This window comes from Jejubacter calystegiae (assembly GCF_005671395.1).
GTDB classification, from domain to species: Bacteria; Pseudomonadota; Gammaproteobacteria; order Enterobacterales; family Enterobacteriaceae; genus Jejubacter; species Jejubacter calystegiae.
Window position 1 is genome coordinate 1599099 of record NZ_CP040428.1, and the last position, 56586, is coordinate 1655684.

Consider the following 56586-nt stretch of genomic DNA (forward strand, 5'->3'; position numbering starts at 1 on the left):
CCTGCTGATTCTGTTCCTCTCGCCGCTCTCTTACCTGGTACCGGCCTACGCTACTGCGCCAGCGTTGATGTACGTGGGGCTGTTGATGCTGAGCAACGTGGCGAAGCTGAATTTCGAGGACTTTGTTGATGCCATGGCAGGGCTGATGACGGCGGTGATTATCGTCTTCACCTGCAACATCGTGACCGGCATTATGATTGGTTTCGCCAGCCTGGTGGTCGGGCGTATCTTCTCTGGCGAATGGCGCAAACTGAACCTGGGTACCATACTGATTGCCGTGGTGTTGGTGACGTTTTACGCAGGCGGTTGGGCGATTTAATCCTTCCTTATTTTTCAGACTCTTCCCCGGGCCGGATTCTCTGGCCCGCTTGATTTCTACGCTATTTAGGGCACATCCTGTATCATCATATGTAAAGATAGTGTTCTATGATGAGAACGCTTCTCTTCATTTCATGACAAACACATCGCAGTATAACTAAGGATAGTATGGAAATCTTTTTTACCATTTTGATTCTGACGCTGGTGGTTTCGCTGTCAGGGGTGGTGACGCGGATTCTGCCGTTCCAGATTCCGCTGCCGCTGATGCAGATCGCCATTGGCGCGCTACTGGCCTGGCCTAAATTTGGCCTGCACGTGGACTTTAATCCGGAGCTTTTCCTGGTGCTGTTTATCCCGCCGCTGCTGTTTGCGGATGGCTGGAAGACGCCGACCAGGGAGTTCATTAATCATGGTCGTGAGATTATCGGGCTGGCGCTGGTGCTGGTGCTGCTGACCGTGGTGGGGATCGGCTTCCTGATTTACTACATGGTGCCGGGCATTCCGTTGATACCCGCCCTTGCGCTGGCTGCCGTGCTGTCGCCGACCGATGCAGTGGCGCTTTCCGGCATCGTGGGGGAAGGCCGCATACCCAAGAAGATAATGGGGATCCTGCAGGGCGAGGCGCTGATGAATGACGCCTCCGGCCTGGTTTCGCTGAAATTCGCCGTGGCGGTGGCCATGGGCACCATGGTTTTTACTGTAGGTGGCGCCACCCTGGAGTTCCTGAAGGTAGCTATCGGCGGCTTGCTGGCGGGCTTTGTGGTGAGCTGGCTGTATGGCCGCTCGCTGCGTCTGATGAGCCGCTGGAGCGGTGACGAGCCGGCCACTCAGATCGTACTGCTGTTCCTGCTGCCGTTCGCCTCTTATCTGATTGCGGAACATATCGGCGTTTCCGGCATTCTGGCCGCGGTGGCGGCGGGGATGACCATCACCCGTTCCGGCGTGATGCGTACTGCGCCTCTGGCGATGCGCCTGCGCGCCAACAGCGTCTGGGCGATGCTGGAATTCGTGTTTAACGGCATGGTGTTCCTGATGTTGGGCCTGCAGCTACCGGGCATTCTGGAGAACTCGCTGGCGGCGGCGGAAGCCGATCCCAATGTAGAAGTCTGGATACTGTTCATGGATGTGGTGCTGATCTACTTCGCGTTGATTCTGGTACGCTTTATCTGGCTGTGGCTGATGAAGCGCTTTAGCCTGCGTTTCCTGAAAAAACGCCCGATGGAGTTTAGCTCTTACACTACCCGTGAGTTGCTGATCGCCTCGTTTGCCGGGGTACGCGGCGCTATTACCCTTGCCGGTGTGCTCTCTATCCCGCTGCTGCTACCGGGGGGCGATCCCTTTCCGGCGCGCTATGAGCTGATCTTCCTTTCGGCCGGCGTCATCCTGTTCTCGCTGTTTGTGGGGGTGATTATGCTACCGATCTTGCTGCGTCACGTGGAGCTTCCGGATAACGCACAGACCCGCAAAGAGGAGCGTCTGGCTAAGGCGGCCATTGCCGAAGTGGCTATTGTCTCTATCCAGAAAATGGAGGAGCGGCTGGCGGCGGACACCGAAGAGAATATCGACGATCAGTTGCTGCGCGAAGTCAGTTCACGGGTTATCGGTAACCTGAGGCGCCGGGCCGATGGTCGTAACGATGTAGAAAACTCGGAGCTGGAAGAGAACCTTGAACGTCGCTTCCGCCTGACGGCGCTGCGTTCCGAGCGGGCGGAACTGTACCATCTGCGCGCTACCCAGAAGATCAGCAACGAGACGTTGCAAAAGCTACTGCACGATCTCGACCTGCTGGAAGCGCTGTTGATAGAGAACAACTAAGCGATAGCGACGCTCATCCGAGCCCTCTCCCTGGAGAGGGCTTTTTTATGGCTCCACCGACCAGAACGCCTTACAGCAGTCGATCCAGGCTCGTGCGCTCTGGGAAAGATAGCCATCGCGGCGCCAGATCATGCCCAGTTGCCAGCGCAGCGGGCTGTGCAATGGCAGCCACACCAGGTTGGTTTTATCCAGCCGCTGACAGATAGGCTCCGGTAGAATGGCGATGCCGACATTGGCCTGCACCATGGCAGCCAGGAAATCCCACTGGCCACTGCGTACCGCGATGCGCGGTGAGATCTGGTGTTCGGCGAATAGCTGGGTCATCTGGCGGCTCAGGGAGAAATCTTCGTTATAGACCAGCAGCGGCCAGGCTTCGAGCTCTTCCAGGGCCACACCGCTGCGTGACAGCCAGGGCTCGCTGCGCGGCGCCAGTACGCACATGGGATGGCTGGAGAACGCCAGGGTTTCCAGATTTTCATCCGGATTTGAGGTCAGGGCGGTCATGGCCAGGTCGAGCTCACTGTTCATAACGGCCTGTTGTACCTTCAGACCGCCAAATTCGGCGATCTTAAGCTCAATACCTGGATACTGGCGGCGATATTCGGCGATCGGCCCTGCCATCATCATTCCTACCATGGGCGGAATCCCCAGTCTTAACACCCCTTTGTTCAGGTTGTTAATGTCTGCCAGTTCGTTTTTTAGCTGACGAAACTCACCCAGAATCGCCACGCCGCGCTCAAACACGGCGCGGCCGGTATCGGTCAGTACCAGGCGGCGCCCTTCGCGTAGTAATAGCGTACTGCCCAGCTCGTCTTCCAGGTTGCGCAACATTTTGCTGATGGTGGGTTGGGTGACAAACATCTTCTCCGCTGCCCGGGTGAAGCTCTGCTGACGAACCACCTCAACAAAGTAGCGCAGCGTTCTGATGTCCATAACTATTCCTGTTAACTATACCTGGGATGAGTTTAATTCATTACTTGCATTATCGAAGGCTTACTATACTGCACTCTCCGCTATTTTATCAGGGTCTGATGCTATGCCTGCGGCGCTACGCGCGATCAAGCCTGCTGTTTCCCGTTTAACCACGCCCTTCCAGGTGTTGCTGTACGCCGGTCTATTTCTGGTGGCGCAACAGATGGTCGGGCAGTTCCATCTTCCGTTGCCTGCTAATCTGGTAGGAATGTTGCTGCTATTTTCATTAATTATGCTGCGCGTTGTACCCGTTAACTGGGTACGTGATGGTGCCCGATGGCTGCTGGCAGAGATGCTGCTGTTCTTTGTTCCGGCGGTGGTGGCGGTGGTGAACTACACCCAGCTGCTGCTGGCCGATGGCTGGCGTATTCTGCTGGTGATTGCGCTCAGTACGCTGATGGTGTTGGGGGCTACCGGCTGGGTGGTGGAAAAGATCTACCGCTTCGAGGTGACGCGTGCGGCGCGCAAGGCAGCGGCCAGTGACTAATCTGCCGCTGAGTCTCTTTTGTCTGGGGTTGACCCTGGCGCTCTACTATCTCAACAAGCGATTGTGGCGCCGTTTTCGCAAACTGCCGCTGATGCCGCTGGTCTTTACGCCGCTGCTACTGGTGGCCGTGCTGGTCTTTGGGCATATTTCTTACCAGAACTATATCGCCCAGAGCCACTGGCTGATCTGGCTGCTGGGACCTGCGACCATCGCCTTTGCCGTGCCGGTGTATGAGAATCTGGCGCTGATTCGTCGCCACTGGATGTCGCTGTGCGCCGGAACGCTGACCGCCACGGTGGTCGCGGTGACCAGCTCGGTCTGGCTGGCGCGCTGGCTGATGTTGTCCGACGAGATCCAGCGTAGTCTGGCGGTACGCTCCATCACCACGCCTTTCGCCCTGGCGGCGGCAGCGCCCATGGGGGGACAGCCGGATCTGGTGGCGCTGTTCGTGGTCGTGACCGGGGTCTTTGGAATGGCGGTGGGGGATGTGCTGTTTCTGCGACTCGCGATTCGCGAAGGCGTGGCGAAAGGCGCCGCGCTGGGCGCCGCCTCTCACGGTGCAGGGACTGCCCGCTCCTGCGAAATGGGTCCGCAGGAGGGAATGGTGGCGAGCCTGGTGATGATGCTCTCCGGCGTTATTATGGTCCTGGCCGCCCCGCTGGTGGCCCGCCTGCTGTTCTAGCCTTTCAGACGGCGGAGTAGTTCAAACTCCTTAAACTGAACCGGACGCTGGAGTTGCAGGGAGCGGTTGCCTGCGATACCGGTTAGAATGGAAAGGGCGCCGGCCCGGTGATCGGCGGCGCGTTTCAGTGGGTCTTCGCCTGGTTCGCCGAACAGGTCCGCCAGCATCGCGTTGTCGCCACCACCGTGCCCCCCTTCGCCGACGGTAAATTCCGCTTTCCAGGGAGCGTCAAACATCGGGAATACCGTGATATCGCAGCTCTCCAGACTGCCTTCGTTATCCCGTTCGCCGCCGGCGTTAACGTAAGACATCTCCACCAGCTTCATCTCCAGCCGCCCCTTGCTGCCGTTAAACACAATGTTCAGCCCTTCCCAGGGCAGGTATGCGTTGAGCGAATAGGTCAGTTGCACCCGATTCTGGTACTTCACCAGCACCGAGAGCGTATCTTCAATGGTGATTCCATCGCTAAAGACGCTCTGATCGCGAAAGTAGTTATCTTCGTGTTCGGCATTCAGATAGAGCGCTTTAAGCTGAGGATTCTCGGCCATATTCAGGGCGAAGGGATCGTCTTTTGCCGCCGGATAGCCGTGGGCGCGGGGGTAAAACTGCGTAATACCGCGCCGCTCCGCGTTTTCACGCCCGTAGAAACGCAGATCGCCTTCGGCGTACACCCGCTCCGGATAGCTGTCGAGCCAGAAGTTCATCAGATCGAAATGGTGGGTGGATTTGTGTACCAGCAGTCCGCCGCTGTTGCGCTTTTCCCGGTGCCAGCGCCGGAAATAATCGGCGCCGTGTTCGGTATTGAGCAACCATTCGAAGTGCACCGAAAAGACTTCGCCGATGACGCCGTCGCGCAGTAGTTCTCGGACTTTACTGTGGTGCGGGGCGTAGCGATAGTTAAAGGCGACACGCACCTCACGCCCGGTCTGTTCAATGGCGTCGAGAATGCGCAGCGCGCGCTGTTCGTCGATAGTCATTGGCTTTTCGGTAATCACGTCGCAGCCCGCATGCAGGGCGCGCACGATATAGTCATCGTGGGTGCGATCCACCGTGGTGACGATCACCACATCGGGACGAGTTTCGCGAATCATCGCCTCGAAACTGTCCGCCTTCCAGGTGGGGACCGGTGCTGCCCCCGCCTTTTCCAGTAGCCGATTGGCGTAGTCCATGCGGGTCTGGTTGGTGTCGCAGAAGGCGACCATCCGTGCGTTGTGGCGGAAGGTACCACCGATAGCCTCAATATAGAGCCCGGCGCGACCGCCGGTGCCGATTAGTGCGTAACGTTTCACTTTTTCTCTCCTGACGCTAAGTCGTTAAAAATCCCCCTTTGACGCGCGGGTCATCCGGGGTAAAACAGTGCCTGACACACTTCCCGGTACGGAGAGCGGCATGGCGCGAATTCCTCATCAACTGCTGGAGCTGAACAGCCCTTTTATCTGGCACTGGCCCTGGCTGGAACAGGCAGTTACGGTGGCGAAGCGCTATGGCTTTACCGGCATCATCCTGCACCAGCAGGAGCTGCTGGCGTTGCTGGCGGAGCCTTCCCCGTTCGCTCCCCGGCTGGAGGCAGAGAATCTGCGCCATCAGCGGCGCCACGCGCTGCTCTATCTGCGGCGGGTAGCTGACTGGCTGGAACGGCACCATCTTGCCTTTTGGTTACAGGCCGAAGCGGCACCGCCGCAGGAGACGCTGCGCCAGAAATTTCCCGAACAGGCGCCGGACGGCGCTTCGTCATTTTGGGCCGATTTTTACCGCTCGACGCTGACGCCGCTGCTGGCGATACCGTCACTGCGCGGCCTGGTACTAAGCCTGACGACCCCCGCCTGGCAGCCCGAGCCCTGGCGGGCGGCGCTGCAGGATGTCTGGCGGGCGCTGCGAGCCGCGGGTAAGCAGTTGGTGTTACGCGACTTTATCGATGCCTCCTGGCCGCGCCAGCAGCTCCAGACGGTACTGGCATCGCTGCCCGGGGAAGTTCGCGCCTCGCTAAAGGCGACGGAGCTCGACTATCACCCCGGCTTCGCTAACCACCCACTGATTGCCACGCTGCCCCATCACAAGTGGATCGAATTCGATCTGTGGGGGATCGGCTACGGCTGGTCGGTACTGCCCTGTTATCTGGCCGATGAGATCCGCGGACGCCTGAGCTGGGCTCAGAGCGTGGCCCCCGGCGGTGTAGAGGCGGTCACTGCCCGCATCAACTGGCAGTGGCTGAGCGACAGCTCGCTTATCGGCTCCGTTAACGAGGTTAATCTCAGCGGCCTGCAGGCGGCGCGGCTTGGCGAACCCGCTGAACTGCTGCTGGAAACCTGGTTTGTGGAGCAGGGCATCAGCTTCCGCACCCGTCAGCAGGGGCAGCAACTGGCGGAGCTCTACGGCGCCAGTGCTGACTGGCTAACAAAAACCTGTAATCTGTTGGGCCGACCTCTTCATCGTCAGAGCCAGGTGCCGGAAAGCCTGGCTCAGGCCGAACAGCTGCTGCATATGGATACCCGCAGCGCCCGCTGGGCGCTGGCGTTCCAGCCGCTGCTTCCAGCCGACGACCCTCAACTGGGCCATGAGCAGCGCTCGCTAATCCAGCTGGAAAAATCCTCATCGTCGCATCTGTGCGCCACCGCCATGGCGCGCCTTCGGGAGATCCCATCTCAGAGCGATGCCTTTGCCGTTGTGCAGGCGGCTTGGCAGAGCGCCGGGCGCTACAGCCAGATGTTTAGTCTGGTGACAGAAGCGGTGGTTGCGGCGCTGTGGCGTGAACGCTACGGCGCGTAACCGGAGCCGCTCACGCCTCATGCTCAGGCGCTGGAGCGCTGCGCTGATGAGCTGGAACGCTGGTTCTCTACGCTACCCGCCACAGCGCCGCTGGTGATACCTCAGCTTTTCGCACCGGAACGGCTACGCTCCCTGGCGGCTTCGCTACTGGAATAAGAGTAAGGGGCAGTGATGGCGCTGTCAGCGTACGGAGGGAAGCAGACGGTAGCGTTGGCGAGCAGAGAGGGAAAGATGTGAGCTGAATAACAAACTGGCGCTATTTCATGCGATCTACATCGCATTTCTTTCCGGAAGAAGTGTGAAGGCGTTGGTTGAAGGGGCGCTAAAAAGTGATTGAGATCACTTATGGAGAATCCCGGCCCGCAGGCCGGGAGTAAAGCGGTTAGTGGGCGCTGCCCTGCTCAATGCCGATCCCGGTTTGGGAGCGGATAAACTGCGCACGGAACTGGGAGCGTTCCCGGGCACCTTCGGCGCTGTTATCGGTAATCGAAAACAACCAGATTCCGACAAAGGCCACCAGAATAGAGAACAGCGCCGGGTATTCATACGGGAAAACTGGCGCGCCATGACCTAAAATCTCCACCCAGATGGTGGGTCCCAGAATCATCAGGATAACTGCGGTCAATAGCCCCAGCCAACCGCCGATCATCGCGCCGCGGGTAGTCAGTTTCGACCAGTACATCGACAGCAGAATGATGGGGAAGTTACAGCTGGCGGCAATGGAAAAGGCCAGGCCTACCATAAAGGCGATATTCTGATTTTCGAACAGAATCCCCAGCAGGATCGCCACCACACCCAGCACCAGTACGGTGATTTTCGATACCCGCAGCTCATCGCGCTCGCTGGCGCCCTGGCGGAAGACGTTGGCGTACAGATCGTGGGAAACCGCAGAGGCGCCCGCCAGCGTTAGTCCGGCCACCACGGCAAGAATGGTGGCAAAGGCGACTGCGGAGATAAACCCAAGGAACAGGTTACCGCCCACTGCATTGGACAGATGCACCGCCGCCATATTGTTGCCGCCAATCAACGCGCCCGCCGCATCCTTAAAGGCGGGGTTAGCGCCCACCAGCATGATGGCGCCAAAGCCGATAATAAAGGTCAGGATGTAGAAGTAACCCATAAATCCGGTGGCATAGAATACGCTCTTACGGGCTTCCCGGGCGTCGCTAACGGTGAAGAAACGCATCAGGATATGGGGCAGCCCCGCTGTACCGAACATCAGCCCCAGGCCCAGCGACAGTGCAGAGATGGGGTCTTTGACCAGCCCGCCTGGGCGCATAATCTCCAGGCCATCAGGATGCACCCTGACCGCTTCGCTGAACAGATTACTGAAGCTGAAACCGACGTGGCGCATTACCATAAAGGCCATAAAGCTGGCGCCGAACAGCAGTAGTACCGCCTTAATAATCTGCACCCAGGTGGTGGCCAACATGCCGCCGAACAGCACATACATCACCATCAGAACTCCCACCAGCACGACCGCCACATGGTAGTTCAGGCCGAACAGCAGTTCGATAAGCTTACCGGCGCCTACCATCTGGGCAATGAGGTAAAGGGCGACCACTACCAGCGATCCACAGGCGGAAAGCGTGCGAATCGGGCGCTGCTTCAGACGATAAGAGGCGACGTCGGCGAAGGTATAGCGCCCCAGATTACGCAGACGCTCGGCGATCAGAAACAGAATAATGGGCCAGCCGACCAGGAAGCCGAGCGAGTAGATCAGGCCATCGTAGCCGGAGGTATAGACCAGCGCTGAAATGCCCAGGAAGGAGGCTGCGGACATAAAGTCCCCGGAGATCGCCAGCCCGTTCTGAAAGCCGGTGATATTGCCCCCGGCGGTGTAGTAGTCGCTGCGCGAGCGGGTGCGTTTTGAGGCCCACCAGGTAATGCCCAGGGTGAACATCACGAACACCACGAACATAATGATGGCCTGCCAGTTGGTGGGCTGGCGCTCCACCGCGCCGCTAATGGCATCGGCGGCCGTGACGGTGGGCGCCGCCAGCAGCAGGAAATAGAGTGCCTTCATGCATCCACCTCCTGACGTACGGCTTTATTCAGGCGATCGAACTCGCCGTTGGCCCGCCAGACGTAGATACCGGTCAGAATAAAAGAGATAACGATAACGCCGATACCAATAGGAATGCCCCGGGTCACGCTGGTCTGCCCGTGCAGCGGTGTACCCAGCCAGGCCGGGGCGAAGGCGATAAGAAAAATAAAGCCCACGTAAATCACCAGCATAATGGCGGATAGCGTCCAGGCGAATTTTTGACGTTTGGCTACCAGTTCCCTGAAATACGCACTCCCTTCTATCCGCTGACAAATGACATCATTCATCACAGAGTTCTCCAGAGGTCAGTTTCAATTGTTGTTTTTTTCAGGGGTAAGGGACCGCAGGGGAAACCCTCCGCATACCCGGTACCACCGGGATATTCCCGGCGAATTTATACCGATGGCGTCCGGCCTGAGCCGATACGCCATGCAGTGGACTACTGGCCATTCCGGCCCCCTGACTGGTGTGGGGTTCAGGAAGGCATCGTGATAGCTGATTTCTCTTCGAGCAGTTTTTCCACCACGCCAGGATCGGCGAGCGTGGAGGTATCTCCCAGGTTGCTGGTGTCGCCGGCGGCAATTTTGCGCAGAATGCGGCGCATAATCTTGCCGGAGCGGGTTTTCGGCAGGGAGTCGGTCCAGTGCAGCACGTCAGGCGTAGCCAGCGGGCCGATCTCTTTGCGCACCCAGTTGCGCACCTCAGTGTAGAGTTCCGGCGTGGGGTCTTCGCCGTGGTTAAGGGTGACGTAAGCGTAGATAGCCTGCCCCTTGATGTTATGTGGGATTCCCACCACCGCGGCTTCGGCGATTTTCGGATGCGAAACCAGCGCTGATTCGATTTCGGCGGTGCCCAGGCGGTGGCCTGAGACGTTCAGCACGTCATCCACGCGTCCGGTGATCCAGTAGTAGCCATCCTCGTCGCGACGGGCGCCGTCACCGCTGAAGTAGCGATTTTTAAAGGTGGAGAAGTAGGTCTGTTCAAAGCGTTCGTGATCGCCGAACAGGGTACGGGCCTGGCCCGGCCAGGAGTCGGTAATGGTCAGATTGCCTTCGGTGGCGCCAGGTAGCGCGTTGCCTTCGTTATCCACCAGTTCCGGCTGTACGCCGAAGAAGGGCAGGGTGGCGGAACCGGCCTTAAGCTCGGTGGCGCCTGGCATCGGGGCGATCATAAAGCCGCCGGTTTCGGTCTGCCACCAGGTGTCCATTACCGGGCAGTGTCTGTTGCCGATTTTATCCCAGAACCACTCCCAGGCTTCCGGGTTAATGGGTTCTCCCACTGAACCGAGAATACGCAGCGACGAACGATCGGTGCCTTCGATGGCTTTATCCCCTTCGGCCATCAGGGCGCGAATAGCGGTTGGGGCGGTGTAGAGGATATTAACCTTGTGTTTGTCCACCACCTGGGCCATACGGTTGGGCTGAGGCCAGTTCGGCACCCCTTCGAACATCAGGGTAGTTGCCCCACAGGCCAGCGGGCCGTAAAGCAGGTAGCTGTGGCCGGTCACCCAGCCGACGTCGGCTGTACACCAGTAAACTTCGCCGGGATGATAATCGAAGACATATTGAAAGGTGGCGGCGGCATAGACCAGATACCCGCCAGTGGTATGCAGCACTCCTTTAGGCTTACCGGTGGAGCCAGAGGTGTAGAGGATAAATAGCGGGTCTTCCGCATTCATTTCTACCGGCTGATTTTCCGCGCTGGCGTTGGCCATCAGGTCGCTCCACCACAGGTCGCGGCCTTCGTGCCAGGCTATATCGCCGCCAGTGCGTTTGAACACCACGACGTTGCCCACGCTCTTCACATTGTGATTCTTCAGCGCATCGTCAACGTTGCGCTTCAGCGGAATATTACGACCGGCGCGCACCCCTTCATCGGCGGTGATTACCAGTCGGGCATTACTGTCGATAATCCTGCCCGCGACGGCTTCTGGCGAGAAACCGCCAAAGATCACGGAATGAATGGCGCCGATACGGGCACAGGCCAGCATCGCAACGGCGGCTTCCGGCACCATCGGCATATAGATAGCGACCACGTCGCCTTTACTGATGCCCTGACTCAGAAGCACGTTGGCGAAACGGCAGACGTCGGCATGCAGTTCGCGATAAGTGATAGTCTTGCTCTGGCTGGCGTCGTCGCCTTCCCAGATAAGGGCGGGGCGGGAGCCATTCTTTTCCAGATGGCGATCCAGGCAGTTAGCCGCCAGGTTGAGGGTGCCGTCCTCATACCATTTGATAGCAATATTTCCCGGTGCAAAAGAGGTGTTTTTCACCTTAGTATAGGGTTTTATCCAGTCCAGAATCTTTCCCTGCTCGCCCCAGAAGGCGTCAGGCTCTTCTATGGACTGGCGGTATTTGGCCGCGTACTGTTCCGGGGTGATCAGGCAGTCTTCCGCAATATGGGCGGGAATCGGATGTTTGTGTATTTGGCTCATAGTTATTTTCTCCTTCCAGGATGTTAATAATATGTCAACCAAACGTTAATTGTAGGGGTATCGGCGTTTTTGTTTACTATTTGGGCGACAGATCACGCATTGGCGTAAATGTACATTAAATGAGCAAACGAAACCGAGAGAAGAAATAATAACCAGTAATGATTATTTGAAAACAAGCGATATAATCTTTTTTTATAACAGTGTGTTAGTTTTGTTTAGCGCTAAAAAATAATGCTTATATATGCATTTTGCGTGAATGGCTTTGAATTTCAAGGGTTGCGCGAACAGCCATTCAGATGGTACTGATTAAGGGCGTTAAAACTCCACACATCACCCGACGTTTGTCATACCCCTTTTTCAGTTTGTGGCATTCCCGCTCACAACGAGCCGGGAATGACACTTGGATTCAGGAAGTACAGTTGTTATGAAAAACAGAAAGTTCGGACTTGCCTGGCAGATTCTGCTGGCGTTAGTTCTGGGTATTATTCTTGGGAGTTTCCTCCATTATCAAAGTGACAGCCGTGAATGGTTGATCAACAATCTTCTGTCACCTGCGGGTGACATCTTTATCCACCTGATCAAAATGATCGTGGTGCCTATTGTTATCTCTACGCTGGTGGTGGGTATTGCCGGCGTTGGGGATGCCAAGCAGTTAGGCCGTATTGGCGTTAAAACCATTCTCTACTTTGAAGTGATCACAACGGTCGCCATTATCCTGGGTATCACCATGGCTAATGTCTTCCAGCCGGGCCATGGTATTGATATGTCTCAGCTGGCAGCAGTGGACATTTCAAAGTATGAAGCCACCACGAATGCCGTGGCGGACCACTCTCAGGGGCTGATGGGAACCATTCTGTCGTTGGTGCCTACCAATATCTTCGCCTCCATGGTGAAGGGTGACATGCTGCCGATTATCTTCTTCTCGGTACTGTTCGGCTTAGGGTTGTCATCGCTGCCAGCGAAAAACCGCGATCCGCTGGTGACCGTATTCCGCAGCGTTTCCGAAACCATGTTTAAAGTGACTCACATGGTGATGCGTTACGCTCCGGTGGGGGTCTTTGCGCTGATCTCGGTGACGGTAGCAAACTTCGGTTTCGCCTCGCTGTGGCCGCTGGCTAAGCTGGTTATCCTGGTTTACGTGGCGATTATCTTCTTCGCACTGGTGGTACTGGGGGCCGTGGCCCGCATCTGCGGTTTGCGGGTCTGGACGCTGATTCGTATTCTGAAGGATGAACTGATTCTGGCTTACTCCACCGCCAGCTCCGAAAGCGTACTGCCGCGTATCATCCAGAAGATGGAAGCCTATGGCGCGCCTTCATCGATTACCAGTTTCGTGGTGCCGACCGGTTATTCGTTTAACCTCGATGGCTCCACGCTGTACCAGAGTATTGCCGCTATCTTCATCGCGCAGCTCTACGGTATCGAGCTTTCCATCTGGCAGGAAATCACTCTGGTGCTGACCCTGATGGTGACCTCCAAAGGGATTGCCGGCGTTCCGGGCGTCTCCTTTGTGGTTCTGTTGGCGACGCTGGGCAGCGTTGGTATTCCGCTGGAAGGCCTTGCCTTTATTGCCGGGGTGGACCGAATCCTTGATATGGCGCGTACTGCGCTGAACGTTGTTGGTAACGCGCTGGCGGTACTGGTGATTGCCAAGTGGGAACACCGGTTCGATAAGAAGAAAGCGCTGGCCTATGAACGCGAAGTTCTGGGCAAGTTTGATACCACCGCACAGGGCTAACACAGCAGCAACACACAACGTCGGTTAAAGGCCCCCGCATCGTTATCGGTGCGGGGGGTTTTTATATTAGCCCGCCGCGCTTTCACGCAGCCTGGACTTCAGGTGCTGATACTCTTCCTGAACGTAACGCTCTGCCGCCTGCTGGTCGGCAATGGGCTCCAGACGGACCGCGCTGTATTTATATTCCGGCGTTTTGGTTAGCGGGCTCAGGTTTTCGCTCACCAGTTCATTACAGGCGCCAATCCACCACTGATAGGTCATATAGACCGCGCCGCGATTGGGGCGATCGCTGACCTGGGCACGAACAATCACCCGCCCTTTGCGCGACGTTACCCACAACAACGCTTCATCGTGAATGCCCAATCGTTCGGCATCGTCCGTATGGATCTGGGCGTAGCCTGGCTCGTCGGCCAACGCCGCCAGCGCCGCGCAGTTACCGGTCATCGAACGGCAGGAGTAGTGCCCCACTTCGCGCACCGTCGACAGCACCATAGGATAGTCTTCGCTAAGCTGATCCTGGGGCGGTAGCCAGTCGCAGGTGAAGAACTGCCCCAGACCGTTGGGTCGGTCGAAACGCCCTTCATAAAGCCAGGGGGTTCCCTGATCCTCGGGGGATTCGCTGCGGCATGGCCACTGAATGTAGCCCAGCTCGCCGATTTTTTCGTAAGTGGCGCCATAGAAAGAGGGGCACAGGTGGCGCATCTCATCCCAGATGGCCTGAGTGTTTTCATACTGCATCGGGTAGCCCATGCGGGTGGCGAGTTCGCTAATAATCTGCCAGTCGGTTTTCAGATCCCACTGGGGCTCGACTGCCTTAAAGAAGCGCTGGAAGCCGCGATCCGCCGCGGTATATACCCCTTCATGCTCGCCCCAGCTAGTGGCGGGTAGCACTACGTCTGCCACCGCGGCGGTTTTGGTCATAAAGATGTCCTGAACCACCAGTAGCTCCAGGCCGTCCATCGCTTCGCGTATCGCTGACAGTTCGGCGTCGGTCTGCATGGGGTCCTCCCCCATAATGTAAGCAGCACGGACTTCGCCGTGGGCCACGCGATGCGGTAGCTCACTGATGCGATAACCGGTTTTTTCCGGCAGAGAGGGCACGCCCCAGGCTTTGGCGAATTTGTCGCGGTTTTCCGCCACGCTTACCGACTGATAGCCCGGGAAAGTGTCCGGCAGCGCCCCCATATCGCAGGCGCCCTGAACGTTATTCTGGCCGCGTACCGGGTTAACGCCGGCATTGGGCTTGCCCAGGTTGCCCGTCAGCAGTGCCAGACTGGTCAGGGCGCGTACCGTCTCCACTCCCTGATAGAACTGAGTCACGCCCATGCCCCACAGAATGGTGGCGGTTTTGGCCGTGGCATAGAGCCTGGCGGCCCGGCGAATGTCGGCGGCGGTGACCCCTGTCACCTCTTCTACCGACTCCGGCGTATAGCGGGCGACGATCTCACGCCAGGCGTCGAACCCTTCTGTGCGTGATGCGATAAAGGCGCGATCCTCCAGTCCCTCTTCAATAATCACGTGGGCCATGGCGTTCAGCAGCGCGATATTGGAACCATTGCGTAACTGAAGGTGGAGATCGGCGATGCGGGCGCTCTCAATACGCCGCGGATCGCAGACAATAAGTTTCGCGCCTTTCTGTTTTGCCCGAATCACCCGGTTGGCGATAATCGGGTGTGAATCTGCCGGGTTATAGCCGAAGATCAGCAGTAAATCGGTATCCTCAATCTCGGTGACTGAGTTGCTCATAGCGCCATTGCCTACTGACTGGTGCAGACCTGCAACCGAGGGGCCGTGTCAGACGCGCGCGCAACAATCGACGTTATTGGTACCGATGACGGCCCGAGCGAATTTCTGCATCAGATAGTTGGCTTCGTTGCCGGGCCCCCGGGAAGATCCGGTGGTCATAATGGCGTCGGGGCCGTACTTTTCCCGTACCGCCAGAAATTTGTCGGCGACATAATCCAGCGCTTCCTGCCAGGAGACCGATTCCAGCTTGCCGCCACGGCTCTTGCGAATCATTGGATTTTTCAGACGGGGCGTCAGGATCTGGGTATCGTTAAGAAAGTCCCAGCCATAGTAGCCTTTCAGGCACAGCGTGCTCTGGTTGTTCCTGCCAGGAGCGGGTTCGGCGCCGACGACTTTGCCATCGTCGACCAGCAGATGCATTTTGCAGCCAGAGGCGCAGTAGGGGCAGACGGTCATAACCTTGTTCATGGTGAATCACTCCCTTGTAGCCTGTTCTGGCGGTCGTCAGCCGCCTTATGGTATGAAGTTCTCCTTGTCTGATGCATCTTCTGTGCCATGCATTTCAGACTGATATCGGGCATGATAGCGGAGAGAAAAGCAGCAATTCCCTGATTGAAAACATGAAATTGGATACCCCTAACCGTTAACGGCAAGGAGCATGGAGATGAAGGATGTGATAACGGCGCGGCCTGTCGCGCTCGATGGTGTATGTAACGTTCGGGATCTGGGAGGCTACCCGGTGCGCGAGGGAGTCATTCGCCCGGGCCGCCTTTTGCGGGGCGCAGATCTCAGCATGCTTACGCTGCCAGGTCAGCGGCAGATGGTTCAGCTGTCAGTGAACAGGATTATCGATCTGAGAACCGATGGTGAGGTTGCGGAAGCGCCCGATCGCTATCCCGAAAGCGCACGACTGGTGCGGCTGGATGTGCTCAAGGCGGTGATGGAAGGGCACAGCGCCGATCCGAAAGAGATGGTGGCCCGGCTGGGTCAACGCGACCCGACTCAGATACTGCTTGAGGTCTACCGCGCATTTATCACCGACGCCGCATGCCTGGAGGCCTGGCGCGGCTTCTTTAACACCCTGCTGGAGTCCGAAGATGGCGCAGTCTATTTCCACTGCACCGCCGGAAAGGATCGTACGGGATTTGCCGCGGCGCTGGTACTGCTGGCTCTGGGCGCGAAAACGGAACTGATTGTCGCCGATTACCTGCTTAGTAACCGCTATCGCAAAGAAGAGAATCAGCGGCTGCTGGCGAAGTTTATGGCGTTTGCGCCGGACAAGCGGCCAGAAGAGATCCTGACGCTACTGGAGGTGCAGGAAGCCTGGCTGCAAAATGCGCTGAATGCGATGGACGACGGTTACGGCAGCGCCGACGCCTTTCTGCGCGATGCGCTGGGCATCGGCGCGCAGGAACGCCGGCGGCTGACCGAACTGCTGGTGGTGGCCGGTTAAAAACAGAGCCAGATAAACCGGCTCTCCAGGCCTGAGGCCAGGCCATCGAACGCCGGTAGCGCCATTATGCCCAGTAGCCCCAGGGCGCACAGCAGGCGGAGCGATAGCGACGCCATCATCCCTCCTCGCGCTCATGCTCCTGCTGCACTTTACGCAACAGCAGCCACATGCGTACCGTTCTTACCGCCACCTTCCGTGCCGCCGTCGGCTCGGGAGCAGGATCCGGGGCAATGTTTTCCGTCGCGTGGCGGGCAGTACGGTCGGCGCCGTTAAGCACCAGGTTCGCTACAATGGCGGTGACGGTGCCGATGGTAATACCGCTGTGCAGAAACAGCTGTGCCATTTCCGGCAGTTGGCTGAACAGTCCGGGTACCAGTACCGGCATCAGGCCCAGTCCGAGCGTCAGGGCAACCACCATTCCGTTGTTATTGTTGCGATAGTTTACTTTACCCAGGGTGCGGATGCCGGATACTGCCACCATACCGAACATCACCACGCCCGCGCCGCCGAGTATTGGTTTCGGAATCATCACCACCAGCGCGGCCATTTTGGCGAACATTCCCATCAAAATGAGAATGCAGCCCGATACTGCCACCACAAATCGGCTACGCACGCCAGTCAGACCGATAAGTCCGACGTTCTGGGCAAAGGCGGAGTAGGGAAAAAGATTAAACATGCCGCCAATGGTGGTTGCCAGCCCGCAGGCGGTCAGCCCCCGACGCAGCATCGCCTGGTCGGCTTTCCTGCCGACGATTTCTCCGGTCGCCATCATAGAGGACATGGTTTCCACCATCACTACCACCATCACCATTGAGAGCAGCACGATAGGCAGCAGATGAAATTCAGGGGTTGCAAAGCGCATCAGGCGCGGAAAGTTAAGCCAGGACGTTTGAGAAACCACCTGGAAATCGAGAGGATTAAAAAAGCCCCACAGGATAGTGCCGATAATCAGGCCGATCAGCACGGCGATATTTTTAATCAGACCTGATGCGAAGGTGTAGATATTGAGGATAATCACCAGAGTAATAAAGGCCATAATCAGCGATGTCATATTGCCGAAACTTTCCATATCGCTGCTGCCGCCGCCAATCCAGCCGCCAGCGACGGGCAAAATCGACAGTCCGATAAGCGTGACGATGGCCCCCATGACGACTTTGGGAAACAGATGTACCATTCGGCAGATCCAGGGGGCGCAGAGTAGCGTGAAAATGCCAGCGACGATCACCGCACCTGAAATGCCGCCGATACCGTACTCCTTACCGATGAGCACCATGGGCACCAGTGCCGCGAAGGTACAGCCTTGCACTACCGGCAGGCGGCAACCTATCCACTTTCCGATCCCCAGCGCCTGAATAATGGTGGCTGCGCCGCAGATAAATAGATCGGTGCTGATCAGCATGATCACCTGTTCGGCGGATAGCCCCACGGCGGTGCCGACAACCAGGGGGACTGCGACGGCGCCAGCGTACATCACCAGCACATGTTGCAGCCCATAAAGAATCATCTGGCCCGGAGGCAGAATTTCATCAACCGGGCCTGGTGATATCAGGGATTTCGTAGGGTTCAGGGTGGATTCTTTCATCGAATATTTTTCTCCTGTACGGCCCAGATAACAGCTATGTGGGCTACGATTCGAAGGCGTGCTGCCTCCCTTAGGTACGTCGTTATCCGGAACGCGTAAATACGGAAAACGCAGGAAACAGAATGCGTAAGCGGTGCCAGATTGCTGTCTGTGGCGGCATTTGATGGATGAACTGTGAAAATCGTCACGCAAATAGCCATAGACTGGCGAAAACAGGAGGAGGAATGTGGATAGCGCGGGAGAGGATTTTTCACTGGCGGCTATCACAATGAGAATGAATAAATCGTATTGATGGGGAGTCATACCGGAATAAAAAACAGCGGCGGGACAGAGTCCCGCCGCCTGGGAGCCTGGCTGAGATCAGAGTTCCGCCATGCGTTGCCACATTTTTTCTGCCACCGGGCGCGCCTCTTCGTATAGTCGGGCGGCGTCAAAGGAGAACTGGCGATCCTCGTAGATCATGCTGCCCGCCACCATCACGCTGTGAACGGACGCACTGCTCAGGCCAAAGGCAAAATGGCCTGCCAGGTTTTCCGGATACAGCGGTGTGGGGGCCGGGTAATCGCAGATGGTGAGATCGGCGGTATAGCCCTTTGCCAGACGCCCGAAAGGCTGGTGGAAATTGCGTTCCAGCAGTTGATTGCCGCTGTGAAGCATATTCAGGAAATCGGTTGGCCATAGGGGGCCACCTGCATCGCGATGCTTAAAGTAAGCGAACTTCAGCTCTTCAAACATATCTGAGCCGATACCATCGGTACCCAGCGCGACGTGCCTGAGCATCGACAGATGCGGGTTATAGCCGACGTTGTTATTCATATTTGAGCGGGGGTTATGCGCCAGGAACGCGTGGCGTTCATTAAGCAGCAGCACATCGTCGGGTGAAAGCCACAGGCCGTGAGCAATCAGGCTTTTTTCCCCCAACAGACCATATTGATCCAGGCGGGCTAGCGGCTCCATTCCGTACTTATCACGGCTCCAGGAAACGTCGTAACGATCTTCCGCAACGTGAATATGCAGCCCGCGGCCGGTAACTTCGCAGGCTTCATGCAGCAGTTTCAGTCCGGCATCGGGTACCGTAAAGGGAGCATGGGCACCGATATGCGCCTCAACCAGATAATCATCTGGGGCTTTTTCTTTATCGCTATCAATCAGTTGAGCGAAGCGAATGTTCTCTTCCACGCCCGCTTCCAGCTCCTTCAAGCCGCCGTTGCGATCGGTGGTTTCAAAGCAGGTCATACCGCGCAGGCCAACGGTGATAAAGGCTTCGCGCAGCAGCGCCAGCGAACCGTGGATAAACTGCGGCGAGGCATGGTGGTCGATAACGGCAGTACAGCCGCTGCGCACTGCTTCCAGCGCGCAGATCACGCCACTGTAGTAGAGCGACTCTTCATCCAGCGCGCGATCCAACCGCCACCACAGGTTTTTCAGGGTGGAGATAAAATCGGGGCACGGGGCGATGGGGGCGAGAATGCCCCGCGACAGACCGGAATAAAAGTGATTATGGGCGCATACCAACCCCGGCATCACCAGCTTGCCGGACATCTCCTTCACGGGGGCATCGGGATAGCGGGTTGCCAGGCCAGGGCCGACATCAATGATGCGCGATCCCTGAATCAAAATGTCGATGCCGGGCGTCACCTGGGCCGGAGAAAACTCAACGGCGGTACAGTTTTTTAGCAGTAGCATAAGGGTTATTCCTCCACGGCGCCCAGCAGATAGCCATGATGTTGCCGGGTGTAGTTGATAATCCGGTCCATCTGCGCCAGCGTGTCTGGCAGACCGACAGGTTTTCCGTTTTCATCAAGCGCAAACTGCCAGGTGCGTCCATCCTGACGAATATGTATTTGCTTTCCGTCCAGCAGGAAACCCGGGTTATCGCTTTGCTCAAAATCTTTTGCAAGGCTAAAGACCGTAACCTTGTCCTTGTAGGGTTTGCCTTGCCACGGACAGAACTGGGCGCAGTTACCGCATTCGTTGCACAGCGCGTCCAGGTGAAGGATCTGCTGGCGACTGTGGAAGCCTGGTACCGGAATGGCGATATTGGCGCGGTTGGGGCAGACATCCACGCACTTACTGCACACGTAGTTGCAGGAAAGACAGCGCGACGCTTCCTGGCGGGCGAACGCATCCGGCGCGTCGGGCGCTATTTGGCGCACGGCGATGGCGCCTTTACGGCTGTAGATCTCCAGGGGATCGGTATTCATGGCGTCGCGACGGGTATGGGTCACGGTAATATTTTCACGTTTAAGGATGGTGTCACAGGCCTTACGTGCACCGCCGATGGCGCCCACGATAGAGGCCGGGCCGCTCTGTACATCGCCAATCAGAAAGACGTTCGGTAGCGCGGTTTCCAGCGTTTGAGGATCGACCGACGGGGCGTCGCCATTATTGCTCTCCAGCCCCATGGCTCGCAGTGCCTGCCAGTCCGGAGATTCGCCGGTCGCGGTAATGAGCGCATCGAAGTGCAGGGTGCGCTGCTCATCGGTGGGCAGCGGGCGGCGGCGCCCGCCTGCGTCGGGCTCGCCCAGGCGCATTACCCGCAGATGCAACTGACCATCGGCATCGTAGCGTTCCGGGTTCACCAGCGTCACGAAGCGCACACCGTCCCGTTCGGCTTCTTCAATCTCTTCAGGCCAGGCGGGCATGGCGTCCCGATCCCGGCGGTAAACGATGGTGGCGCCGGTGACTTCCGGTAGCCGCAGCGCTGCACGGGCGCAGTCCATAGCGGTATTACCGGCGCCGACAATGGCGATTTCGCCACGCAGGGGCGGTGGGACATCGCTGTTAAAGGTGCGCAGGAAGTCGAAGGATCGCCAGATGTTAGGGTTGTCGCCTGCGAGTTGCAGCACATTGCTCTGGCCTGCGCCAGTACCGATGCAGATATAGTGGAATCCCTGCTGGCGTAGCGTGTCTATGGTCAGGTGCGGGTCGCTGTTGTAGACGAATTTCACCCCGTGATCGGCAATAAAGTCGATATCCTGCTGTACCAGTTCCGCTGGAATACGGAAACGTGGCACGATGTTTCTGACAATACCGCCAGCGTTGGCCTCGCGTTCGAACAGGGTTACCGGATGTCCGGCCCGTGCCAGGAAGTAACCGGCCGCCAGACCTGCTGGACCGGCGCCTATCACCGCCACCGGATGGCGATTGCCGGTACCTGCTGGCTTATGCCAGCGGCGACGATATTCCTCCCAGCCTTTTTCCCGGGCAATCTTTTTAATGGCCCGGATATTCAGGGCGTTCTCGTAGTCCATACGGGTACAGTTAAACTGGCACTGGTGATCGCAGATATGGCCGGTAATGGACGGCAGGGCGTTGCGTTCATAAATCAGCGACAGGGCATCGGCATAGCGCCCCTGGCCTGCCAGCCGCAGATATTCCGGGATATCCTGCTTAATGGCGCAGGCGGTGACACAGGGAGCGACGTAACAGTCTACCAGCGGTAGCGCCTCGCCAGTGTCGATCTCCTCTTTGCCTTTCCAGGCTTTCTGGGCCCAGTCGGCGCTCAGTGCTTTATCCGCCAGGCGGTTTAGCGCGGCAACGTTGATCCCGTCGTGTTGCCAGTCCTCAAGCTGTGACAGCAGACGGGCACATTCGGCCATGCGCAGATAGCCGCCGGGTTTCAGCAGATCCGTTGCCATGGTGATGGGGTGGATACCGGCGCTGAAGATATCGACGATGTTGAACTGGCTGGCGCCGCCGGAATAGGAGATGGGCAGGCGGCCATCAAAATGGCGCGACAGCATGGCCGCCACGTTAATGGAGAGCGGGAACAGCGCTCGTCCGGACATATACATCTCATCACCGGGCAGTACGCCTTTATGGTTGCGGGCGCCCAGAGTGTTGGTCAGCTTCACGCCAAAAGAAAGCTTTTTCTCGGCGCCCAGCGCTATCAGGCGTGTCAGCATCTCCAGCGCCTGTTCTGCCTGGAGGTCGTGACTGAACGACTCCTCGCTGAGGGAGATATAGTCGAAGCCGTTACCGTCGAGGATGGCCCGGACCCGGGCGTAACCCAACAGGGTGGGGTTGAGCTTCACGTAGGTGTGGAGGTTCTTTTCCGTCAGCATATAGCGGCAGATGGACTCAATTTCATCCGGTGGGCAGCCATGCATGGTGGAAAGCGTTACGCTGCGTACCATGCGCGGTGAGATATTTTCCGGCAGCTCGCGCAGCGCCCGGGCATCGCCTTTGGCCAGCAATTTCCAGCCGCCCCGGGCGATAAACTGCGCCAGTTCCTGACGGTAGCGGCCAAATTTGCTGTTTTTTCCAGCATCCATCATCTCGTCGATAAATTTCTGCATCGGCGGTTGGGTGATGCCCTTAAGGTCGTAACCGACGCTCATATTGAAGATAAATGAGCGCCCCTGCAGCGGCCCACGTGGGGAGAGCAGCGTTTCCAGCAGCCAGAGCGCCATCCAAGCCTTCATATACTCGTCCCAGGCTTTCTCCAGCGTGTACTCGGTGGACCATTCGGTGTTAAAGGCCTCATCGCTGGCGTCGATACAGGGTTTTTCCAGCTCCAGACGGTCAAGGATCTGCACCGTTTTCAGTTCGATAAAACTGCCGCCGGTCAGCCAGGCGACGATGATATTAGGGGCCAGTTGGGTGTGTGGGCCCGCTGCCGGGCCTACGGGGGTGTCGCAGGTTTCACCGAACAGCGAAATCTGGCGCGAGGGATCGCGGGTATAAAATTCGGTTTCGGGAATGCCAAAGATGGCACCCGTCTCTTCATATTCAGCGCAGATGCGCGTTAAAAGCTCACTAAAAGGAATGGGACGCATGATGTCAGCCATACATTGCTCCTTGCTCTGTTGTTCTTTTGTGCCCGGCGCGGTGCCGGTGCCGGAGGATCGCAGCTACCGGGAAGCAACATCTGAGCCAGTGGTGCATCTGTGGCGGATTTCGCGCCGGTATCGTGACTGGATTCGCACTCTGCACGGCAAAAGCGGGTATGGGGCAGGGGAGCCTGGAGCGACTCTCGCAGGGTGAGACATTCTGGCCGCCGGGCCGTATCAAAATGATAAAATTCGGGGCGGATAGCCCGAAAATCGGGGGCGGCACAAGAGTTGCTTCTTTTTGGAATCTATTCCGGAATGACGAGGGCTCGTGTGATGACTATTTTTTCTACCCTGTCCCGCCTGGAGGCGGAAAACCGAAGCTTTGCCCTGTTGCAGATTGTGGAAAGCCGGGGCTCAACGCCGCGCCATTCCGCCTGCATGGTGGTGACAGAAGGCGGTGAGGTACATGGCACCATTGGCGGCGGCATGCTGGAACGGCTCGCTATTGAGCGTGCCAGAGCGGCGGTAGTGGAAGGTGCCTCCTGCCTGTTTCACGGTCGGCTGGCGCGTCAGGGAGAGAACGCGGTCGGTTCCGACTGTGGCGGCGCGGTGACGGTGCATATCGCCGTTTATCCCCGGCGCCCTGAGCTGTTTCTGTTGGGGGCCGGTCATGTGAATAGGGAGGTGGCCAGGGCGGCGCAGGCGCTGGATTTCCAGGTAACCGTGGCTGATACCTGGCAGGCCAACCTGGAGCATCCGGAACTACCGACAGCCTGTCGACGGGTGAGTGGTAAGGATTATGCCGCGATTGTTCCCCAACTGGGGCTGGATGAACAAAGCTATGTGGTGATCGCCACCAATCATGAAGACAGGGAAGCGCTGACCGGGGTCATCGGGCTGCCGGTACGCTATCTGGGCCTGCTGGCCAGTCGACGTAAGGCCCACCACTTCCGCAATGTTCTGCGTAAAGAGCTGGGGATGGCGGAACAGGAGATTGCGCGTCTGCATGCGCCGCTCGGTCTGGATATTCACGCCGAAACGCCCGCAGAGATTGCAATCAGCATTCTGGGCGAGCTCGTCAGTCTGTATCGCGGCCATCGGGTAACGCCGCAAGTGACACCGACAGACGGCGAAGCACAAGCCGCCGCCTGTCAGCAGGAGATTGCCGTTACTGGCTGATGATGGTGCCGGTTCGCCCGGCAATGCCGTCGCTGGCACGCGCCAGCAGGGTAATCAGCGCTTGACGGCCCGGGCGCGACTCCGCAAAGGCCAGTGCCGCTTCCACCTTTGGCAGCATCGATCCTGGTGCGAACTCGCCGGCGCGGATATAGGCGTGAGCCTGCTGGGGCGTCATGCTATCCAGCCACTGCTGCTGTGGAGTATTAAAGTGTACTGCCACTTTCTCCACCGCGGTCAGGATGATCAGCATATCCGCGTCTATGGCCTGGGCCAGTAACGCACTGGCACGATCTTTATCGATCACGGCGCTGGCGCCGCGCAGATGAGGCCCCTCCGCCACCACAGGGATTCCGCCGCCGCCGATGGCGATGGGTACCTGACCGGCGGCCAGCATCGCCTTAATGGCATCCAGCTCGATGATTTCGACTGGTTCGGGGGAGGCCACCACGCGACGCCAGCCGCGCCCCGGTTCTTCCCGAACCCGCACGCCTTGCCGTGCCAGCAGTTGGGCGTTCTCCTCGCTCAGAAAGGAGCCGATGGGTTTGTCGGGCTGGTGAAACGCTGGGTCGCGCTCATCGACCCGAACCTGGGTAATCAGCGCCGCCACGCCCTTATTGATACCGCGTTTGCGCAGCTCTTCACGCAGCGCATTTTGCAGATCGTAACCAATGTAGCCCTGGCTGAGCGCCACGCAGACCGACATCGGCAGTACCGGTGAATGGGCCGGAGTGTGGGCCGCAGACTCAAAAGCCTGATGGATCATGCCGACCTGGGGCCCATTACCGTGAGTAATTACCAGCTCGTGCCCTTCTTCAATCAGGCCAGCCAGCGCCTGTGCGGTGCCTTGTACTGCCTGCATTTGTTCTGCCAGATCTTTGCCCAGCGCGTTACCGCCCAGTGCAAGTACGATTCTTTTCTTCATGGATCTACCCCCGATTAACGGAAAAAGGTTGCCGGTGCAGGAAACGTCCGTGCCCTGCCCGACCAGTAAAGCGTCCGCGTTCGCAGACCACTTCGCCGCGGGAAAGGGTCATGACCGGCCAGCCGTGGCAGGTGAATCCCTCCCAGGGGGAGTAGTCGACGTTATCATGCAGTTCGCTGTGGTGAATGGTGGTACGACAGTGGGGATCAAACAGCACCAGGTCGGCATCACTGCCGGGCATCAGATTGCCTTTACGCGGCCATAAGCCAAAAAGCTGCGCCGGCGTGGCGCTGGTCAGTGCCACGAAGCGTGAAGGGCTGATGCGCCCGGTCGCGACCCCTTCGGAAAACAGCAACGCCATCCGGTTTTCAACTCCGGGCAGACCGTTCGGGCAGCGGGTGAAATCGTCAGCGGCCATCCTCTGGCGCAAGGAGAGCGGGAAGGTGCAGTGATCGGTGGCGACGGTGTTGATACTGCCGTCGGTAATGCCGACCCATAGTTTGTCCTGTTCGCCGTGAGGACGCAGAGGAGGCGTTAATATATATTTCAGGGCATCTGGCCGCTGATAGAGATTGATATCCAGCAGCAGATACTGTGGACAGGTTTCTACCCACACTGGCTGGCACTGCGCTTGTGCTAGTTTGACATATTCCAGCCCCAGTCCATTTGACAGGTGGACGATATAGAGTGGGGCATCACCTGCCAAACGTGCCAGATTGATGGTTCGGGCAATCGCTTCCGCTTCGCAGGCGACTGGGCGACTGCGCGCATGCCAGATGGGGGCAGTTTTCCCCTCTTTGATAAAGCGCTCGCGGTTGTCATTCACTACTGCATTATTTTCCGGATGCACCGTTGCCAGAGCGCCAACTTCTTTCAGACGACGTAATAAATGAAGCGTGTCGGCATCCTGCAGGTTGTACTTATAAGTGAGGTAGAATTTAAAGCTGCTAATCCCTTCCTCGTGAACCATTGATGTCAGTTCATCCAGAATTGCGTCATTGATATGCTGGATTACGCCATGGAAGCTGTAATCAATGACGGCTTTATCACGAGCATATTGATGATACAGTTCAAGTTGGTGATGCAGATTGCAGCCAGTAGGGCCGAATCCCATATGATCGATAATGGTGGTCGTGCCGCCGCAGGCGGCGGCGCGGGTACCGGTAAAGAAGTCGTCACAACTGCGCGCAATTCCAACGTCAATATTAAAATGGGTATGGACATCCACACCGCCAGGCATCACCAGCAGGCCGCTGGCGTCAATCACCTGGTCGACCTGTTTATCAGGGATATCGGCAGAGGTTTGGGCGATTTTTCCATTCTCAATCAGCAGGTCGCGGCGATATTCTCTGTTGGCATCCACCAGGGTACCGCCCTTAATTAATACTTTCATGGCTCTGCTCCCGGGGCGCTTGCACAGGGCGCCTCAGACTGAATACATCCTCTCCCGAGGAGGGAGAGGGGGCACATGTCGCGGCTTATAGCCTCAGACTGGATCTCCCTCTCCCTGATGAGAGAGGGGCCGGGTAAGGGTGTCTCAGGACTGCTGCAGCCAGGTTAACGGAATCGCTGCATACATTGCCGCACAGGTCACCAGATGTGATTTCCAGGTCTTCTCGTTGGGTGCGTGGGCCTCTGGCTCTTTACCGGGGCCGAAGCCAATGACCGGAATACCGTGGCGACCCATAATAGAAACTCCATTGGTTGAGAAGGTCCATTTGTCGACCACCGGATCCTTGTTAAACAGCCCCTGATAAGCCGCGCACAGGCTACGCACCGTAAAGTGATCTTCTTCCACTTTCCAGGTGGGGAAGTAGCATTCGGTGGGGTAGACCAGGCCGGTCCAGGAAGGACGATCGTACTGATAGAGTAACACCCGGGCTTTGGCGGCCTTGACGGCGGGCAGTGCGCGGATCTCTTCCAGCGCCCCTTCCCAGGTTTCGCCCCAGGTCAGGCGGCGGTCGATAGAGACAGCGCAGCTGTCCGCTACCGCACAGCGGCTGGGGGAGGTAAAGAAGATCTCTGAAACGGTCAGGGTACCTTTGCCAAGGAAGTCGTCGTTGCCCAGATGACCAGCCAGAGACTGCAACTCCGTCAGGATCGGCGCCATTTTAAAGATCGCGTTATCGCCGCGCTCCGGCGCAGAGCCGTGGCAGCTGATGCCGTCCACCTCGACCCGGATCTCCATACGTCCACGCTGGCCGCGGTAAATCTGACAGTCTGTGGGTTCGGTACTGACCACAAATTCCGGGCGAATGCCGGACTGTTCGATGATGTACTGCCAGCACAGGCCGTCGCAGTCCTCTTCCTGTACAGTGCCGGTCACTAGCAGGGTATAGTCATCTTCCAGTCCTAACTCTTTGATAATTTTACCGGCATAGACCATTGACGCCATACCGCCTTCCTGGTCCGAAGTGCCGCGTCCTCCGATAATTTCATCGTCTTCCATGCCCTCGTAAGGGTCGAATTTCCAGTTATTGATGTTGCCGACACCGACGGTATCGATATGAGCGTCCATCGCCAGCAGACGCGGACCGTGACCGATATAGCCCAGAATGTTGCCCATGGGGTCGATCTCGATTTTGTCGAAGCCGACCTTTTCCATCTCTTCCTTAATGCGCTGGACAACGCGCTTTTCGTCGCAACTTTCGCTGGGGATCGCGATCATATCGCGCAGAAAGCGCGTCATTTCCGGCTGATAGCGCTGAGCCAGTTTCAGAATGTCGTTGAAGGGTACAGATTTAGCCATAACAGATTTCCTCACTTATTCTTAATTGCTTAAATTGCGTCTTTCCCTTCCCATACCACTTCGCGATAGTGTTGCGGATCGGTATCGCCTTCGGTGCTGATGGCGAGAATGCGTGATTCCGGGGTGAGATTTAATTGCTTCATCAGTGCCGCACGCTTGGGGTGATGCATGACGGCGGCCAGCAGGCCGACGGTGACGGCGCCCGATTCGCCGGAAACGATCTGTGGATCGCCCTCCAGTGGATTGCCCAGCACGCGCATGCCCAGTGCCGCGACCCGATCCTCGCAGGAGATAAATTGCCTGACGTTATCGCGCAGCAGCGGCCAGCCGAGGGGATTAGGTTCACCGCAGGCCAGGCCCGCCATAATGGTGTTCATATCGCCGGAGACATTGACGATGTCACCCTGAAGGGCGGAGCGGTACAGGCAGTCGGCCCGATCGGGTTCCACTACAATGGTGTGTAGCCGGTCAGCGCCGTAGCGATCGGCGAAGTAGCCAAGGACGCCACCCGCCATAGCGCCGACTCCGGCCTGGAGCAAAAGGTGGGTCGGCGGTGCGTTCAGCATGGACTCCATCTGTTCCGCCGCCTCGTCGGCAAGCGTCGCATAGCCCTGCATAATCCATGTCGGCACGTCGGTATAGCCTTCCCAGGCCGTATCCTGGACCACCTCCCATCCGCGTTCGGCGGCCATACGCATAGTCAGGCGTACGGTATCGTCGTAGTTCATATCAGTGACAATGCACTCCGCACCCAGATCGGTAATGTGTTTCACCCGGAACGGCGAAGAGCCTTTTGGCATATAGATAACCGCATGTTGCCCCAGCTCCCGTGCGGCCCAGGCGACGCCGCGGCCGTGGTTGCCATCGGTAGTGGTGGCAAAGGTCATGGGAGGGATGCCCTGCCGACGAAACTTTTCGAAGGAGAATCGTTGAATATCGAGATTCAGCTTCTGGCACAGCAAGCGGGCAATGGCCCAGGTTCCCCCCAGCATTTTGAAGGCGTTAAGGCAGAAGCGCTGCGATTCATCCTTCACCAGCACCTGACTGACGCCAAGGGCCTGGGCGAAGTGGTTCATGGCATACAGCGGCGTGGGGCGATAGCCATTCAGGGTGTGGTGGAAGTGGCGCGCTTCCCGGGCGGTCTGCTGACCGAAGCGCGGATCCGTTTTGGGATGAAAACGCCCGTTGTCGGCGATCGCTATTTTCAGTTCAAACTGTGACATACGAGAATTCCTCAAACATCCCGGACGCCCGCGTATGGCGGCGCCCGGAGAGGTCGTTAGCCGTAAATACGGGGAGTGGCGGCTTCCAGACGTTGCGCCAGCACATCGCCAGGTCTGGCGAACTTGCGGGCGAGGATCATGGCGGCGATGATCCAGGGTTTCCAACTGGCCTCTTTATAGGTGGCGATGCGGTAGCGTTCGAACACGCTGGCTTCCACTTCGCCGCGTTCACAGGAGATGCCAGTAATATCCGCAGGCAGGCAGTGCATATAGAGCGCGCTGCCGTTGCGGGTACGGGCCATCATCTCTTCGGTACAGTGCCAGTGGGTATGGCGGGCGTTTTCCGCCAGGCAGGTTTGTTCCAGCGCCTTCAGCCCCTGGCTGTCGTTCTGGCGCAGTAGCTCGGTACGCTGCTGCATGATTTGCCATGGCGCCCAGGATTTGGGATAGACGATATCGGCGCCCTGGAAGGCCTCTTCCATACTGCTGACCTGACGGAAGCTACCGCCGGAATCCCGGGCGTTATTCTTCGCCACGTTAATGACATCGGGAATCAGGTCGTAGCCCTGGGGATGGGCCAGAGTGACGTCCATTCCAAAGCGCGTCATCAGGCCGATAATGCCCTGAGGAACCGACAGCGGTTTGCCGTAGCTGGGGGAATAGGCCCAGGTCATGGCGATTTTCTTGCCGCGCAGGTTTTCCAGGCTGCCGAAATGCTCTTTAAGCCAGGCGAGATCGGCCATGGCTTGAGTCGGATGGTCGATATCGCACTGCAGATTGACGATGGCGGGGCGCTGCGGCAGCACGCCTTCGGCGAACCCCTCATCCAGCGCCTGTCCTACTTCGCGCATATAGGCGTTACCGGCTCCCAGATACATATCGTCGCGGATACCGATGGCTTCGGCGCAGAAGGCGATCATATTGGCGGTTTCACGCACCGTTTCGCCGTGGGCGATTTGCGACTTGCCTTCATCCAGATCCTGCTGAGTCAGACCGATCAGGTTAAGCGCAGAGGCATAGGAAAAGCGGGTTCGGGTGGAGTTATCGCGAAACAGTGAGATACCCAGGCCATTATTGAATACGCGGGTGTCAATATTACTGGCGCGCAGGGATTTCAGGGCTTCGGCCAGGTAAAGAATCTGTTCCAGCTCGTCACGGCTCTGTTCCCATGTCAGTAAAAAATCCTTTTTATGTAGCTCGGACGGCTTATCGTTGATGATATTAATCAGATGTTTTATCTCTTTCATTTATGAGATCCCTTACGAACACTAATTGACAAGTTCGGGTATATGAGAGGAAGCGACTTCGTTTTCCTGAAGGCGCGCAGCAACTAACAAACAAGTTTTGTGCCAGGTTGTGAGACAGTGCTAAATGTTTGGCATCAGTCATGTTTTTTCATCCCCCCCAGGGAGTAATCTCGAACAACGCCGTTTTTTGAATCAAAGTGTGCGGATTAAGGGGGATCAAAATGAGAAAAGGAAACTCAGTTATCAAAATGAGAGAGCAGGAGGCGGATAACATCTGTGAAAATATCAAAAAAGCCTGTGTCACCATAAATAGTGCCCCTCCAGGCCATTCACTCCTGATGCCAATTCAAAAAACCATTCAGCATTTCGCCAGTCTGTTGGCGAATGTGCTGCATCTTGAAGTGGAAGTGGTGGATAACCAGCTGCTGCGCATTGCCGGTACCGGCCCGTACGGCCAGCGTTTCGGCCAGGTGCCGGCCAGTAATACGGTGTTACTGAAAGAGGTGATGGAAAAAAAGCAGGAAGTGGTGATCTTTGATTCCCGGCAGAACCTGCTGTGTCAGGACTGTACCCAGCGCGAAAGCTGTCGGGAGAGGGGGTTCATTGGCGTACCGATTATTCACCAGCAGCGCTGTCTGGGGGTAATAAGCCTGGTGGCGGTGAATATTACGCAACTGCGTCACCTGCGCGAACATACCAGCATGTTTATTGAATATATTCGTCATATTTCCACACTGCTGGCCGCCAATCTTGCCGTGCTGCACAGGAAGGAGCCGCGTCTTGATCCGCTGTTGCAACGTCTGGTTGCGGGCATCGATCGCGCCGTGATCCTCTGCGATCGTCAGCAAAACGTGGTACTGATTAACGACCGGGCCAGAGAGATGATCGGTCCGGGCGAAGATGCGCTGCTGTGGCAAAATGCCGTGCTGGAATCCTCCCCCAGGCAACAGACCTTCTTACTGCGCGCCGGGGAGAGGCGCTGGCGAATTACCGGCCAGTTTAGCGAAGCGGAAAACGGCGCGTTTTTGCTGCCCTCCGCCTGTCTGCCCGCCGAACGGGAAGGGGAAGCACCGGAACCCGCGGTACCCACCATTAAGAATCTGATCGGAGAATCGGTGGCCATTCGCAAACTCAGGCGCCTGGTCGGCCGCATTGCTGGTAGCCCGTCCAGCGTGATGATTCTGGGAGAAAGCGGCACCGGTAAAGAGGTGGTGGCGCGTGCCATTCATCGTCTTAGCCCGCGCCACGACAAAGCCTTTGTTGCCATCAACTGCGCGGCGATACCGGAAAATCTCCTGGAAAGCGAGCTGTTCGGCTATGCAAAAGGGGCCTTTACCGGTGCGTCGCCTGGTGGCAAGCCAGGTCTGCTCCAGGTGGCTAACGGCGGCACCCTGTTCCTGGATGAAATTGGCGATATGCCTCAAGGCCTGCAGGCGCGTTTGTTGCGTGCCATCGAGAGCCGGGAGGTGATGCCGGTTGGGTCCAGCGTACCGGTGCCGGTGGATATCCGGATTATCTCTGCCACTCATCAGAATCTGGAGGCGCATATTCGTGAAGGTCATTTCCGCGAAGATCTTTTTTACCGGCTCAATGTGATCCCGCTCTGGCTGCCGCCGCTGCGGGAACGGGAAGGCGATGTTGAGCTGCTGATTAACCACTTCATGGACTGGCACGCCCGACGTATTGGACGACGCTGGGCTGGCGTTAGTCCGGAAGTGATGAAGATGCTATGCGCCCACTCGTGGCCGGGCAATGTACGGGAATTAAGTAATCTGGTGGAGTATCTGATCAATATCGTGCCGGAAGGTGAGGTGATTGACAGTGCGCTACTGCCACCGGTCTTCCATTCCCACTATTTCCACGCACCTGCCCCGAAGGCGTCGGGAGAGGGCTGTGCTGGTGTCACCACAGTGGCGGACAGCGCCCAATCGAATCTTAAATCGGTAGAGAGAACGCTAATTGAAGAGGCATTACAGCGCACCCGTAATAAGAAACAGGTCGCCGATGAGCTGGGCATTGGCGTGGCCACCCTGTACCGCAAGATTAAAAAGTACGGCCTGGCGTAAGACGTTCATACGCTTTGCGATACTGCGATGGCGTATCCAGATCCTGATGGATGGCGTGGCTATCCACCAGCAGGGTTTTACGGCCCTGGCGTTCCATTAACTGCCGTAGAATTTCCTGGGGCCCGGCGTTGAGAATGTGCTCGCGCAGCACGGGGGGCAGCAGTACCGGATGGCCCCGTCCTCCGTTGCAGAAGGGTACCAGGCTCATGTTGCCGCGATGGCGCCACAGCGCGGCATAAATACCGGGATGGATGGCGGGCATATCGCCCGGCACCATAAAAAAGTGATGACCTGGCGTCAGCGCTTGGGCGCCGCGGCGCAGCGATGAGAACATGCCCCGCGCGTAATCGGGGTTATGGCACAGCACTACGCCGGGACGGGCGGCATAGCGCTGGCGCAGGGTTTCGCCCCGAAAGCCGGTGACCAGCACTACGCGCTCGCAGAAGGCGAGCGCGTTATCCAGCGCGCTGTCCAGTACGCAACCGCTGTCGCCCCAGGGCAGCAGCATCTTCCACTGCCCCATTCGCGACGACAGGCCCGCGGCCAGCATCAGACACTGTTTCATGATGATCAGGCCGGTTTCAGAACGGCTTTTATCGATTTGATAATTGGTGCATAGCCGGTGCAACGGCACAAATTGCCTTCCAGCGCGTCGTGGATCTGCGCATTGGTTGGCTGTGGTGTGCTATCCAGCAGTGCTTTGGCGCTCATTAACACGCCGGGCGTGCAGAAACCACACTGGACGCCGCCGTGGCGAACAAAAGCAGTCTGTAACCGCTGGCCGATCTTGTCGTGACGTAGCGCTTCGACGGTTACGACCTCTGCGCCGTCGCACTGGGCTGCCAGTAGCAGGCAGGAGCAGACCGCCTTGCCGTCAACGATAACTGTACAGGCGCCGCATTCGCCAATGGAGCACCCCTCTTTGGTTCCCGTCAGTCGCAGATCGTCGCGCAGAAAATCGATCAGCCGCTGGTTATCTCCGACGTCGTGATGAACGCTGATACCGTTTACTTTCAGTTCAATACGATGCATGTTTCCTCCTTATCTGCCTTTGTTCGCCAGAACTTCTTCTAGCAGCTGCGTAAACATTTCGATCCCCGTCGGCACTTTGTAGGGCGCGGACCAGCGCTTCCCGATGGCCTGTTCCAGCATTTGCTGCAGTAGCGTTGCACCTTCCTGAATCAGTGCCGCATTAAGCTGACGGCCCGTCAGGCATTTCTCCAGGGCGATCAGCCGCTGGGGGTGGCTGAACAGAGCGCCATCGACGATTCGGCAGAAGGTCAGCATGCCGGATTCGTTCACCACGAATTGCCCAGTGAAGCTCTGGCGTGTGATATTCAGCGCATTACGGCGGCCGAGCTGCAGATAGCGCTGCTGAAGCCCCGTATGCTGTTGCGGCGGCGGCAGGAGAATCGCGGTCAGCAATTCACCGGATCCAAGTTGGGTCTTATAGCCCCCGGTAATAAAGTCGCTCAGCGGCATCAGGCGGGGCTCCGCGTCGTGGCGCTGAAGCTCGACCTGGGCATCGTAGATAATAAGCGGCGGCACGGAATCGGCACAGGGCGCGGCGTTGACGATATTGCCACCCACGGTGGCGCGGTTACGTAATTGAAGTGAGCCTATGGTGTTGCAAGCGGTCACCAGCAGCGGATACCGGGAGGCAATACGTTCATGACGGGTAAGATCGCTAAAGCAGACACCCGCACCGATCCGCACGCTGCCATCCTTCTGGGTGGTAATAGTTTTCAGCGCCTTAATGCCGGAGATATCCACCAGCGGTACCGGTGCGGCGTTGAGACGGGCCTGAACCAGCACGTCGGTTCCACCTGCGATAACCCGTCGCTGTGGATCCTCCCTGAGCAGGAACAGTGCCTCTTCCAGAGTGCGGGCCCGGGTAAGAGCCAGGGTATTCAGCCGTAGCACCTGTTTCTTTTCCGCCGATTCGGCCATCAGTTCACTCTGGCGCACCGGTTTTTTCAGCGGATGGCCCAGTTTGACCTGCTCCAGAGTCAGAGGCAGGGCGTAATTACGCTTGCCCATCGCAAAGCTGACGGCGTTATTAAGCGCCGCAGCACCCAGTTCCAGTACGGGTTCGCCAATAACTTTCGCACCGAAGGGTCCCGCGTTATCGTGGTTTTCGACCGGAATAATGGTGATGGGTGGGATATCCTTGATGGTGGGCAGCAGGTAGGTGTCGAAGTTTTCAGACTTCACCTCGCCCTGTTCAATATTAAACTCTTCCAGCATGCCGTAGCCGACCATCCCCTGGGCGATGCCACCGCTAACCTGCCCCTCGAAGCCGACTTTGTTGATGACTTTACCGACATCGTGGACCGCAGTGGCGTGATTGATAGTGATTTTGCCGGTTCGGGTATCCACCACGATATCGGCAATCTGGCAGCCGTAAACCCATGTGAAGTAGGGGCTGCCGGTCCCTTTTTCTTCGTCCCAATGGATTGGCGGGGCAACGTGCCAGCCATAGGCGGAAAGGTTGGCACCGGTAGCGTGGGTGATATTGACGACGTCCCGGAATGCCAGACGATTGTAGGGGTGGCGGCGATTGAAGACTTTACCGTTTTCCCACACCAGATCGTCGGGGCTTTCCACCGACAGTTTTTCGGTAATCGCCGCTACCATGCGGCTTTTGAGCTTATTGGCCGCGTTCAGGATAGCCTGGCCGCCCATCAAAGTACCGCGGGAAGCCACCGTCGAACCGCCGTCGGCGATCATGGCGGTATCCGGTTCGCTGAACATCACCTGATCCAGCCCGATGCCGAACGCCTCGGCGGCGATCATCGACATGGTGGTCTGTAGCCCCTGGCCATTTTCGGAAACAGAAGTCGAGATATTCACGCTGCCGTCGGCGTTTATCTGGATCAACGCTGATGAGGCGTCAAGCCCTTCCGCACCCAGTGAACAGCCGCGGTGGCTAACCGCCAGCCCGATACCGTATTTGAGCGGTCCTCCCTGAGCGTTCAGTTCAGCGTAACGGCGGCGCTTCTCAATAAAATCGGTGCTTTCGATAGCCCTTTCCAGAACCTCCTGGGCGGAGACGGTGTGATCGGTAAACGCCTGACCCGCCATACTGATATCGTTCTGATGCAGTATGTTGCGCAGGCGTAATTCAATGGGGCACATACCCAGCGCATCGGCGACTTCATCCATCAGAGATTCGTTGGCGAAGATCACCTGAGGAGCGCCAAAGCCGCGGTAGGCTGAGGTGTAGTTATTGTTGGTATAGACCCCGGAGAGGTCGATACGTACGTTAGGGATGTTATAAGGTCCGGCTGCCTGGACGGAACTGCGCCAGGTAACGAAGGCGGTCTGCCCGGCGTAGGCACCGGCGTCGGCCAGAATATCGATCTTGATCGCCTGAATTTTAGCCTTATCATCCAGACCGATTTTATATTTCATAATATAGGGATGGCGCTTATAGCTTTCGCGCATCGACTGTTCACGGTTATAGCTCATCTTGACAGGGCGGGAAGTCAGCCAGGTCAGCAGTGCGGCGCGACAGGCCAGGTTATCGATAATATCGTCCTTACCGCCGAAAGAGCCGCCCAGAATTGAACGCCGGACATTCACCTTCGACTGAGCCAGTCCCAGGAATTTCGCCACGAAGCCGCGTACCCGGTGAGCGTTCTGAATTGAGCCATAAACGGTGATAATCTGCTCGTTGTCGTCGAAGCAGGTGGTGATCGATTCGGGCTCGATATAGGCGTGTTCCTGAAAGCCAACCCGGTATTCGCGTTCAAAGATATGGGTGGAATCGGCGAAGCCCGCCTCAATATCCCCCTTCACCGTATGGTGATAAACGATAATATTATTCTCGCGCTCGCCGTGGATGAGTCGTGCGCCGGGACGCAGCGCTTCTTCTACGGAGGTTATCGGCGTCCACGGTGTATAGGTGACTTTAATTTTTTCCGCCGCCAGGCAGGCCGCTTCATAGGTCTCCGCTGCAACGATGGCCACTACATCGCCGCGAAAGGCGATTTCACGCTCGACGATGGGCGGATAGTCGGGAACGACCACCCCAATCTGCTTTTCGCCCGGAATATCCTGCCAGGTGGCGATACGGACCACGCCGGGTACCTTTTCTGCCTCTGACAGATCCAGTGACTCGATGCGTCCGGCGGCGATATCGGCATAGCGGCAGACGCCGTAAAGCATATCCTTCATCACAATATCATCGCCGTATACCGCAAGCCCCTTCACTTTGGCCATGCCGTCGGTACGCGGCACTTCACTGCCCACAGTTGCTGTTTCCATTGAATCAAATCTCCCCTTAATGGATGGAGTCAGGTGCTGCTTATCCTTTGTTTGTCATCGATAAAGCAATGGCTGTGCCAGAGTGCCTGAGCGGGGTTATGGGGCGATGGAGTTGTGAAGTACCGCAATAAAAGCCGCCGCCAGGCGTAAGAGTGAGGCCGCTCGCCTGGGGGATGCGGTTTTCACTGTGAGGCGTTTATTCTCAAAGTGAGACGTTTTGTCTGAGGCATTGCGGTGCTCCGGTTGCGGGTCGGGGGCATTATTTTTGAAGCAGTTCACAAATCTGGCCGCGAAGCGGGCGCGGGCGGCGAACTGCCCCCGTTTTTGCATTTATCCCCGAAGAGCAATGCTGAAAAAAGAATAAGGGATAATGCATGAACAGATTCATTACCGTCGATGCCCGGGAGTGTATTGGTTGTCACGCCTGTGAAGTGGCTTGCGCGGTGGCGCATAATCAGCAAACCTGGCCAGATAAAACGGCGTTTTTCCCCCGCATTCGGGTGGTGTTCCGGGGGGCAGAGAGCGTGGCGGTGGCCTGTCGCCACTGTAACGACGCCCCCTGTGTCGATAGCTGCCCGGTGGCGGCGCTGACCCACCGCGAGCAGGAGATCCATCTGGATGAGGCGCTGTGCATCGGCTGTAAAAACTGCGTGCTGGCCTGCCCCTTCGGCGCTATTGAGATGGTCACGGCGGAGCAGCGTGGCATTGCGCAGAAGTGCGACCTTTGTGAATCGACGGCGCAAGGCCAGCCTGCCTGTGTGACCCACTGCCCCACTCAGGCGGTCACGCTGATGGACGGCGAGGCGCTAAGCACGCTGCGTCAGTATCGTCAGCGGGCAACGGCCAGCGGCGATTTTGGTGGGGTGCAGGCACCGTTGCGCAGCCAGGCGCTGCTGGTCAGACCCGAACGTAAAGGGGCTGCGAAGCTCCCCGCCGACCAGCGTAAAAACCATTTTAACGAGATCTATCTGGCGCTGGATGCTCGCCAGGCTACCCGCGAAAGCGAACGCTGTCTGTATTGCGCCGATAAGGCGTGGTGTAACTGGACCTGCCCGCTGCACAACGCGATTCCCGACTTCATCCGACTGGTCAACCGAGGAGAGATTCTGGCGGCGGCCGAACTCTGCCACCAGACCAGCTCGCTACCAGAATTGTGCGGGCGGGTTTGCCCCCAGGATAGGTTGTGTGAAGGGGCCTGCACCATGCAGCCGCGAGGCGGGGCGGTCAGCATTGGTAATCTGGAGCGTTATATCACCGACAGCGCGCTGGCTCAGGGGTGGCGCCCGGATCTGAGTGCGGTACAGCCGCGGCCAGAGCGGGTGGCGATTGTCGGCGCCGGGCCTGCTGGCCTGGGCTGTGCCGATCTGCTGGCCCGTAGCGGTATTCAGGCGACGGTTTTCGATCGCCATCCTGAAATTGGCGGCCTGCTGACCTTCGGTATTCCTCCCTTCAAGCTGGATAAGCAGTTGCTGCAAACCCGGCGTGAAATTTTCAGCGCGATGGGCATCCGCTTTCAGCTGAATTGTGAAATCGGGCGTGATATCGCGTTTAATACGCTGCTGGAAGAGTTCGACGCCGTCTTTCTGGGTGTGGGAACTTACGGACTGATGGCGGCAGGGCTGGAGCACGAAGACGCCCCCGGCGTGGTGCAGGCATTGCCGTTTCTGATCGCCAGTACCCGGCGAGTCATGGGGCTGGAAGAAGATCCTCAGACCCCCTTTATTGACGTCACCAGCAAGCGGGTAGTGGTGCTGGGGGGCGGCGATACCGCCATGGACTGCCTGCGCACCTCGGTCAGAAGTGGTGCCGCCAGCGTAACCTGCGCCTACCGGCGTGATGAGGCTAGTATGCCGGGGTCGAAGAAAGAGGTGATTAACGCCAGGGAAGAGGGGGCGGAATTCCTGTTTAACGTGCAGCCTCAGTATATCGCTCTCGACCGCCGGGGGCGGGTGAAGGGGGTGGGGATGATCAAAACCTGCATGGGGGAGCCGGGCCCCGATGGTCGCCGCCGTCCTCAGCCGATAGCCGGCTCGGAGTTTGTGTTACCGGCGCAGATTCTGATTATGGCTTTTGGCTTTCAGCCGCATCCCATGCCCTGGCTGACGCGTCACGGCGTGCGCTGCGATGACTGGGGGCTGATTGAGACCGACGGTTCTACCCGTACCAGTCATCCCAGGGTTTTTGCTGGTGGTGACGCGGTACACGGCGCCGATCTGGTGGTGACCGCCATGGCCGCGGGGCGTCAGGCGGCCCGGGATATCGTGGCGTTTCTGGATGACCAGCCGGGGCGGGAGGCGGGATGATGAGCGATTTTATTCAGGTTCAGGCAAATCTGTGTATTGGCTGTCGCACCTGTGAAATTGCCTGTGCTCAGGCCCATGATGGGGAAACGCGCCCGGGAGGTCCTTTTTACCCGCGCCTGAAGGTGGTGAAGCGGGAAGAGGTTAGTGCCCCAGTGATGTGCCATCAGTGCGAGAACGCGCCCTGCGTGGCGGTGTGCCCCACCGGCGCGCTAATTCAGGGGAAACAGAGCGTAGAGATAGAGGGTGCGTTATGCATTGGCTGTAGCGGCTGTGTCGTGGCCTGTCCTTTTGGTGTGATCGAGATTGTAGGCCACCCGGGGCCGGGGGGCATTCAACCGGTAAAGTGCGATCTATGCTGTGCCAGTGAATCGGGACCGGCCTGCGTTGCCGTGTGTCCGACGGCGGCGCTGGAAAAAGTCACTGCCGGTGAAGTGGCGCAAAAAGCCACGGCGCGCCGTCGCACGACGGCGTTCCCGAAACGTGGAGGCTGAATGTTTGCCGGTCCGGGGAATTATTCCCGGTCCGGCTATAAATGATAAATATTACCCAAAAGAGGTGTTTTATCATGATAGTAAATTGTTAAGCTCGTTATGAATAAAGTCGTCATTTGCATCTTATATAATGTGTTCTGAGCTTTTATTGCGCTTTCACCTCACTGTTTATTGCTCTCCGTTAAATATCCATTTATTGTCTGTCGTATTGCGAAATCACTCAGTAAATAATCAGTAGCCTGACATGTGGCGTGGCGCCTTGCGGTCATGGTGAGGGTGAAAATATGATGGTAGATAAATTTAAAAAAATGTTTTCAATGTTTATTTTGTTTATCGTGAGTGTCAGCTTTTCTGCCGCAGCGAATATTGGGAGTGGCCAGATCTCCTTTCGTGGATATATTGTTGATAATGCCGCAGCGGCGGTAAAAAAATGTCTTTCTGAAGCTATCCATCAGGGTATTAGCCAGCGCTGTAGCGGCGAGCAGGGGACCACGGTGCGCTCTACCGTAAATCACATTATGGTCGCGACCATCGATCGTCAGGGGGAGTCCCGGGAACAGGTTAAGGTAAGAAAAGTCTTGCTTAATTTTGACTGAGGGTAGTCGCGCTTAAGATTAGCGTACTTCCTCATAAAGACAATTTGGTTTCATCAATCATTAAACATGATGTTTCCTTCTGGGAATTTAGCGTAAGGCGAGTATTGTTATCGGCAGGCAAGGGAACGACATCAGATGACAACAAACTGACTTGCCGTAAATATCGAGCTTATTCTTAAGGAAACTATCATGAGAAACAATTCGGGCTACCTGGAACTGAAAGACGGCACTCAACTTTATTATAAAGACTGGGGTGAAGGCCAACCAGTCGTCTTCAGCCACGGCTGGCCGCTTTCTTCTGATGCTTTCGAAGATCAGATGCTGTTTCTGGCAAATTCGGGCTATCGGGTGATTGCCCACGACCGTCGCGGCCACGGGCGTTCCTCTCAGCCGTGGGACGGTCACAACATGGATCAGTACGCCGACGATCTGGCGCAACTGACCGAAGCGCTTAACCTGCGAAACGCCATTCACGTGGGTCACTCCACCGGTGGCGGTGAAGTCGCTCGCTATATTGGCCGTCACGGTACTGAGCGCGTTGCCAAAGCGGTCCTGATTGGCGCGGTTCCGCCGATGATGCTGAAAACCGGCTTTAACCCGGCGGGCCTGCCGCGCGATGTTTTTGACGGTATCCGCGAAGGCGTGCGCAACGACCGTTCTCAGTTCTTTAAAGATCTGTCCGAAGCCTTCTATGGATTCAACCGCCCGGGTGCCGCCGTTTCTCAGGGACTGCGCGATAGTTTCTGGATGCAGGGTATGATGGGGTCCATTAAAGCGCTGTACGACTGCGTTGAAGCCTTCTCGGAAACTGACCAGCGCGAAGACCTGCGTAAAATGACTATCCCGACGCTGGTGATTTACGGCGATGACGACCAGATAGTACCGCCGGTCTCTTCCAGCGAAGCGGCGCTGAAACTGCTGCCGGACGGTCGCGGTCTGTGCTACAAAGGCGCGTCACACGGCTTGTGCAGCACCCATAAAGACCGGATTAACCAGGATCTGCTCGACTTTATCCGCGGTTAATCACATCCCAAAGGCGCCGGGCTCCCTGGCGCTTTCTGTTTATCCCTCTTTGCCGCGAAATGTCCGCCGCCACTCGCTGGGGCTGACGCCATAGCGAGCCTTAAACCGCTGCCGGAACGTGACTGGTGACTGAAATCCCGTAGTGCTGGCGATAAAGTCTACCGAATGACTACTGCTTTCCAGAAGCTCCTGGCTGCGACTCAAACGCTCCGCCGTGAGCCATTCTCCTACGCTCATGCCGGTGGCACGCTGAAAGTGTCGGGTAAAGGTACGGCGACTCATGGCAACAAAGTGGGCCAGAGTGTCCAGACTGTGTTGGCTGTCCAGATTATTGCGCAGGTGATCCAACAGTGTGTTGATGTGGGTATCCCGGGTGGTTTCCGGTACCGGTCGTTCAATAAACTGCGCCTGGCCACCCTCCCTGTAGGGGGGAATTACCATGCGGCGGGCGATACGGTTGGCGATACGGCTGCCGCAATACTGACGCACGATATAGAGGCAGCAGTCCAGGCTGGCGGCGGTACCGGCAGAGGTAATCAGCCCGTCGTCATCGACATACAGCGCGTTGGTATCCAGATGAACCTGGGGAAAGTGGCGTACAAAATCCGCCTCTGATTCCCAGTGGGTGGCGGCGCGGCGACCATCCAGCAGACCGGCCCGGGCCAGAACCCAGGTGCCCAGACACAGCCCCACCACCCGGGCACCGCGCTGCCGGGCTTCACGTAGCGCCGCAATTAACGCGGGAGAGGGCGATGCTTCCAGATGCGGCCACCAGGGCACAATCACAATATCCGCCTGGGCTGCCGCAGACAGATCGCCGCTGGCTTCCACAAACATCCCCTGTTCCGAGGCCACCATACCGGGCCGCTCGGCGCAATATTGCAGATGAAACAGCGGTTGTTCCGGCAGTACAGGGCCGAAAATAATGGCGGGTGCCGATATGTGAAACGGACTGAATCCCGGCATAACAATCAGGGCGACCTTAAGCTGGTTCATAACTGATTCCACGAATGATGAAGAGGAAAAAGGTAACAGGCTACGGCACTGGCTATTCCGCCAGCGAAGGGGACAGGTTTTCCGCCAGCCAGTCGCGCAGGGCGCTCACTTTGGGTAGCCTGGCCCGGCTCTTTAGCCAGGCCAGGCTGATCGGCATGCCCGAGATGGAAAGCTCGGGCAGTACCCGCACCAGCGCGCCTTCGGCCAGCGGTCTGGCGAGCAGCCAGGTCGGTAACTGGACAATCCCCTGTCCCGCCACTGCCGCCATGACCAGCCCTTCGGTATCACCCAGTGCCAGTCCGCTGTGCTGAGACTTTAACGCGCCCTCCTGACCGGGAATACGCAGCGGAGACAGACTGCCGTCACCGCGGCAGTAAAGGATGCAGCGGTGCTGGCTGAGCGCCTGTTCGTCTTGCGGTACGTCCCATTGCTTAAGGTAGTGCGGCGAGGCGCAGAGGATCAGACGCTGGATGCCTAACTGATGATGCTCCACCGCACCAGGCCAGATACCGGAGCCGCCGCTGCGCACCAGTAGATCGATACCTTCCTCTACCGGATCGACGAAGCGATCGGAAAAGGTGATATTGGGCTCCAGCAACGGGTGCTGTTCCAGAAAGGAAAGAATGGCAGGCAGTACGTGCAGGCGCCCGTAGCTCACCGGCAGATCGATGCGGATCCGCCCCCGCAGCTCGTGGCTCTGGCGATGCAGTGCCAGCTCGGCCTCTTCCAGGTGGCTCAGCACGCCGGTACAGGCCCGGTAGAAGGATTCCCCCTCTTCGGTCAGCGCCAGATGGCGGGTGGTGCGCAGAAACAGCCGCACCTGGAGCCGCTTTTCGAGTCGCGCCACCGCTTTACTGACCGCCGAAGTGGTCAGATGCAGGCGCTCCGCCGCAGCGGTAAAGCTGCCCGCTTCGGCGACGCAGACAAACACATCAATGCCTTTCAGGCGTTCGGAAGAGAACATAGCGCCTCTGATTGTTGAATTAAATTCCAGGATGTATGGAATATTTACCCGGGATGGATAGTAAATTCCAGTATAGGATTGTCCCCTGCAATAATATTAATTCGGGAGCCCCCTTATGCTGTCCTTTGAAGATACCGTTCGCCTGCGCCATTCGCCGCGCGCCTTTTTATCTACCCCACTGACTGACGAACAAATCCATGAAGTCTTGCAGGATGCGCAGCTCGCGCCTTCCAACTGCAATACTCAGCCCTGGCATGTGCATATCGCTTCCGGCGATACAAAGCGCGCGCTGACCGAAGCAATGCTGCGCAATGATGAGCTGGGGCAAGTGACGCCTGATTTCAGCTTTGATTACGCCGATTTTTACGGCGACTACTTTGCCCGCAGCCAGGAGCAGGCAAAGCAGTACTACGATGTACTGGGGATTGCCCGGGAAGATAAAGACAGTCGCCATCAGGCGCTACTGCGCAACTACGCCTTTTTCGGTGCGCCTCATGTGGCGTTTCTGTTTATGCCGTCGTTTGGCGATAACGTGCGGGTTGCCGGGGATATCGGTATGTACGGGCAGAACTTCCTGCTGTCACTGACCGCCCGCGGCTATGCCGGTATTCCGCAAACTCTGCTGGGATTCCATGCCGACAGCGTGCGCGAAATCCTCGGCGTTTCCGACCAGTACCGTCTGCTGTTTGGCATCTCCTTCGGCTATGAAGATCCCGATGCCCGGGCCAACCAACTGCGAATGGACCGTATTCCGCTGGAACAGAGCGTGGTGTTCCATAAATAACCGCTTTGAGACTCCTCCGCTGTTGCGCCGACGGACCGTTGCGTAGGGTGAAAGCCGGTTAACGGCAGGGTGGTCTTCTATGAAAAGTTATAGTGCGCTGCTGCTGGTGGCGCTGGTTGGAATGAGTTCCGCCAGCGCCCGGGCGGACGATTTGGATAGTGTGGTCAACGACGCGATTAATTCGATTGCCGGGGCGCTGAACGGTAATCGCAACGATGGCGATTATAACGACGACGACGGGCGCTGGCGCGATGACGAGAATCGCCGCTATGACGACGGGCGACAGTATGACGACAGACGGCGCCAGATAGATGAACAGCGGCGCCAGCTTGATGAAGAGCAGCGGCGGCTGGACGAACGACGTCGCCAGTTAAGCGAAGAGGAGCGGCGGCTTAGCGAGGCGCGCTGGCGTTAGGACCGCACCTCCGCCGAATCCAGGCAAATTGTCTGTCCATCGAATCCGGCTTCGATGCCTTCCGGCAGCGGGTTCTCCATCATCCACAGATCGAAGTGGTGGCCGATATGGGTCAGCACCACTCGCGGCGCAGCTATCTGGCGCTTTAGCTCCACGACGGTATTGAGATCGTTGTGATTGCGTGGAGTTTCTGACCGGGGTTCATAAGCGCAGTCAATCACCATTACGTCCGGCCGGTTAGCGGCCAGAAACTTCATGCTTTTTTCCGGTAGCCCGGCGGTGTCGCACAGCCAGGCCAGGCTGCCGTGCGGGCTTTCCAGCAGATAGCCGTAAGTGAGTTTCGAATGATTCAGGGGTAGCGGTGTTACCCTCAGCCCCTGAAGCGTAAAGGCGACGAACGGGGTGAGCGTGTGGCTGAAGTCGAGAAGGCCGGGGTGCTTAAACAGATCGTCGCAGCCGACGGGGTCTGGCGGGCCGTAGACCGTAATGCGGGAGCCTACGCCCCAGCGCAGGGGAAACAGTCCCTGGACGTGGTCCATATGGTAGTGGGTCAGCAGTATCTGGCAGAAGCTGCCTGCGGGGTGGCGCTCCATTAAATCAGGGAAACCGGCGTCCAGTAGCGTCACGCTGTCGTTAAATTGCACGGTGCCGCTACAGGGGCCGCGCCGGAAAGCCGGGTCTCGGCGCGCCCGCTGGCAGGCGGCGCACTGGCAGCCGAAGGCCGGGACCTGGCGGGCATCGCCGGTGCCGCTAAGTACAATCTTCAGGCTCATGGCGCGGCACCTAAAGCGCTTTGGTAAAGCGAACGTGGGTCGGCTGGTACGCTTCGCGCTGGTAGAAGCGATGCGCGTCCTGGCGACCGGTGCTGGTGGAAAGTTCGATCATCTCAGCGCCTTCCTGGCGGGCTTCCTGTTCTGCCCAGGCCAGCAGCCGTTTGCCGATCCCCAGCCCCCGGCCCTGGGGCATCACCACCAGCTCCTGGATTTCGGCTATCCAGTTAACGTGATGCAGATGGAATTGCAGATGCAGCCCCACCATGGCGACGGGGTGCCCATTGTGTAGCGCTAACTGGTAGCGAAAGCGGGAGTCGAGCAGATTCGCGGCAAATCCGGCGCGGAAAGCGTCACGGTCGAACTCCCGCTGTTTCAGTTCACAGATTAATCCATAGACGCTCTGCCAGTCGTTCAAAGTGGCGCTACGCAGTTCAACAGACATTCCGTTTTTCCTCCGGTACGTGACGAATTAGCTGAATTAATGCCGTGGCCGACTGTTGCAGGGAGCCATCGTTGTTGAGTATGGCGCAGTGAGGCAGATGTGTCCCAAAATGGCTGGCGCGGCGCAGCCGCTGTTCGATGGCGTCCGGCGTCTCCCGGCCTCTGGCTTCCAGACGGCGACGCAGAACGTCGTTTGATACCTGAAGCATCACCGGCAGAAGCCTGGCGCCGTAGCGTTCCATAGCGTGGGGAAGATGCTGGCGGGAACCGTTGACGATCACGTTCATCCCCGCCGCCAGCCAGTGATCCAGTTCGATCCCTAAGCCATAACGATAGCCGTTGGCCTGCCAGGCCAGCGCGAACAGGCCGCAGGCCGCGCGCTGGCTGAATTCGGCATCGCTCAGGGCGATATGGTTTTCGCCACCGGCGTCCGTCGTGCGGGTGATATAGCGATGAGCCACCAGCAGTTCTGGTATCTGCTGATGGCGCAGGGCCGCCAGCAGGCTGTCTTTTCCGGCGCCGGAAGGGCCGATAAGCCAGATGAGTCGCGTCATCAGAATACCTGCCTCCCCTGGCGCCAGACGTTCCCGACTCGTATCTGGCCGTCAATGCGGTGGGCCAGCACCAGGTCGGCGCGCCTGCCTTCGGCCAGCTCGCCCCGGTCGGTCAGGTTAATGGCCCGGGCCGGATTACGGGTCACCAGACGGATGGCCTGGGGCAGTCGCCAGCCCGATTCGGGGTCGTCGGCGATGCGAAAGGCGGCATCCAGCAGGCTGGCGGGATAGTAGTCCGAAGAGAGAATATCCAGCAGCCCGGTTTGCGCCAGCCGGTGGGCCGCCACATTGCCGGAATGAGAACCGCCACGCACGATATTCGGGGCGCCCATCAATACCTGAAGGCCGTGGCGACGCGATGCCTGTGCGGCTTCCAGGGTGGTGGGGAATTCGGCAATCACGCTGCCCAGATCGTGGGATTCCTGCACGTGATCGGCGGTGGCGTCGTCGTGGCTGGCAAGCGTAATGCCGCGCGCGCGGCAATCGGCGGCAATGGCCTGGCGGTTGGGGTGCGACCAGCGCTCCGCGAGCCGTAACTGCTCTTCTTCATAGTGCGCCATCTGTTCGGCGCTGAGCTGATATTTGCCCTGATAGTATTCGCGATATTTTTCGATACTGGCGAACTGACGCTGGCCGGGCGAGTGGTCCATCAGCGAAACCAGCGATACGCCTGCCCGCCCGACCAGTTGCTGAAACAGGGGCAGGGTGGTGTGGTGCGGAAGCTCGCAGCGCAGGTGCAGACGGTGGTCGGCGCGATTAACTCCCAGCCGCTGGCTGTGTTCGATGGCGCCGATCATTTTGTCCAGATTCTCCAGCCGGTCGCCGCCGTCGCGCACATCGCCCAGCGCCACGGCGTCGAGTACCGTGGTGATGCCGCTCGCCACCATCAGCGCGTCGTGGCTGCTCATGGCCGAATGGGCGGGCCAGTCCACTTTAGGACGCGGGGTGAAGAATTTGTCCAGATTGTCGGTATGCAGTTCCACCAGGCCCGGCAGCAGCCAGCCGCCGTCGCCGTCCAGAGCGCCGGGCTGGCGGCTGGGGGTATCGGCGAAGCTGCGTATTTTGCCGTCCGCCACTTCCAGCGAGCCTGCCACCACCTCATCATCCAGAACCAGTTTTACATTATTGATAATCATACGGTTTCCCCGCTGCTGGTCATGGTATGAAGGCGATCGGCCACCCGCTGACGTACCGCGGCATCGTGGAAAATGCCAACGATGGCGGCGCCGCGCGCTCTGGCTTCGTCAATCAGGCCGACCACGGCGGCGCTGTTGGTGGCGTCCAGCGAGGCAGTCGGCTCATCCAGCAGCAGGATGGGGTAATCGACGATAAAACCGCGGGCGATGTTCACCCGCTGCTGTTCGCCGCCGGAAAAGGTGGACGGCGCCAGGTGCCACAGACGTTCCGGCACGTTCAGGCGCTTCAAAAGCGCGGCTGCGCGTGCTGAACACTGTTCACGGGGAACGCCCAGATCCAGCAGCGGCTGCATCACCACTTCCAGGGTGCTGATGCGCGGAATAACCCGCAGGAACTGGCTGACCCAGCCGATGGTGCGGCGGCGTACCGCCAGCACCTCCCGCGCCGGAGCACAGGCCAGATCCAGCCAGCCGCCTTCATGGCGGATCCAGATATGCCCGGTATCCGGCAGGTAGTTGGCATACAGCGAGCGCAACAGGGTGGATTTGCCGCTGCCGGAATGGCCGTGCAGCACCACGCACTCGCCGGAGTTCACTTCCAGCGAGGCATTGCGCAGCACCGGCAGGCGGACGCCGTTCTGGTGATGTAATACGAAGGTTTTACTCAGGTTTTCCACCCGTATCGAAGCTTTCATAGCGCCCTCTTAATTTTGCAGTACCGAAGAGACCAGCAGCTGGGTGTAGGCGTGATGAGGATCGTCCAGCACCCGATCGGTTAACCCACTTTCCACCACCTGGCCCTGTTTCATCACCAGCAGGCGATCTGCCAGCAGCCGCGCCACCCCCAGATCGTGGGTGACAATCACCACCGCCAGGTTCATCTCCACCACCAGGCCACGCAGCAGGTCGAGCAGGCGCGCCTGTACCGACACGTCCAGTCCGCCGGTGGGCTCATCCATAAACACCAGTTGCGGATGAGTCACCAGATTGCGGGCGATTTGCAGGCGCTGCTGCATACCGCCGGAAAAGGTGGTGGGCAGTTCGTCGATGCGGGCGGCGGGGATCTCTACCGATTCCAGCCAGCGCTGCGCGGTGGCGCGGATATCGCCGTAGTGGCGCACTCCGGTGGCCATCAGGCGCTCGCCGATGTTACCGCCTGCCGAAACGCCGGGGCGCAGTCCGTCCAGCGGATGCTGGTGCACCACGCCCCATTCGGTACGCAGCAGGCGGCGGCGTTCGGCTTCGCTCATGGCGTACAGTGACTCGCCCCGGAAGATGACTTCGCCGCGCTGAGGAGGCAGCCGTGCGGAAATGGCCTTCAGCAGAGTGGTTTTGCCGGAGCCGGATTCACCAACGATACCCAGCACTTCACCGGGCCACAGTTCGAAGGAGACATCGCTGAAGCCTTTACCCGGCGCGTAGAGATGGGTCAGATTATTGACGGAGAGCAGGGGTGTCATGAGCGCGTGGCCTCGCTATTCTGGCGGCAGAAATCGGTATCGGAACAGACGAACATGCGGTTGCCCTGGTCATCCAGCACCACTTCGTCCAGGTAGCTGTGGCGCGAACCGCAGATGGCGCAGGGTTCATCCCAGGTTTGTACCTGGAAGGGGTGATCGTCGAAATCCAGGCTTTCCACCCGGGTCCAGGGCGGTACTGCGTACAGGCGCTTTTCACGCCCGGCACCAAACAGTTGCAGCGCTGGCATCCTGTCCATCTTCGGGTTATCGAATTTGGGGATCGGCGAGGGATCCATCACGTAGCGAGCGTTCACCTTCACCGGATAGGCGTAAGTGGTGGCGATATGGCCGAAGCGGGCGATGTCCTCGTACAGCTTTACCTGCATCACGCCGTACTCTTCCAGCGCGTGCATGGTGCGGGTTTCGGTTTCGCGAGGTTCGATAAAGCGCAGCGGCTCGGGGATCGGCACCTGATAGACAAGGATCTGATCCTCTTGAAGCGGCACTTCCGGGATCCGGTGGCGGGTCTGGATAATCGTGGCGTCGGCGGTGGATTCAGTGGTTTCCACACCGGTCACGCGCTTAAAGAAGTTGCGGATCGAAACCGCGTTGGTGGTGTCGTCCGCTCCCTGATCGATGACCTTCAACACGTCCTGGGGGCCGATGACGCTGGCGGTTAGTTGGATCCCGCCGGTGCCCCAGCCGTAAGGCATGGGCATTTCGCGCCCGCCGAACGGCACCTGGTAGCCAGGGATCGCCACTGCTTTCAGCAGGGCGCGACGGAGCGTGCGTTTGGTCTGTTCATCGAGATAAGCAAAGTTGTAACCGGTCAGTGCGTCAGCCATTGTTCGCCTCCCTTGCGCTTTTCAGTCGTTTGAGTAGTTCCAGTTCGGCCTGGAAGTCGACGTAGTGGGGCAGTTTCAGGTGCGAGACAAAGCCCGCCGCTTCAACGTTGTCGGCGTGGGCCAGCACGAACTCCTCGTCCTGAGCCGGACCGGTGATCGGATCATGGTATTCCGGCGCCTGAAGCGCGCGATCCACCAGCGCCATCGCCATGGCTTTACGTTCACCCATGCCGAAGACCAGACCGTAGCCGCGGGTAAAGTGCGGCGGTTCCTGTTCTGGCGCCACAAAGCCGTTGACCATCTCGCATTCGGTCATCAGCAGTTCGCCAACGCAGACCGGAAAACCCAACTCTTCCGGGACGATCTCCACCGCCACGTAGCCGCTGCGGATCTCCCCGGCGAAGGGGTGATTGCGGCCATAGCCGCGCTGGGTGGAGTAGGCCAGCGCCAGCAGATAGCCTTCGTCACCGCGGGTAAGCTGTTGCAGGCGCGAAGAGCGCGAGCAGGGATAAACCGGCGGCTGGCGGGTCACGTCGTCGGGCTGTGCGCCGTTATCCACTTCCGGCTTTGCCAGCCCCTGGCCTGCCAGCAGGCTAAAGACGTGGGGCATGGGTTCGGGGCTGGCGTCGCCAGGCTCCGGGCTCGGCGTTTTGCCTTCTGCCAGCAGACTGAAATCCAGCAGCCGGTGGCTGTAGTCGTAAGTGGGGCCGAGCATCTGGCCGCCGGGAATATCTTTATAGATGGCAGAAATCCGGCGCTCCGGGCGCATCCGGGCCGTTTCCAGCGGCTGGCTGACGGCGATGCGCGGCAGGGTGGTGCGGTAGGCGCGTAGCAGGAAGATGGCTTCGACGCTGTCGCCGCTCGCCTGCTTCAGGGCCAGCGCCGCCAGTTCGCGGTCGGCGATGCCCCCTTCGGTCATCACCCGATCCACCGCCAGACCGAGCTGCTGCTCTATCTGTTCAACGCTAAGTTCGGGCTGGCTACTATCGCCACGCCGCCGCTCCTGCTGGAGTTTGTGTGCGGCGTCGATGGCCTTTTCGCCCCCTTTAACGGCAACGTACATCAGCACACCTCCACATGGGTTGTGCGCGGCAGGGCCAGCAGCCGCTCGCCGCAGGTGATAATCAGATCGATGCCCATCGGGAACGGCTGCGGGCGTTCAATCAGCTCCTGAAGTACCGGCTCCGGCAGAACGGGGGCGATCATTCGTTCATCGGCGATGCCGGGCCCGGTCAGGCGCAGCATCAGGCCGCCGCTCAGGGCCGGGAGTTGCAGCACCAGGGTGGCGCTGCTTTCTGGCCGGGCGGCACTGCCCTGGGACAACGCCCGTAGCTGCTCTACGCTCAGGCTGTCGTCGGCGATGGCAAACTGCGCCTGCTCCGGGGTGTCGCACAGCGGCGCATTGGTATGAAAGCGCAGATTCTGGCGCACCATGTCGTTGCCCAGCGCATCGCACAGCCATAGCGGCGTATCGTTATCCGCAAGGGTTAGCAGGGCGCTGGTGGTGGCGATGTCCAGCGGCGGCCAGCCGTGTTTGAGCGCCGTCAGATTGACCACAAGACCGGGTTCGCTCATGGCTTTCAGCAGGCGACGAAAGCAGTGCTGGGCATCCTGCACCGGCAGGGGAAAGGCGGTGGTTAACGTCATGCATTGTCTCCGCGTACCAGAGTAAAGAAGTCGACCCGGCTGGCGGCGACCTTGCGTTGACGCTCGCGCAGGCGGGCGTCGCGGCTGGCTTCCAGCGGGTTAATCAGGGTTTCCATCAATGTGGCGTGGTGGGCGCTCTCCTGGAGCAGGGCGTCTACCAGAGCGCAGCGTTCGGCGTGCTGGCAGTCGCGGCCCAGCACCCAGCTATAGCCGCAGAGGCCGCTGCCAAGGCGTACCGCAGCGCGGGTCAGGGTGGCATCACCGGCGAAGAAGGGATTGCCGCTGCCGCCTATCCTGCCCTGAATTTGCACCAGCCCGGTTTCGGCCTGGCGCAGAACTTCGTAATCCGGGGTGATATTCAGCGCGGCGAAGCGTTCGGCCAGTTCCCGTGGCTGGCTGTGGGCCAGTACCGCCATCCAGCGCTGGCGCAGGGGGGTAGCAGATTGCGGATTCATTCAGTGCTCCATGGTGAATTCGATCATGTCGGCGCGGGTCAGGCTGACGGAGTATTCCGCCACGCTGTGCGCGCCTTCACGATGGTTAAGGGTGCGCACGCAGAGCAGCGGCGCCTGATTAGGGATCTCCAGCATCCGGCTCTCTTTAGCTTGGGCCCGGCGGGCGCTAATCCGCGTCTGATGGCGGATCAGGCGGATGTCGAGACGCGCTTCCAGCCAGTCGTGCAGCGAACCGCTGGTGAATTCACGCAGGCTGGGCCACCAGGCGATATCGGAGAAGTAGTGATCGATCAGACACAGGGCGACGCCATTGACCCGGCGCAGAGTGCGCAGGTGGATAATGTCGCGCCCTTCCGCCACGCCCAGAGCATCAGCCACCGGACCGGAGGCCGGGCGCAACACGGAAAGCAGGCGTTCGCTGGTTGGATGGCTGCCCTGGTCGAGCAGATTCTGGCTAAAGCGCGCCCGGGCATTCAGGGGGTAGTCAAACGGGCGCATCAGCACCAGAATGCCAACCCCCTGACGGCGCTGTACCCAGCCGCGCTCCACCAGTTGGTCTACGGCGCGGCGCAGGGTGTGGCGATTCACCCCGAAGCGGGTTGCCAGTTGCTGTTCGGCGGGTAGCCAGTCGCCGCAGCGGTAGTGGCTTAACTCCTGCTCCAGCCGGGCGGCTATTTCCTGATAACGGGTGGGGTAAGTGGTCGGATGTCTGGATAGGTTCATCGCACAGGCTCCTTTCGGGTCAGATAAACTGCTTACGCAGCCGCTGCGACAGGAAGTCGAGCAGACTGACGGTGACGATAACGACAATCATCAGGGCGCAGGTCTGGGGGAACTGAAAGCCGCGAATGGCTTCCCACAGGGTGACGCCGATACCGCCCGCGCCCACCATGCCGACCACCGTGGCGGAACGGACGTTGGACTCAAAGCGATACAGGGAGTAGGAGATCAGCAGCGGCATGACCTGGGGCAGAACGCCGTAGAGAATCTCTTCCAGCTTATTGGCGCCGGTGGCGCGGATCCCTTCCACCGGGCCGGGGTCGATGGCCTCCACCGCTTCGGAAAGCAGCTTGGAGAGCACGCCGGTGGTGTGGATAAACAGCGCCAGCACCCCGGCGAACGGGCCAAGACCCACGGCGACGACAAACAGCATGGCGAACACCATTTCGTTAATGGCGCGGCAGGCGTCCATCAGGCGGCGTACCGGCTGGTAAATCCACCACGGGGCGATATTTTCGGCGCTCATCAGGCCGAAGGGGATGGAAAGCACCACCGCCAGTGCCGTGCCCCACACCGCGATTTGCAGCGTCACCAACATCTCTTCAAGGTAGAGCGGCCACTGGCTGAAATCAGGCGGGAAGAAGTCGGCGGCGAAGGTCGCCATATTGCCGCCGTCCTGTATCAGGGTCAGCGGCGCCATTTCGGCACCGTGCCAGGAGGCGGCCAGAACCGCCAGCACCAGGCCCCAGCCGATAAGCGAAAAAGCGCTGCGTTTGGGGGGATTCAGAGTCATGCTTTGGCTGTGCATCGTTATCTCCCGTTACTGAGCGCTTGCGGTTTCACGCGGAGCCTGACTTTCCAGCGCATCGAGCTGCTTCTGGAGCGTTTCCAGCTTGCTGGCGCGTTCGGATTCGCTGAGCCCCTTGTTGTTCTTCACGCTCTGTACCTCTTTAAACAGCGTGAGCTGGCGAATGGGCACCAGTTGCTGGTCACTGGATGCGCGGAACGGCGCCCAGCCCAGCCCTTTCAGCACCTGCTGCTGTTCCGGCGTTTTGCCGTAACCCAGAAAGAAGTCGCGTACCCTGGTTTTGGTGCCTTCGGGCAGGTTTTTGCGCCAGACGATGGGATCGCCTGGGATCAGCGGCGACTTCCAGATCGTCCGTAGCTGCTTATATTTTTCTGGTGCGGTGACCTTCAGACGATCGAGGTTTTCGGTGTTATTGGTCGCCACGTCTACCTGGCCGTTGGCGACCGCCAGCGCGTTGGTTTCATGGTTGGCATTCACCGTGCGCTTAAAGTCACTGGCCGCGGCATGGTGTTTAGCGAACACGTAGTAACCGGGGACCAGGAAGCCGGAGGTAGAGTTGGGATCGCCATTGCCGAAGGTCAGCGATTGACGCTGGGCCAGCAGTTGATCCAGGTTTTTGATCGGGCTCTTCTGGTTGACTATCAGCACGCTCCAGTAGCCCGGCGAACCATCGGCGGCCACCGTCTGGGCAAATACCTGACCGCCCGCGCGGTCTACCGCCTCCATGGCCGACAGGTTGCCGTACCAGGCGAGATCCACCTTGTTAAAGCGCATGCCCTGGATAATGCCCGCGTAATCCGGCGCGAAGAAGGCGTTCACCTTCACGCCCAGCTGCTTTTCCATATCTTTCAGAAAAGGCTGCCACTGCGATTTCAGGTTCTGCTGGGATTCGGTAGAGATAATGCCGAAGTTCAGCGCATCAGGTTCATTAGCCTGGACCGGCATCAGCAGACTGGTCACGCTGAACAGGCTGGTGAAGGCAAGGGCGGTGACCATTTTGTTATTCATAACTTTTCCTTCCCGTGGCAATCAGGCCGCAGCCGCATTGGCTTCAATGCGGTCAATGCTGCGGTAGAGATGATTGATATGTTCGTGGTTGAAGGTCTGGCTGGCGCCGTCGTAGAAAATGTGTCCCTGGCGCAGCGCGACGATGCGGCGACAGTAGCGCAGGGCGTACTCCACCTGGTGCAGCGTCACTACCACGGTGATCCCTTCCTTGCGATTAATGTCGTGTAGAATTTCCATGACGATGCGTGCCGATTCCGGATCCAGCGAGGCGATAGGCTCGTCGGCCAGGATCACCTGCGGCTTCTGCATCAGCGCCCGGGCGATGGCGACGCGCTGCTGTTGTCCGCCGGAAAGGGTGGAGACCCGCTGGTGGGCGAAGTGCGCCATGCCGACCCGGGTCAGGGCCTGGAGCGCCTGCTGCTTTTGTTCGGTACTGAACCAGCGGCAGCAGGTGCGCCAGAAGGGCGTAGAACCCAGGGCGCCGATCAGGACGTTGTCCATCACCGACAGGCGATTGACCAGGTTGAACTGCTGGAAGATGTAGCCGGTACCGGCGCGGCTGCGGCGGATGTCGCTGGCAAGGCGGCCCGAACGCTGTACCGTGCGCTTGTGGAGCTCAATATGCGAATGGCTCTGTTTATCGCCGGTAATCAGGCCGCTCAGGTGGCGTAGCAGGGTGGATTTACCGGAACCGGACGGCCCGAGCAGGGCGACCATTTCGCCCCGGTTAATAGTCAGGCAGACATCGTGCAGCGCCCGATTCTGATTGAAGGTTTTGCGTAGGTTTTCGACGCGGATAATCGTTTGCATATCCCGGCCTCCTTGAAGTTTGACTCATGGTGCCGGGAGAAAATGACGGTTTGGTTAACCCTGTGTGTCTGTATGATGAAGAATCGGAGACGGTTGGATGACGGAGGGGGGAAAGCCCGCGGTCAGGCGGGCTGCCAGGCGGAGCGAATTAGCGCTTACTCCGCCGGTTTAGCAATATTCACCATCCAGTGAATGCCGAAGCGATCGGTGACCATACCGAATCCGAAGGCCCAGAAGGTCTCCTGCCAGGGCATGGTGATATGACCGCCCACCGCCAGGTTTTGAAACCAGCGTTTACCCTCTTCCACATCGGTGGTCATCAGGTTCAGGGCATAGCCGTGGTGGGGAATATTATCCGCGGCGCCGTCGCTAATCATGATTTCACACCCGGCGATGCGCAGGCTGGCATGCAGAATATCGTCCGGCGCCATTTTTACGGTTGCGGCACAGCCTTCCTGCTGTTCGCCGCTTTCACGCGGCGGCATTTCGGCAAAGGTCATGCTGTAGAGAATCTCGGCGTCCAGCGCCTTCTGATAAAAGGTGATTGCTTCCCGGCAGGAGCCGGAAAAGGTGATATAGGGTATCAGTGCCATGGTGGACACCTCTGTGTGACGGAAACAGAGAAAGTTTGGCAGGTGGCGCAGCGCTAAGCCAGGCGGCAGACGCGCCTGGCGGATAGAAATTAGTTCTTCTTCACAAATTCGGATTTGAGCTTCATTGGGCCGAAACCATCAATTTTGCAGTCGATGTTGTGATCGCCTTCCACCAGGCGGATATTTTTCACTTTTGTACCTATCTTCAGCGGCGTGGAGCTGCCTTTTACTTTTAAATCTTTGATTACAGTGACGCTATCGCCATCGGTCAGCAGATTACCGTTTGCATCCTTTACAACCAGCTCATCACTTTCGCTAGCCGCCGGATCGTCGTTCCACTCCCAGGCACATTCCGGGCAGATGTACATACCGTTATCTTCATAGGTGTATTCAGAGTGGCACTTGGGGCAGTTTGGCAGTGACATGCTTTGTCCTCGCTATCAGCATGAAAAATGAGAAAAAATGGCAACTCAGCGTTAAAAACGGTGCAGAGGGCCAAAAGTGGCGAAAGTATAGCGCAATTACCTGGTGTTGTCGGGGTTTTTAGCGGGGCAGGAAAGAATGACATTTTCTGAGAGGCGTATGCGAACGATGGTTTTCCTGGTTTATATTTAAAATCAAAAAGGTGTCATGCCGCAGGTGATTATTATTCTGTTCATAGGTTTCAGCTATTGTTTTTGATTTTTTAATTTCTTCTGTTCCGTTTAATAACCATTTAAACTCGCGCGCCGGTCCAGGAATTTTCCCGACTTAACACAACGCTACGTTCCCGGTGAACGGGATGCCCTGAATCGCGCTTATACCCTGAATACGATAGTGATTTTTCATTTATTCCGCGTCCGGACGCGGCACAGTGCTGTGCCTGCGCGTCAGCGTGACCGTATTTTAACGTGCAAATGGCGGCAAGGCTATTTGTCATTCTAAAAAACAGAATGTTAATTTTTTTGGGATATTAATTAGCATTCAGGTAATAAAAGTTAATAATGTTGTCTGGTATAGCAAATTACTTTCCAGTTATTGAGTTCAGAAATAACAGCGTGTTATTAAAAATAAATAATGCCAATTTCAATATTGGCGCAACGCTGATTTTTTTCCTGATCTTTATGGTTCTGACGAATATATCGTGGCGCCACCAGAGCGATCTGGCCGATATTGCCGCACAGGCGATAGCGAAAGATATCGCGGAAGATTTTAACCGCAACGAGAACTTCTCGGATGCGGTTTCCGTGCTGCTGCTGCGTAGCGCCTTCCACGGTGCCCGGGGTGAGATGGCGTATGACGAACACGACGA

Annotated in this window: 52 protein-coding genes (2 of these 52 running past the window's edge); 16 read left to right on the forward strand and 36 right to left on the reverse strand. The window is 58.2% G+C overall.

All coding sequences use genetic code 11. From position 1 onward, the window contains the following. Positions 1-319, forward strand: partial view of an NCS2 family permease gene (locus tag FEM41_RS07355; RefSeq protein WP_138095361.1) — the 3' portion only. Its footprint begins 1034 nt before the window's first position; the window shows 319 of its 1353 coding nt (coding positions 1035-1353); its start codon lies beyond the left edge, outside the window; its stop codon occupies positions 317-319. Between the two features lie 167 nt (positions 320-486). Next, entirely contained in the window at positions 487-2133 is a 1647-nt protein-coding gene (locus FEM41_RS07360) for a Na+/H+ antiporter (RefSeq protein ID WP_138095362.1), read from the forward strand. 45 nt (positions 2134-2178) lie between these two features. Here the strand turns inward: FEM41_RS07360 and FEM41_RS07365 are convergent, their stop codons facing one another. Next, positions 2179-3066, reverse strand: coding sequence for a LysR family transcriptional regulator (locus tag FEM41_RS07365; protein WP_138095363.1), 888 nt, complete (start codon positions 3064-3066; stop codon positions 2179-2181). Positions 3067-3169: 103 nt separating this feature from the next. Between FEM41_RS07365 and FEM41_RS07370 the strand changes: the two genes are divergently transcribed. After that, a complete protein-coding gene (locus FEM41_RS07370; protein ID WP_138099131.1) occupies positions 3170-3592 on the forward strand; it encodes a CidA/LrgA family protein in 423 nt (140 codons plus the stop codon). Then, positions 3585-4274, forward strand: a complete 690-nt coding sequence (locus FEM41_RS07375; RefSeq protein WP_138095364.1) for an LrgB family protein — start codon at positions 3585-3587, stop codon at positions 4272-4274. Before FEM41_RS07370 ends, FEM41_RS07375 begins: the two co-directional genes overlap by 8 nt. Here the strand turns inward: FEM41_RS07375 and FEM41_RS07380 are convergent. Then, entirely contained in the window at positions 4271-5563 is a 1293-nt protein-coding gene (locus FEM41_RS07380; protein WP_138095365.1) for a Gfo/Idh/MocA family protein, read from the reverse strand. The two genes, FEM41_RS07375 and FEM41_RS07380, sit on opposite strands and share 4 nt — an antisense overlap. A gap of 100 nt (positions 5564-5663) precedes the next feature. Between FEM41_RS07380 and FEM41_RS07385 the strand changes: the two genes are divergently transcribed. Continuing rightward, a complete protein-coding gene (locus FEM41_RS07385; protein ID WP_138095366.1) occupies positions 5664-7040 on the forward strand; it encodes a hypothetical protein in 1377 nt (458 codons plus the stop codon). A gap of 382 nt (positions 7041-7422) precedes the next feature. On the opposite strand, the gene actP is transcribed toward FEM41_RS07385, so the two are convergent. The 3 genes from actP to acs form a co-directional block, all read right to left on the reverse strand. After that, positions 7423-9066, reverse strand: coding sequence for a cation/acetate symporter ActP (gene actP, locus FEM41_RS07390; protein WP_138095367.1), 1644 nt, complete (start codon positions 9064-9066; stop codon positions 7423-7425). Beyond that, positions 9063-9374 (reverse strand): DUF485 domain-containing protein, encoded by a 312-nt coding sequence (locus tag FEM41_RS07395; RefSeq protein ID WP_138095368.1) that lies wholly within the window; start codon positions 9372-9374, stop codon positions 9063-9065. The genes actP and FEM41_RS07395 overlap by 4 nt, the downstream gene beginning before the upstream one ends. Before the next feature lie 188 nt (positions 9375-9562). Next, a complete protein-coding gene (acs, locus tag FEM41_RS07400) occupies positions 9563-11521 on the reverse strand; it encodes an acetate--CoA ligase (RefSeq protein ID WP_138095369.1) in 1959 nt (652 codons plus the stop codon). A 424-nt stretch (positions 11522-11945) separates the two neighbouring features. On the opposite strand from acs, the gene gltP reads away from it, so the two are divergent. Beyond that, positions 11946-13259 (forward strand): glutamate/aspartate:proton symporter GltP, encoded by a 1314-nt coding sequence (gene gltP / locus FEM41_RS07405; RefSeq protein WP_138095370.1) that lies wholly within the window; start codon positions 11946-11948, stop codon positions 13257-13259. A gap of 66 nt (positions 13260-13325) precedes the next feature. On the opposite strand, the gene fdhF is transcribed toward gltP, so the two are convergent. Next, the gene (fdhF, locus tag FEM41_RS07410) at positions 13326-15473 is read right to left on the reverse strand and encodes a formate dehydrogenase subunit alpha (RefSeq protein WP_138095371.1); all 2148 of its coding nucleotides are present in this window, start codon (positions 15471-15473) and stop codon (positions 13326-13328) included. Positions 15474-15669: 196 nt separating this feature from the next. Between fdhF and FEM41_RS07415 the strand changes: the two genes are divergently transcribed. Next, complete coding sequence (locus FEM41_RS07415) at positions 15670-16458, forward strand: tyrosine-protein phosphatase (protein ID WP_168198771.1); 789 nt, start codon at positions 15670-15672, stop codon at positions 16456-16458. Here the strand turns inward: FEM41_RS07415 and FEM41_RS25040 are convergent. The 4 genes from FEM41_RS25040 to ygfK all read right to left on the reverse strand — a co-directional run bounded on the left by FEM41_RS25040 (position 16455) and on the right by ygfK (position 22833). Further along, entirely contained in the window at positions 16455-16577 is a 123-nt protein-coding gene (locus FEM41_RS25040) for a hypothetical protein (protein WP_277752996.1), read from the reverse strand. The two genes, FEM41_RS07415 and FEM41_RS25040, sit on opposite strands and share 4 nt — an antisense overlap. After that, positions 16574-18040, reverse strand: coding sequence for a nucleobase:cation symporter-2 family protein (locus FEM41_RS07420; RefSeq protein WP_138095373.1), 1467 nt, complete (start codon positions 18038-18040; stop codon positions 16574-16576). The genes FEM41_RS25040 and FEM41_RS07420 overlap by 4 nt, the downstream gene beginning before the upstream one ends. A gap of 360 nt (positions 18041-18400) precedes the next feature. Continuing rightward, a complete protein-coding gene (gene ssnA / locus FEM41_RS07425) occupies positions 18401-19726 on the reverse strand; it encodes a putative aminohydrolase SsnA (RefSeq protein WP_138095374.1) in 1326 nt (441 codons plus the stop codon). 5 nt (positions 19727-19731) lie between these two features. After that, positions 19732-22833 carry a putative selenate reductase subunit YgfK gene (gene ygfK / locus FEM41_RS07430; protein ID WP_138095375.1) on the reverse strand — a complete coding sequence of 1034 codons (3102 nt, stop codon included), beginning with the start codon at positions 22831-22833 and terminating at the stop codon, positions 19732-19734. 318 nt (positions 22834-23151) lie between these two features. On the opposite strand from ygfK, the gene FEM41_RS07435 reads away from it, so the two are divergent. After that, positions 23152-23997 carry an XdhC family protein gene (locus FEM41_RS07435; RefSeq protein WP_138095376.1) on the forward strand — a complete coding sequence of 282 codons (846 nt, stop codon included), beginning with the start codon at positions 23152-23154 and terminating at the stop codon, positions 23995-23997. On the opposite strand, the gene arcC is transcribed toward FEM41_RS07435, so the two are convergent. The 5 genes from arcC to ygeW form a co-directional block, all read right to left on the reverse strand. Further along, positions 23987-24919, reverse strand: a complete 933-nt coding sequence (arcC, locus tag FEM41_RS07440) for a carbamate kinase (RefSeq protein WP_138095377.1) — start codon at positions 24917-24919, stop codon at positions 23987-23989. The genes FEM41_RS07435 and arcC overlap by 11 nt on opposite strands. A 4-nt stretch (positions 24920-24923) precedes the next feature. Next, positions 24924-26312: a dihydropyrimidinase gene (hydA, locus tag FEM41_RS07445; RefSeq protein WP_138095378.1), complete on the reverse strand. Its 1389-nt coding sequence runs from the start codon at positions 26310-26312 to the stop codon at positions 24924-24926. A 144-nt stretch (positions 26313-26456) separates the two neighbouring features. Beyond that, positions 26457-27668 carry a YgeY family selenium metabolism-linked hydrolase gene (locus tag FEM41_RS07450; RefSeq protein WP_138095379.1) on the reverse strand — a complete coding sequence of 404 codons (1212 nt, stop codon included), beginning with the start codon at positions 27666-27668 and terminating at the stop codon, positions 26457-26459. 29 nt (positions 27669-27697) lie between these two features. Continuing rightward, positions 27698-28891 carry a diaminopropionate ammonia-lyase gene (gene dpaL, locus FEM41_RS07455; RefSeq protein ID WP_138095380.1) on the reverse strand — a complete coding sequence of 398 codons (1194 nt, stop codon included), beginning with the start codon at positions 28889-28891 and terminating at the stop codon, positions 27698-27700. Between the two features lie 56 nt (positions 28892-28947). Next, the gene (ygeW, locus tag FEM41_RS07460; RefSeq protein WP_138095381.1) at positions 28948-30138 is read right to left on the reverse strand and encodes a knotted carbamoyltransferase YgeW; all 1191 of its coding nucleotides are present in this window, start codon (positions 30136-30138) and stop codon (positions 28948-28950) included. 338 nt (positions 30139-30476) lie between these two features. On the opposite strand from ygeW, the gene FEM41_RS07465 reads away from it, so the two are divergent. Further along, the gene (locus FEM41_RS07465) at positions 30477-32204 is read left to right on the forward strand and encodes a sigma 54-interacting transcriptional regulator (RefSeq protein ID WP_138095382.1); all 1728 of its coding nucleotides are present in this window, start codon (positions 30477-30479) and stop codon (positions 32202-32204) included. On the opposite strand, the gene FEM41_RS07470 is transcribed toward FEM41_RS07465, so the two are convergent. The 3 genes from FEM41_RS07470 to FEM41_RS07480 are packed head-to-tail and all read right to left on the reverse strand — an operon-like array spanning position 32182 to position 36473. After that, positions 32182-32769 (reverse strand): nucleotidyltransferase family protein, encoded by a 588-nt coding sequence (locus FEM41_RS07470; RefSeq protein WP_138095383.1) that lies wholly within the window; start codon positions 32767-32769, stop codon positions 32182-32184. The two genes, FEM41_RS07465 and FEM41_RS07470, sit on opposite strands and share 23 nt — an antisense overlap. A gap of 5 nt (positions 32770-32774) precedes the next feature. Further along, complete coding sequence (locus FEM41_RS07475; RefSeq protein WP_138095384.1) at positions 32775-33236, reverse strand: (2Fe-2S)-binding protein; 462 nt, start codon at positions 33234-33236, stop codon at positions 32775-32777. 9 nt (positions 33237-33245) lie between these two features. After that, on the reverse strand, positions 33246-36473 hold the full coding sequence (locus FEM41_RS07480; protein WP_138095385.1) for a molybdopterin cofactor-binding domain-containing protein: 3228 nt from the start codon (positions 36471-36473) through the stop codon (positions 33246-33248). 374 nt (positions 36474-36847) lie between these two features. Between FEM41_RS07480 and FEM41_RS07485 the strand changes: the two genes are divergently transcribed. From FEM41_RS07485 to FEM41_RS07500, 4 genes are all read left to right on the forward strand, one after another. Beyond that, entirely contained in the window at positions 36848-38776 is a 1929-nt protein-coding gene (locus tag FEM41_RS07485) for an FAD-dependent oxidoreductase (protein ID WP_138095386.1), read from the forward strand. Next, positions 38776-39267: a 4Fe-4S dicluster domain-containing protein gene (locus FEM41_RS07490; protein ID WP_138099132.1), complete on the forward strand. Its 492-nt coding sequence runs from the start codon at positions 38776-38778 to the stop codon at positions 39265-39267. The genes FEM41_RS07485 and FEM41_RS07490 overlap by 1 nt, the downstream gene beginning before the upstream one ends. Before the next feature lie 284 nt (positions 39268-39551). Then, a complete protein-coding gene (locus tag FEM41_RS07495; RefSeq protein WP_138095387.1) occupies positions 39552-39863 on the forward strand; it encodes a hypothetical protein in 312 nt (103 codons plus the stop codon). A gap of 189 nt (positions 39864-40052) precedes the next feature. Continuing rightward, positions 40053-40886 (forward strand): alpha/beta fold hydrolase, encoded by an 834-nt coding sequence (locus tag FEM41_RS07500; RefSeq protein ID WP_138095388.1) that lies wholly within the window; start codon positions 40053-40055, stop codon positions 40884-40886. A 39-nt stretch (positions 40887-40925) separates the two neighbouring features. Here FEM41_RS07500 and FEM41_RS07505 read toward each other — a convergent pair whose 3' ends face one another. Beyond that, the gene (locus FEM41_RS07505; RefSeq protein ID WP_138095389.1) at positions 40926-41882 is read right to left on the reverse strand and encodes a GlxA family transcriptional regulator; all 957 of its coding nucleotides are present in this window, start codon (positions 41880-41882) and stop codon (positions 40926-40928) included. A 52-nt stretch (positions 41883-41934) separates the two neighbouring features. Continuing rightward, positions 41935-42846, reverse strand: a complete 912-nt coding sequence (locus FEM41_RS07510) for a LysR family transcriptional regulator (protein WP_138095390.1) — start codon at positions 42844-42846, stop codon at positions 41935-41937. Between the two features lie 115 nt (positions 42847-42961). Here FEM41_RS07510 and FEM41_RS07515 point away from each other — a divergent pair, with 115 nt between their 5' ends. Then, complete coding sequence (locus FEM41_RS07515; protein WP_138095391.1) at positions 42962-43630, forward strand: nitroreductase; 669 nt, start codon at positions 42962-42964, stop codon at positions 43628-43630. A gap of 79 nt (positions 43631-43709) precedes the next feature. Continuing rightward, entirely contained in the window at positions 43710-44045 is a 336-nt protein-coding gene (gene yjdP, locus FEM41_RS07520; RefSeq protein WP_138095392.1) for a DDRRRQL repeat protein YjdP, read from the forward strand. Here yjdP and phnP read toward each other — a convergent pair. The 16 genes from phnP to FEM41_RS07600 form a co-directional block, all read right to left on the reverse strand. After that, positions 44042-44818, reverse strand: coding sequence for a phosphonate metabolism protein PhnP (gene phnP / locus FEM41_RS07525; RefSeq protein ID WP_138095393.1), 777 nt, complete (start codon positions 44816-44818; stop codon positions 44042-44044). The genes yjdP and phnP overlap by 4 nt on opposite strands. Before the next feature lie 10 nt (positions 44819-44828). Next, the gene (gene phnO, locus FEM41_RS07530) at positions 44829-45260 is read right to left on the reverse strand and encodes an aminoalkylphosphonate N-acetyltransferase (protein ID WP_138095394.1); all 432 of its coding nucleotides are present in this window, start codon (positions 45258-45260) and stop codon (positions 44829-44831) included. Further along, complete coding sequence (phnN, locus tag FEM41_RS07535; protein ID WP_138095395.1) at positions 45250-45813, reverse strand: ribose 1,5-bisphosphokinase; 564 nt, start codon at positions 45811-45813, stop codon at positions 45250-45252. The genes phnO and phnN overlap by 11 nt, the downstream gene beginning before the upstream one ends. Next, positions 45813-46949 (reverse strand): alpha-D-ribose 1-methylphosphonate 5-triphosphate diphosphatase, encoded by a 1137-nt coding sequence (gene phnM / locus FEM41_RS07540; protein WP_138095396.1) that lies wholly within the window; start codon positions 46947-46949, stop codon positions 45813-45815. The genes phnN and phnM overlap by 1 nt, the downstream gene beginning before the upstream one ends. Then, entirely contained in the window at positions 46946-47644 is a 699-nt protein-coding gene (gene phnL, locus FEM41_RS07545; protein WP_138095397.1) for a phosphonate C-P lyase system protein PhnL, read from the reverse strand. Before phnL ends, phnM begins: the two co-directional genes overlap by 4 nt. A 9-nt stretch (positions 47645-47653) precedes the next feature. Next, positions 47654-48409: a phosphonate C-P lyase system protein PhnK gene (gene phnK / locus FEM41_RS07550; RefSeq protein ID WP_138095398.1), complete on the reverse strand. Its 756-nt coding sequence runs from the start codon at positions 48407-48409 to the stop codon at positions 47654-47656. After that, positions 48406-49254: an alpha-D-ribose 1-methylphosphonate 5-phosphate C-P-lyase PhnJ gene (locus tag FEM41_RS07555; protein ID WP_138095399.1), complete on the reverse strand. Its 849-nt coding sequence runs from the start codon at positions 49252-49254 to the stop codon at positions 48406-48408. Before FEM41_RS07555 ends, phnK begins: the two co-directional genes overlap by 4 nt. Beyond that, the gene (locus FEM41_RS07560; protein ID WP_138095400.1) at positions 49247-50317 is read right to left on the reverse strand and encodes a carbon-phosphorus lyase complex subunit; all 1071 of its coding nucleotides are present in this window, start codon (positions 50315-50317) and stop codon (positions 49247-49249) included. The genes FEM41_RS07555 and FEM41_RS07560 overlap by 8 nt, the downstream gene beginning before the upstream one ends. Continuing rightward, positions 50317-50901 (reverse strand): phosphonate C-P lyase system protein PhnH, encoded by a 585-nt coding sequence (gene phnH, locus FEM41_RS07565; protein WP_138095401.1) that lies wholly within the window; start codon positions 50899-50901, stop codon positions 50317-50319. Before phnH ends, FEM41_RS07560 begins: the two co-directional genes overlap by 1 nt. Continuing rightward, the gene (phnG, locus tag FEM41_RS07570; RefSeq protein WP_138095402.1) at positions 50898-51356 is read right to left on the reverse strand and encodes a phosphonate C-P lyase system protein PhnG; all 459 of its coding nucleotides are present in this window, start codon (positions 51354-51356) and stop codon (positions 50898-50900) included. Before phnG ends, phnH begins: the two co-directional genes overlap by 4 nt. Beyond that, positions 51357-52079 (reverse strand): phosphonate metabolism transcriptional regulator PhnF, encoded by a 723-nt coding sequence (gene phnF / locus FEM41_RS07575; RefSeq protein ID WP_138095403.1) that lies wholly within the window; start codon positions 52077-52079, stop codon positions 51357-51359. It lies immediately after the preceding gene. A gap of 19 nt (positions 52080-52098) precedes the next feature. Further along, positions 52099-52884 (reverse strand): phosphonate ABC transporter, permease protein PhnE, encoded by a 786-nt coding sequence (gene phnE / locus FEM41_RS07580; RefSeq protein ID WP_138095404.1) that lies wholly within the window; start codon positions 52882-52884, stop codon positions 52099-52101. A gap of 12 nt (positions 52885-52896) precedes the next feature. Then, positions 52897-53892, reverse strand: a complete 996-nt coding sequence (phnD, locus tag FEM41_RS07585) for a phosphonate ABC transporter substrate-binding protein (protein WP_138095405.1) — start codon at positions 53890-53892, stop codon at positions 52897-52899. A gap of 21 nt (positions 53893-53913) precedes the next feature. After that, positions 53914-54702, reverse strand: a complete 789-nt coding sequence (gene phnC / locus FEM41_RS07590; protein ID WP_138095406.1) for a phosphonate ABC transporter ATP-binding protein — start codon at positions 54700-54702, stop codon at positions 53914-53916. Positions 54703-54857: 155 nt separating this feature from the next. Continuing rightward, positions 54858-55295 (reverse strand): VOC family metalloprotein YjdN, encoded by a 438-nt coding sequence (gene yjdN / locus FEM41_RS07595; RefSeq protein WP_138095407.1) that lies wholly within the window; start codon positions 55293-55295, stop codon positions 54858-54860. An 89-nt stretch (positions 55296-55384) separates the two neighbouring features. Beyond that, positions 55385-55720 carry a zinc ribbon domain-containing protein YjdM gene (locus FEM41_RS07600; protein ID WP_138095408.1) on the reverse strand — a complete coding sequence of 112 codons (336 nt, stop codon included), beginning with the start codon at positions 55718-55720 and terminating at the stop codon, positions 55385-55387. Between the two features lie 612 nt (positions 55721-56332). Here FEM41_RS07600 and FEM41_RS07605 point away from each other — a divergent pair. Further along, a protein-coding gene (locus FEM41_RS07605) for a GGDEF domain-containing protein (protein ID WP_168198772.1) crosses the window boundary here: on the forward strand, positions 56333-56586 show its beginning. Its footprint extends 1222 nt past the window's final position; 254 of the gene's 1476 nt are visible here — the first part of the coding sequence; its start codon is at positions 56333-56335; the stop codon falls past the right edge of the window.

Bases quoted from the DNA above. Each gene is read 5' to 3' on its own strand.
- FEM41_RS07360 (WP_138095362.1), top strand. From the start codon at position 487: ATGGAAATCTTTTTTACCATTTTGATTCTGACGCTGGTGGTTTCGCTG.
- FEM41_RS07365 (WP_138095363.1), bottom strand. From the start codon at position 3,066: ATGGACATCAGAACGCTGCGCTACTTTGTTGAGGTGGTTCGTCAGCAG.
- FEM41_RS07370 (WP_138099131.1), top strand. From the start codon at position 3,170: ATGCCTGCGGCGCTACGCGCGATCAAGCCTGCTGTTTCCCGTTTAACC.
- FEM41_RS07385 (WP_138095366.1), top strand. From the start codon at position 5,664: ATGGCGCGAATTCCTCATCAACTGCTGGAGCTGAACAGCCCTTTTATC.
- actP (WP_138095367.1), bottom strand. From the start codon at position 9,066: ATGAAGGCACTCTATTTCCTGCTGCTGGCGGCGCCCACCGTCACGGCC.
- FEM41_RS07395 (WP_138095368.1), bottom strand. From the start codon at position 9,374: ATGAATGATGTCATTTGTCAGCGGATAGAAGGGAGTGCGTATTTCAGG.
- acs (WP_138095369.1), bottom strand. From the start codon at position 11,521: ATGAGCCAAATACACAAACATCCGATTCCCGCCCATATTGCGGAAGAC.
- gltP (WP_138095370.1), top strand. From the start codon at position 11,946: ATGAAAAACAGAAAGTTCGGACTTGCCTGGCAGATTCTGCTGGCGTTA.
- FEM41_RS07415 (WP_168198771.1), top strand. From the start codon at position 15,670: ATGAAGGATGTGATAACGGCGCGGCCTGTCGCGCTCGATGGTGTATGT.
- FEM41_RS25040 (WP_277752996.1), bottom strand. From the start codon at position 16,577: ATGATGGCGTCGCTATCGCTCCGCCTGCTGTGCGCCCTGGGGCTACTG.
- FEM41_RS07420 (WP_138095373.1), bottom strand. From the start codon at position 18,040: ATGAAAGAATCCACCCTGAACCCTACGAAATCCCTGATATCACCAGGC.
- ssnA (WP_138095374.1), bottom strand. From the start codon at position 19,726: ATGCTACTGCTAAAAAACTGTACCGCCGTTGAGTTTTCTCCGGCCCAG.
- ygfK (WP_138095375.1), bottom strand. From the start codon at position 22,833: ATGGCTGACATCATGCGTCCCATTCCTTTTAGTGAGCTTTTAACGCGC.
- FEM41_RS07435 (WP_138095376.1), top strand. From the start codon at position 23,152: ATGACTATTTTTTCTACCCTGTCCCGCCTGGAGGCGGAAAACCGAAGC.
- arcC (WP_138095377.1), bottom strand. From the start codon at position 24,919: ATGAAGAAAAGAATCGTACTTGCACTGGGCGGTAACGCGCTGGGCAAA.
- hydA (WP_138095378.1), bottom strand. From the start codon at position 26,312: ATGAAAGTATTAATTAAGGGCGGTACCCTGGTGGATGCCAACAGAGAA.
- FEM41_RS07450 (WP_138095379.1), bottom strand. From the start codon at position 27,668: ATGGCTAAATCTGTACCCTTCAACGACATTCTGAAACTGGCTCAGCGC.
- dpaL (WP_138095380.1), bottom strand. From the start codon at position 28,891: ATGTCACAGTTTGAACTGAAAATAGCGATCGCCGACAACGGGCGTTTT.
- ygeW (WP_138095381.1), bottom strand. From the start codon at position 30,138: ATGAAAGAGATAAAACATCTGATTAATATCATCAACGATAAGCCGTCC.
- FEM41_RS07465 (WP_138095382.1), top strand. From the start codon at position 30,477: ATGCCAATTCAAAAAACCATTCAGCATTTCGCCAGTCTGTTGGCGAAT.
- FEM41_RS07470 (WP_138095383.1), bottom strand. From the start codon at position 32,769: ATGAAACAGTGTCTGATGCTGGCCGCGGGCCTGTCGTCGCGAATGGGG.
- FEM41_RS07475 (WP_138095384.1), bottom strand. From the start codon at position 33,236: ATGCATCGTATTGAACTGAAAGTAAACGGTATCAGCGTTCATCACGAC.
- FEM41_RS07480 (WP_138095385.1), bottom strand. From the start codon at position 36,473: ATGGAAACAGCAACTGTGGGCAGTGAAGTGCCGCGTACCGACGGCATG.
- FEM41_RS07485 (WP_138095386.1), top strand. From the start codon at position 36,848: ATGAACAGATTCATTACCGTCGATGCCCGGGAGTGTATTGGTTGTCAC.
- FEM41_RS07490 (WP_138099132.1), top strand. From the start codon at position 38,776: ATGAGCGATTTTATTCAGGTTCAGGCAAATCTGTGTATTGGCTGTCGC.
- FEM41_RS07495 (WP_138095387.1), top strand. From the start codon at position 39,552: ATGATGGTAGATAAATTTAAAAAAATGTTTTCAATGTTTATTTTGTTT.
- FEM41_RS07500 (WP_138095388.1), top strand. From the start codon at position 40,053: ATGAGAAACAATTCGGGCTACCTGGAACTGAAAGACGGCACTCAACTT.
- FEM41_RS07505 (WP_138095389.1), bottom strand. From the start codon at position 41,882: ATGAACCAGCTTAAGGTCGCCCTGATTGTTATGCCGGGATTCAGTCCG.
- FEM41_RS07510 (WP_138095390.1), bottom strand. From the start codon at position 42,846: ATGTTCTCTTCCGAACGCCTGAAAGGCATTGATGTGTTTGTCTGCGTC.
- FEM41_RS07515 (WP_138095391.1), top strand. From the start codon at position 42,962: ATGCTGTCCTTTGAAGATACCGTTCGCCTGCGCCATTCGCCGCGCGCC.
- yjdP (WP_138095392.1), top strand. From the start codon at position 43,710: ATGAAAAGTTATAGTGCGCTGCTGCTGGTGGCGCTGGTTGGAATGAGT.
- phnP (WP_138095393.1), bottom strand. From the start codon at position 44,818: ATGAGCCTGAAGATTGTACTTAGCGGCACCGGCGATGCCCGCCAGGTC.
- phnO (WP_138095394.1), bottom strand. From the start codon at position 45,260: ATGTCTGTTGAACTGCGTAGCGCCACTTTGAACGACTGGCAGAGCGTC.
- phnN (WP_138095395.1), bottom strand. From the start codon at position 45,813: ATGACGCGACTCATCTGGCTTATCGGCCCTTCCGGCGCCGGAAAAGAC.
- phnM (WP_138095396.1), bottom strand. From the start codon at position 46,949: ATGATTATCAATAATGTAAAACTGGTTCTGGATGATGAGGTGGTGGCA.
- phnL (WP_138095397.1), bottom strand. From the start codon at position 47,644: ATGAAAGCTTCGATACGGGTGGAAAACCTGAGTAAAACCTTCGTATTA.
- phnK (WP_138095398.1), bottom strand. From the start codon at position 48,409: ATGACACCCCTGCTCTCCGTCAATAATCTGACCCATCTCTACGCGCCG.
- FEM41_RS07555 (WP_138095399.1), bottom strand. From the start codon at position 49,254: ATGGCTGACGCACTGACCGGTTACAACTTTGCTTATCTCGATGAACAG.
- FEM41_RS07560 (WP_138095400.1), bottom strand. From the start codon at position 50,317: ATGTACGTTGCCGTTAAAGGGGGCGAAAAGGCCATCGACGCCGCACAC.
- phnH (WP_138095401.1), bottom strand. From the start codon at position 50,901: ATGACGTTAACCACCGCCTTTCCCCTGCCGGTGCAGGATGCCCAGCAC.
- phnG (WP_138095402.1), bottom strand. From the start codon at position 51,356: ATGAATCCGCAATCTGCTACCCCCCTGCGCCAGCGCTGGATGGCGGTA.
- phnF (WP_138095403.1), bottom strand. From the start codon at position 52,079: ATGAACCTATCCAGACATCCGACCACTTACCCCACCCGTTATCAGGAA.
- phnE (WP_138095404.1), bottom strand. From the start codon at position 52,884: ATGCACAGCCAAAGCATGACTCTGAATCCCCCCAAACGCAGCGCTTTT.
- phnD (WP_138095405.1), bottom strand. From the start codon at position 53,892: ATGAATAACAAAATGGTCACCGCCCTTGCCTTCACCAGCCTGTTCAGC.
- phnC (WP_138095406.1), bottom strand. From the start codon at position 54,702: ATGCAAACGATTATCCGCGTCGAAAACCTACGCAAAACCTTCAATCAG.
- yjdN (WP_138095407.1), bottom strand. From the start codon at position 55,295: ATGGCACTGATACCCTATATCACCTTTTCCGGCTCCTGCCGGGAAGCA.
- FEM41_RS07600 (WP_138095408.1), bottom strand. From the start codon at position 55,720: ATGTCACTGCCAAACTGCCCCAAGTGCCACTCTGAATACACCTATGAA.